General features: G+C 38.9%; 57 protein-coding genes and 2 other annotated features (2 of these 59 cut by a window edge). Of the genes, 46 read left to right on the top strand and 11 right to left on the bottom strand.

Annotated features, from left to right (window positions below; translation table 11 throughout):
* The 6 genes from A6J77_RS01725 to A6J77_RS01700 form a co-directional block, all read left to right on the top strand.
* On the top strand, nucleotides 1-864 hold the 3' portion of the coding sequence (locus A6J77_RS01725; protein ID WP_083067788.1) for a LysR family transcriptional regulator. It extends 39 nt beyond the left edge of the window; the window shows 864 of its 903 coding nt (coding positions 40-903); its start codon lies off the left edge, out of view; the stop codon is at nucleotides 862-864.
* Nucleotides 865-1,135: 271 nt separating this feature from the next.
* The gene (locus A6J77_RS01720; protein ID WP_111856758.1) at nucleotides 1,136-2,323 is read left to right on the top strand and encodes an acetyl-CoA C-acetyltransferase; all 1,188 of its coding nucleotides are present in this window, start codon (nucleotides 1,136-1,138) and stop codon (nucleotides 2,321-2,323) included.
* Nucleotides 2,324-2,359: 36 nt separating this feature from the next.
* Entirely contained in the window at nucleotides 2,360-3,205 is an 846-nt protein-coding gene (locus tag A6J77_RS01715; protein WP_083067786.1) for a 3-hydroxybutyryl-CoA dehydrogenase, read from the top strand.
* A gap of 17 nt (nucleotides 3,206-3,222) precedes the next feature.
* A complete protein-coding gene (locus tag A6J77_RS01710; protein WP_083067785.1) occupies nucleotides 3,223-4,008 on the top strand; it encodes an enoyl-CoA hydratase-related protein in 786 nt (261 codons plus the stop codon).
* A gap of 27 nt (nucleotides 4,009-4,035) precedes the next feature.
* Entirely contained in the window at nucleotides 4,036-5,334 is a 1,299-nt protein-coding gene (locus A6J77_RS01705; protein WP_083067784.1) for an acetyl-CoA hydrolase/transferase family protein, read from the top strand.
* A gap of 74 nt (nucleotides 5,335-5,408) precedes the next feature.
* Complete coding sequence (locus A6J77_RS01700) at nucleotides 5,409-6,308, top strand: MBL fold metallo-hydrolase (RefSeq protein WP_083067783.1); 900 nt, start codon at nucleotides 5,409-5,411, stop codon at nucleotides 6,306-6,308.
* A gap of 633 nt (nucleotides 6,309-6,941) precedes the next feature.
* Here A6J77_RS01700 and A6J77_RS01695 read toward each other — a convergent pair.
* On the bottom strand, nucleotides 6,942-8,282 hold the full coding sequence (locus A6J77_RS01695) for an ISL3 family transposase (protein WP_083067782.1): 1,341 nt from the start codon (nucleotides 8,280-8,282) through the stop codon (nucleotides 6,942-6,944).
* Between the two features lie 229 nt (nucleotides 8,283-8,511).
* On the opposite strand from A6J77_RS01695, the gene A6J77_RS01690 reads away from it, so the two are divergent.
* Entirely contained in the window at nucleotides 8,512-8,898 is a 387-nt protein-coding gene (locus A6J77_RS01690) for an LOG family protein (protein ID WP_083067781.1), read from the top strand.
* Nucleotides 8,899-9,260: 362 nt separating this feature from the next.
* Here A6J77_RS01690 and A6J77_RS01685 read toward each other — a convergent pair whose 3' ends face one another.
* Nucleotides 9,261-10,451, bottom strand: coding sequence for a haloacid dehalogenase-like hydrolase (locus A6J77_RS01685; RefSeq protein ID WP_083067780.1), 1,191 nt, complete (start codon nucleotides 10,449-10,451; stop codon nucleotides 9,261-9,263).
* 117 nt (nucleotides 10,452-10,568) lie between these two features.
* The gene (locus tag A6J77_RS01680; RefSeq protein ID WP_083067779.1) at nucleotides 10,569-11,102 is read right to left on the bottom strand and encodes a DNA-3-methyladenine glycosylase I; all 534 of its coding nucleotides are present in this window, start codon (nucleotides 11,100-11,102) and stop codon (nucleotides 10,569-10,571) included.
* A gap of 198 nt (nucleotides 11,103-11,300) precedes the next feature.
* Here A6J77_RS01680 and A6J77_RS01675 point away from each other — a divergent pair, with 198 nt between their 5' ends.
* The 10 genes from A6J77_RS01675 to A6J77_RS01630 all read left to right on the top strand — a co-directional run bounded on the left by A6J77_RS01675 (nucleotide 11,301) and on the right by A6J77_RS01630 (nucleotide 18,951).
* The gene (locus A6J77_RS01675; protein ID WP_083067778.1) at nucleotides 11,301-12,116 is read left to right on the top strand and encodes a MetQ/NlpA family ABC transporter substrate-binding protein; all 816 of its coding nucleotides are present in this window, start codon (nucleotides 11,301-11,303) and stop codon (nucleotides 12,114-12,116) included.
* A 97-nt stretch (nucleotides 12,117-12,213) separates the two neighbouring features.
* Nucleotides 12,214-12,654 (top strand): hypothetical protein, encoded by a 441-nt coding sequence (locus A6J77_RS01670; protein WP_083067777.1) that lies wholly within the window; start codon nucleotides 12,214-12,216, stop codon nucleotides 12,652-12,654.
* A gap of 56 nt (nucleotides 12,655-12,710) precedes the next feature.
* Nucleotides 12,711-12,851, top strand: a sequence feature (ribosomal protein L20 leader region).
* Nucleotides 12,852-12,924: 73 nt separating this feature from the next.
* Nucleotides 12,925-13,446 carry a translation initiation factor IF-3 gene (gene infC, locus A6J77_RS01665; protein WP_083070224.1) on the top strand — a complete coding sequence of 174 codons (522 nt, stop codon included), beginning with the start codon at nucleotides 12,925-12,927 and terminating at the stop codon, nucleotides 13,444-13,446.
* Between the two features lie 25 nt (nucleotides 13,447-13,471).
* Nucleotides 13,472-13,672 carry a 50S ribosomal protein L35 gene (gene rpmI / locus A6J77_RS01660; protein ID WP_003142016.1) on the top strand — a complete coding sequence of 67 codons (201 nt, stop codon included), beginning with the start codon at nucleotides 13,472-13,474 and terminating at the stop codon, nucleotides 13,670-13,672.
* A gap of 53 nt (nucleotides 13,673-13,725) precedes the next feature.
* Nucleotides 13,726-14,085 carry a 50S ribosomal protein L20 gene (gene rplT, locus A6J77_RS01655; protein WP_003142018.1) on the top strand — a complete coding sequence of 120 codons (360 nt, stop codon included), beginning with the start codon at nucleotides 13,726-13,728 and terminating at the stop codon, nucleotides 14,083-14,085.
* 335 nt (nucleotides 14,086-14,420) lie between these two features.
* A complete protein-coding gene (locus A6J77_RS01650) occupies nucleotides 14,421-15,494 on the top strand; it encodes a methionine ABC transporter ATP-binding protein (RefSeq protein ID WP_003142019.1) in 1,074 nt (357 codons plus the stop codon).
* A complete protein-coding gene (locus A6J77_RS01645) occupies nucleotides 15,491-16,171 on the top strand; it encodes a methionine ABC transporter permease (protein ID WP_026465429.1) in 681 nt (226 codons plus the stop codon). The genes A6J77_RS01650 and A6J77_RS01645 overlap by 4 nt, the downstream gene beginning before the upstream one ends.
* A gap of 34 nt (nucleotides 16,172-16,205) precedes the next feature.
* Nucleotides 16,206-17,123 carry a MetQ/NlpA family ABC transporter substrate-binding protein gene (locus A6J77_RS01640; protein ID WP_227645093.1) on the top strand — a complete coding sequence of 306 codons (918 nt, stop codon included), beginning with the start codon at nucleotides 16,206-16,208 and terminating at the stop codon, nucleotides 17,121-17,123.
* 210 nt (nucleotides 17,124-17,333) lie between these two features.
* Nucleotides 17,334-17,870 (top strand): GNAT family N-acetyltransferase, encoded by a 537-nt coding sequence (locus A6J77_RS01635; protein ID WP_083067776.1) that lies wholly within the window; start codon nucleotides 17,334-17,336, stop codon nucleotides 17,868-17,870.
* Between the two features lie 58 nt (nucleotides 17,871-17,928).
* Nucleotides 17,929-18,951, top strand: a complete 1,023-nt coding sequence (locus A6J77_RS01630) for a lipoate--protein ligase (RefSeq protein ID WP_083067775.1) — start codon at nucleotides 17,929-17,931, stop codon at nucleotides 18,949-18,951.
* 136 nt (nucleotides 18,952-19,087) lie between these two features.
* Here the strand turns inward: A6J77_RS01630 and A6J77_RS01625 are convergent, their stop codons facing one another.
* Nucleotides 19,088-19,789 carry an adaptor protein MecA gene (locus tag A6J77_RS01625; RefSeq protein WP_083067774.1) on the bottom strand — a complete coding sequence of 234 codons (702 nt, stop codon included), beginning with the start codon at nucleotides 19,787-19,789 and terminating at the stop codon, nucleotides 19,088-19,090.
* Between the two features lie 129 nt (nucleotides 19,790-19,918).
* Complete coding sequence (gene spxA / locus A6J77_RS01620; RefSeq protein ID WP_016897704.1) at nucleotides 19,919-20,335, bottom strand: transcriptional regulator SpxA; 417 nt, start codon at nucleotides 20,333-20,335, stop codon at nucleotides 19,919-19,921.
* 215 nt (nucleotides 20,336-20,550) lie between these two features.
* On the opposite strand from spxA, the gene trpS reads away from it, so the two are divergent.
* From trpS to pepF, 3 genes are all read left to right on the top strand, one after another.
* Nucleotides 20,551-21,546, top strand: a complete 996-nt coding sequence (trpS, locus tag A6J77_RS01615; protein ID WP_083067773.1) for a tryptophan--tRNA ligase — start codon at nucleotides 20,551-20,553, stop codon at nucleotides 21,544-21,546.
* A gap of 228 nt (nucleotides 21,547-21,774) precedes the next feature.
* Nucleotides 21,775-22,872 carry a competence protein CoiA gene (locus A6J77_RS01610; RefSeq protein ID WP_083067772.1) on the top strand — a complete coding sequence of 366 codons (1,098 nt, stop codon included), beginning with the start codon at nucleotides 21,775-21,777 and terminating at the stop codon, nucleotides 22,870-22,872.
* 67 nt (nucleotides 22,873-22,939) lie between these two features.
* Nucleotides 22,940-24,736 (top strand): oligoendopeptidase F, encoded by a 1,797-nt coding sequence (pepF, locus tag A6J77_RS01605; RefSeq protein ID WP_083067771.1) that lies wholly within the window; start codon nucleotides 22,940-22,942, stop codon nucleotides 24,734-24,736.
* 121 nt (nucleotides 24,737-24,857) lie between these two features.
* Here pepF and A6J77_RS01600 read toward each other — a convergent pair whose 3' ends face one another.
* Together A6J77_RS01600 and A6J77_RS01595 are read right to left on the bottom strand one after the other, a co-directional pair.
* Nucleotides 24,858-25,541: a DsbA family protein gene (locus A6J77_RS01600; protein WP_083067770.1), complete on the bottom strand. Its 684-nt coding sequence runs from the start codon at nucleotides 25,539-25,541 to the stop codon at nucleotides 24,858-24,860.
* Between the two features lie 218 nt (nucleotides 25,542-25,759).
* Nucleotides 25,760-26,350, bottom strand: coding sequence for a CYTH domain-containing protein (locus A6J77_RS01595; protein WP_083067769.1), 591 nt, complete (start codon nucleotides 26,348-26,350; stop codon nucleotides 25,760-25,762).
* Between the two features lie 208 nt (nucleotides 26,351-26,558).
* On the opposite strand from A6J77_RS01595, the gene A6J77_RS01590 reads away from it, so the two are divergent.
* The 6 genes from A6J77_RS01590 to A6J77_RS01565 all read left to right on the top strand — a co-directional run bounded on the left by A6J77_RS01590 (nucleotide 26,559) and on the right by A6J77_RS01565 (nucleotide 32,930).
* Complete coding sequence (locus A6J77_RS01590) at nucleotides 26,559-27,260, top strand: GTP pyrophosphokinase family protein (RefSeq protein ID WP_039934810.1); 702 nt, start codon at nucleotides 26,559-26,561, stop codon at nucleotides 27,258-27,260.
* A gap of 92 nt (nucleotides 27,261-27,352) precedes the next feature.
* Entirely contained in the window at nucleotides 27,353-28,192 is an 840-nt protein-coding gene (locus A6J77_RS01585) for an NAD kinase (RefSeq protein ID WP_083067768.1), read from the top strand.
* Nucleotides 28,193-28,275: 83 nt separating this feature from the next.
* Entirely contained in the window at nucleotides 28,276-29,157 is an 882-nt protein-coding gene (locus A6J77_RS01580) for an RluA family pseudouridine synthase (RefSeq protein ID WP_193756663.1), read from the top strand.
* A 484-nt stretch (nucleotides 29,158-29,641) separates the two neighbouring features.
* Nucleotides 29,642-31,003 (top strand): magnesium transporter, encoded by a 1,362-nt coding sequence (gene mgtE, locus A6J77_RS01575; RefSeq protein WP_083070222.1) that lies wholly within the window; start codon nucleotides 29,642-29,644, stop codon nucleotides 31,001-31,003.
* Between the two features lie 116 nt (nucleotides 31,004-31,119).
* Nucleotides 31,120-31,352 (top strand) — a binding site (T-box leader).
* A 111-nt stretch (nucleotides 31,353-31,463) separates the two neighbouring features.
* Nucleotides 31,464-32,408: a homoserine O-acetyltransferase MetA gene (gene metA / locus A6J77_RS01570; protein ID WP_083067766.1), complete on the top strand. Its 945-nt coding sequence runs from the start codon at nucleotides 31,464-31,466 to the stop codon at nucleotides 32,406-32,408.
* 33 nt (nucleotides 32,409-32,441) lie between these two features.
* A complete protein-coding gene (locus A6J77_RS01565; RefSeq protein WP_083067765.1) occupies nucleotides 32,442-32,930 on the top strand; it encodes a redoxin family protein in 489 nt (162 codons plus the stop codon).
* A 93-nt stretch (nucleotides 32,931-33,023) separates the two neighbouring features.
* On the opposite strand, the gene ndk is transcribed toward A6J77_RS01565, so the two are convergent.
* Nucleotides 33,024-33,437: a nucleoside-diphosphate kinase gene (ndk, locus tag A6J77_RS01560; protein WP_083067764.1), complete on the bottom strand. Its 414-nt coding sequence runs from the start codon at nucleotides 33,435-33,437 to the stop codon at nucleotides 33,024-33,026.
* Between the two features lie 160 nt (nucleotides 33,438-33,597).
* On the opposite strand from ndk, the gene yghU reads away from it, so the two are divergent.
* Complete coding sequence (yghU, locus tag A6J77_RS01555) at nucleotides 33,598-34,398, top strand: glutathione-dependent disulfide-bond oxidoreductase (RefSeq protein WP_083067763.1); 801 nt, start codon at nucleotides 33,598-33,600, stop codon at nucleotides 34,396-34,398.
* A 205-nt stretch (nucleotides 34,399-34,603) separates the two neighbouring features.
* On the opposite strand, the gene A6J77_RS01550 is transcribed toward yghU, so the two are convergent.
* Nucleotides 34,604-35,056, bottom strand: coding sequence for a GNAT family N-acetyltransferase (locus tag A6J77_RS01550; protein ID WP_083067762.1), 453 nt, complete (start codon nucleotides 35,054-35,056; stop codon nucleotides 34,604-34,606).
* Between the two features lie 230 nt (nucleotides 35,057-35,286).
* On the opposite strand from A6J77_RS01550, the gene A6J77_RS01545 reads away from it, so the two are divergent.
* Entirely contained in the window at nucleotides 35,287-36,861 is a 1,575-nt protein-coding gene (locus tag A6J77_RS01545) for a peptide chain release factor 3 (protein WP_083067761.1), read from the top strand.
* A 170-nt stretch (nucleotides 36,862-37,031) separates the two neighbouring features.
* On the opposite strand, the gene A6J77_RS01540 is transcribed toward A6J77_RS01545, so the two are convergent.
* The gene (locus tag A6J77_RS01540; RefSeq protein WP_193756623.1) at nucleotides 37,032-37,916 is read right to left on the bottom strand and encodes a LysR family transcriptional regulator; all 885 of its coding nucleotides are present in this window, start codon (nucleotides 37,914-37,916) and stop codon (nucleotides 37,032-37,034) included.
* 109 nt (nucleotides 37,917-38,025) lie between these two features.
* On the opposite strand from A6J77_RS01540, the gene A6J77_RS01535 reads away from it, so the two are divergent.
* Nucleotides 38,026-39,042: a YeiH family protein gene (locus A6J77_RS01535; protein ID WP_227645092.1), complete on the top strand. Its 1,017-nt coding sequence runs from the start codon at nucleotides 38,026-38,028 to the stop codon at nucleotides 39,040-39,042.
* Nucleotides 39,043-39,111: 69 nt separating this feature from the next.
* Here the strand turns inward: A6J77_RS01535 and A6J77_RS01530 are convergent, their stop codons facing one another.
* Nucleotides 39,112-41,340: an ATP-dependent Clp protease ATP-binding subunit gene (locus tag A6J77_RS01530; protein ID WP_083067758.1), complete on the bottom strand. Its 2,229-nt coding sequence runs from the start codon at nucleotides 41,338-41,340 to the stop codon at nucleotides 39,112-39,114.
* A 320-nt stretch (nucleotides 41,341-41,660) separates the two neighbouring features.
* Here A6J77_RS01530 and A6J77_RS01525 point away from each other — a divergent pair, with 320 nt between their 5' ends.
* The 17 genes from A6J77_RS01525 to A6J77_RS01445 all read left to right on the top strand — a co-directional run.
* A complete protein-coding gene (locus tag A6J77_RS01525; protein WP_070467980.1) occupies nucleotides 41,661-41,927 on the top strand; it encodes a phosphocarrier protein HPr in 267 nt (88 codons plus the stop codon).
* 1 nt (nucleotide 41,928) lies between these two features.
* Nucleotides 41,929-43,662, top strand: coding sequence for a phosphoenolpyruvate--protein phosphotransferase (gene ptsP, locus A6J77_RS01520; RefSeq protein ID WP_083067757.1), 1,734 nt, complete (start codon nucleotides 41,929-41,931; stop codon nucleotides 43,660-43,662).
* 225 nt (nucleotides 43,663-43,887) lie between these two features.
* Nucleotides 43,888-45,228, top strand: a complete 1,341-nt coding sequence (locus tag A6J77_RS01515; RefSeq protein ID WP_083067756.1) for an ISL3 family transposase — start codon at nucleotides 43,888-43,890, stop codon at nucleotides 45,226-45,228.
* Between the two features lie 318 nt (nucleotides 45,229-45,546).
* The gene (locus A6J77_RS01510) at nucleotides 45,547-46,803 is read left to right on the top strand and encodes a glycosyltransferase (RefSeq protein ID WP_083067755.1); all 1,257 of its coding nucleotides are present in this window, start codon (nucleotides 45,547-45,549) and stop codon (nucleotides 46,801-46,803) included.
* Nucleotides 46,804-46,939: 136 nt separating this feature from the next.
* Nucleotides 46,940-47,167 (top strand): YkuJ family protein, encoded by a 228-nt coding sequence (locus A6J77_RS01505; protein WP_016897683.1) that lies wholly within the window; start codon nucleotides 46,940-46,942, stop codon nucleotides 47,165-47,167.
* Between the two features lie 128 nt (nucleotides 47,168-47,295).
* Nucleotides 47,296-48,840 carry a Mur ligase family protein gene (locus A6J77_RS01500; protein ID WP_083067754.1) on the top strand — a complete coding sequence of 515 codons (1,545 nt, stop codon included), beginning with the start codon at nucleotides 47,296-47,298 and terminating at the stop codon, nucleotides 48,838-48,840.
* Between the two features lie 62 nt (nucleotides 48,841-48,902).
* Entirely contained in the window at nucleotides 48,903-50,216 is a 1,314-nt protein-coding gene (locus tag A6J77_RS01495; RefSeq protein ID WP_083067753.1) for a homoserine dehydrogenase, read from the top strand.
* 9 nt (nucleotides 50,217-50,225) lie between these two features.
* The gene (gene thrB, locus A6J77_RS01490) at nucleotides 50,226-51,113 is read left to right on the top strand and encodes a homoserine kinase (protein WP_083067752.1); all 888 of its coding nucleotides are present in this window, start codon (nucleotides 50,226-50,228) and stop codon (nucleotides 51,111-51,113) included.
* Between the two features lie 217 nt (nucleotides 51,114-51,330).
* On the top strand, nucleotides 51,331-51,861 hold the full coding sequence (locus A6J77_RS01485) for a YqeG family HAD IIIA-type phosphatase (protein WP_083067751.1): 531 nt from the start codon (nucleotides 51,331-51,333) through the stop codon (nucleotides 51,859-51,861).
* Entirely contained in the window at nucleotides 51,854-52,981 is a 1,128-nt protein-coding gene (gene yqeH / locus A6J77_RS01480) for a ribosome biogenesis GTPase YqeH (protein WP_083067750.1), read from the top strand. The genes A6J77_RS01485 and yqeH overlap by 8 nt, the downstream gene beginning before the upstream one ends.
* Nucleotides 52,982-53,094: 113 nt before the next feature.
* Nucleotides 53,095-53,403 (top strand): ribosome assembly RNA-binding protein YhbY, encoded by a 309-nt coding sequence (yhbY, locus tag A6J77_RS01475; RefSeq protein WP_083067749.1) that lies wholly within the window; start codon nucleotides 53,095-53,097, stop codon nucleotides 53,401-53,403.
* 16 nt (nucleotides 53,404-53,419) lie between these two features.
* Complete coding sequence (locus tag A6J77_RS01470; RefSeq protein WP_083067748.1) at nucleotides 53,420-54,082, top strand: nicotinate-nucleotide adenylyltransferase; 663 nt, start codon at nucleotides 53,420-53,422, stop codon at nucleotides 54,080-54,082.
* Nucleotides 54,072-54,686, top strand: coding sequence for a bis(5'-nucleosyl)-tetraphosphatase (symmetrical) YqeK (gene yqeK / locus A6J77_RS01465; RefSeq protein ID WP_083067747.1), 615 nt, complete (start codon nucleotides 54,072-54,074; stop codon nucleotides 54,684-54,686). Before A6J77_RS01470 ends, yqeK begins: the two co-directional genes overlap by 11 nt.
* A 46-nt stretch (nucleotides 54,687-54,732) precedes the next feature.
* Nucleotides 54,733-55,092: a ribosome silencing factor gene (rsfS, locus tag A6J77_RS01460; protein ID WP_083067746.1), complete on the top strand. Its 360-nt coding sequence runs from the start codon at nucleotides 54,733-54,735 to the stop codon at nucleotides 55,090-55,092.
* Between the two features lie 9 nt (nucleotides 55,093-55,101).
* On the top strand, nucleotides 55,102-55,869 hold the full coding sequence (locus A6J77_RS01455) for a class I SAM-dependent DNA methyltransferase (RefSeq protein ID WP_083067745.1): 768 nt from the start codon (nucleotides 55,102-55,104) through the stop codon (nucleotides 55,867-55,869).
* Between the two features lie 33 nt (nucleotides 55,870-55,902).
* Complete coding sequence (locus A6J77_RS01450) at nucleotides 55,903-57,174, top strand: nucleotidyltransferase family protein (protein ID WP_083067744.1); 1,272 nt, start codon at nucleotides 55,903-55,905, stop codon at nucleotides 57,172-57,174.
* A 198-nt stretch (nucleotides 57,175-57,372) separates the two neighbouring features.
* On the top strand, nucleotides 57,373-57,671 hold the 5' portion of the coding sequence (locus tag A6J77_RS01445; protein ID WP_083067743.1) for a YceD family protein. The gene runs 259 nt beyond the window's last position; the window shows 299 of its 558 coding nt (coding positions 1-299); it begins with the start codon at nucleotides 57,373-57,375; the stop codon falls past the right edge of the window.

The following is a 57,671-nucleotide window of genomic DNA, read 5'->3' as shown; positions in this document are numbered from 1 at the left end:
GATTGTAACTTTAACTTGTCACTAGCTGCCAAGAAAATCCACATTAGTCAACCGGCCCTAAGTCAGTTTATCTCTACCGTTGAAAGAGATCATGAAATTGAGTTATTTAACCGTAAGAATAGCCGACTACAAGGACTAACTACAGCAGGTAAGGAAGTATATGAATATGCGATTAAAATTTTGGCTTTGTCAGATGAATTAGATCATATTATTCATTATGAATCTTTACGCCAAAAAGGAACCATTCGTATTGGTTTACCATCACTCATCTTAGAAACCTACTTTGCTGCCTATTTCCCTAAACTATCAGTAGAAAATATGGAGATACAGATATCCATCAGTGAAGATGGTAGTCATGCTTTACGTCAAAAGTTGATTAAGGATGATTTGGATATAGCCATCCTTATTGAGCCAACCTTACTAGACGAGAAGGTATACGAGCAGCATACAATTTGTTTTGATGAAATGGTGGCATTTTTGTCGCAGAATAATCCTTTGGCTAAGAAAAACTGCTTGAATTGGCGTAATTTAGACAAATATCCTTTGGCAACCTTCAATAGTTCTTTTATGACGCATCAACTCGTCAGCGAAAAGCTGGAAGAAAATCATCTGGATAGTCAAATTCTTTTCACGTCATCATCATGGTCTTACCTAATGGATGCAACTCAAGATACAGATATTGTGACTATTTTGCCTAGACCAGTAGAGAAGCATTTGAATCGAGATTTGTCTACGATACGAAAATTTAAGGATCCAATTCCTTTTAATTTCACCATTTGTCGCGCACGTCATGAAAAACATGAACCGTTAAAAGATTATATTTTCAATCAGATTGTAAGCAATTTTGCGCCAGCAAATACTTAGAAAAACATAACTTATCCTAATATCTGTAGGTCCTAGAGCCATTTTCTGGCTTTAGGACCTTTTATTTTATCGAAATTCGCAAAGTTTTATAAGGATGACTTATATTTCGATAAGTTTCTGCTAGCGTTTTCATGGTATAACCCCCTTTTATATTGTAAACGCTACCAGTATAATATAAGTATCGATTCCACAAAATCGCCAAATTAAATACAAAGTTGCATTAGTATATAATAGAGTTTAAAAAGCATATATATAAATGGAGGAAAAAACAGTGAGTACAAAAGAAGTAGTAATTGTATCAGCATTACGTTCAGCACTCGGATCATTTGGTGGCGCATTTAAAAATTATTCAGCAGTTCAATTAGGAACAGATGTCGTGAAAGAATCTTTAAATCGTTTGAACTTGGATCCTAGCTTAGTAGATGAAGTCATCTTAGGTAATGTCCTAAGTGCTGGCTTAGGACAAAACGTGGCACGTCAAGTGTCTATGAATGCTGGTATCCCTAAAGAAGTACCTTCTTTCTCAGTAAATCAAGTTTGTGGTTCAGGTGTGAAAACAGTTATGTTAGGTGCGCAATCAATCATGGTTGGCGACAATGATATCGTGGTTGTTGGTGGTACAGAAAACATGAGCCAATCACCTTACGTATTAAATGACTACCGTTGGGGTGGACGTATGGGTGACGGTCGCGCTGTTGATACTATGTTAAAAGATGGTTTAATAGATGCGTTCGAAGGTTACCATATGGGAATCACTGCAGAAAACGTTGCTGAAAAATATAACTTATCTCGTGAAGAACAAGATGAATTTGCAGCGAAGAGTCAACAAAAAGCTGAAGCAGCAATCAAAGCTGGTCGTTTCGAAGATGAAATCGTGCCAATCTCAGTACCACAACGTAAAGGTGACCCAATCGTTGTGACACAAGATGAAGGTGTTCGTTTCGGTTCTACAGCAGAAGGTTTAGCTAAATTACGTCCTGCATTTAAGAAAGATGGCGGTACTGTAACTGCTGGTAACTCTTCAACAATCAATGATGCTGCTGCAATCTTAGTCTTAATGTCTAAAGAAAAAGCAGAAGAATTAGGTTATGAACCATTAGCTACAATCGTTTCATCTGCTTCATGTGGTGTGGATCCATCAATTATGGGTACTGGCCCTATCTCTGCAACGAAAAAAGCTTTATCAAAAGCTGGTTTAACAGTAGAAGATTTAGACTTAATCGAATCAAATGAAGCCTTTGCTGCACAAGCGTTGAGCGTTAATAAATCATTAGGTTTTGACCCTGAAATCACTAACGTAAATGGTGGGGCAATCTCATTAGGTCACCCAATCGGTGCTTCTGGTGCACGTATCATCGTTACTTTAATCCATGAAATGATTAAACGTGATGCGAAGACAGGTTTAGCAACATTATGTATTGGTGGGGGCCAAGGTAACGCCTTAATCATCAAACGCTAATCTGAAACGAGACATTATAAAAGGAGCCATTACATTATGGAAAAAGTATTTGTAATTGGTGCAGGACAAATGGGCGGCGGTATCGCCCAAGTCTTTGCACAAGCTGGTTATACAGTTGTATTAAACGATATTAAACAAGAATTTGTAGATCGCGGTTTAGCAAAAATCGAAAAAGGTCTTGCACGCCGTGTTGAAAAAGGAAAAATGAGCCAAGAAGAAGTAGATGCAATTCTAGCTAAGATTACTACTTCTACTTCATATGACGATGCTAAAGATGTGGATTTAATCATTGAAGCAGCAACTGAAAATGAAAAAATCAAATTAGATATCTTCCGTCAATTAGATGAAATTGCTAAGGAAGATACAATCTTAGCGACAAATACATCTTCATTATCTGTCACTAAAATCGGAGCTGTTACAAAACGTCCTGATAAAGTGATTGGTTTACATTTCTTCAACCCAGTACCAGCAATGAAATTGATTGAATTAAATATTGGTATCAAGACTTCATTGACAACTGTAGAAGCGATGAAACAAGTAAGCGAAGCATTAGGTAAAGAAGCAGTAGAAGTAAAAGATTCTCCAGGTTTCGTTGTAAACCGTGTGTTAATTCCAATGATTAACGAAGCAATCTTTATCTTAGATTCTGGCGTTGCATCTGCTGAAGAAATTGATACAGCAATGAAATTAGGTGCTAGTCATCCAATGGGACCATTGGCTTTAGGTGACTTAATCGGTTTAGATACTGTACTAGCAATCATGAATACTTTATATGATGGCTACAAAGATCCTAAATATCGTCCAGCACCATTATTAGTGAAATACGTTGAAGCAGGCCAATTAGGCCGCAAAACTGGACAAGGCTTCTTCTCTTACGAGTAGGCCGTCAGGAGGAAATCATGACAGAATACAACACTTTGCAACTTGAAGTGGCGAACAAGATTGGGACGTTGACGATCAACCGTCCCAAATCTTTAAACGCCTTAAACGCTGAAGTTTTATCTGAATTGGAAGCGATTACAAAAGAAATCGGAGCTAACCAAGATATTCAAGTATTAGTCATTACTGGTGCGGGTGAGAAAGCTTTTGTAGCCGGTGCTGATATCAAAGAAATGGCAGAAAAGAATGCTTTAAAAGGGCACACCTTCTCTGAATTAGGTAACCGTGCATTTGCGAAAATCGCTACATTACGTCAACCAGTTATTGCTGCAGTTAATGGTTATGCCTTGGGTGGGGGACTTGAGTTAGCTTTGTCTGCTGATATCCGTATTGCCTCTACTAATGCAAAAGTTGGTCAACCAGAAGTTGGTCTAGGGATTATTCCTGGATTTGGTGGGACACAACGTCTAAGCCGTTTAGTAGGACTTGGCAAAGCGAAGGAGCTTATTTTCACAGCGAACAATATTGACGCTGCGGAAGGGTTACGCATTGGTTTATTCAATCAAGTCGTTGAAGCAGATGCATTACTAGATACTGCCTATGCGATGGCTGAAAAGATCAACAAGAATGCACCGCTTGCAGTAGAAAGTGCTAAGGTAGCAATCGACAAAGGCTTCGATATGACTTTGGATCAAGGATTAGCGTTTGAAGCACAAAGTTTCGGTCTGTTATTTGCAACGAAAGACCAAAAAGCTGGTATGCAAGCCTTCATTAATAAAGAAAAAGCGCAATTTACCAAAGAATAGATTGAATTTGAAGAAAGAGGACGAGATATGGCACAAACTGAATTTCAAAAATTATATCAAGAAAAATTAACAACGCCTGAAGAAGCAATTAAAGTTATTGCGCCAGGTGAAGCAATCGTTTATCCATTGGGTGCAGGTGAACCTTCAGCATTACACGAAGCTTTAGAAAAACATGAAAACTTAGACGGTAACCGTTTATACACTATGTTAACAATGCACCGTGTGTTAGATTTACCAAAAGAAAAATTAACACAACTGTCATTCTTCTTATCAGGTAATGACCGTAAAGCTTTCAATAATGGTAAAACTGAATTAATTCCTAACCACTTTTCAGAAATTCCAAACATCTTACATGCACGTGAACCAGAACCAGTTTTAGTGGCAACTGTTTCACCAATGGATGAAGAAGGAAACTTCTCATTAGGTGTTGGGAACTCATATTTTGGACCACAAATTAAATATACGAAAAAAATCATCTTAGAAGTAAATGAAACAATGCCTTATACTTATGGTATCGAAAATACAATCCATATCAGCCAAGTAGATGCATTAGTAGAAAATAATGAACAAATTCCTGTATTACCAGAATCTGAAATCAATGAAAAAGACCAAAAAATTGGGGATTACATCTCTGAATTGATTGAAGATGGCGATACTATCCAAGTTGGTATTGGTGCAATGCCTAACGCTGTAATGAACAACCTAGTCAACAAGAAAAACTTAGGTTTACACAGTGAAATGTTTACTTCTAAAGCGCAATTGCTACATGAAAAAGGTGTATTAACAAACGAACATAAACAAAACTTTGTTGGTACGTCAATTTCAACCTTTGCGTTAGGAACAAAAGAAATGTATGACTTCATGGACCACAATAAAGATATTTTGATGGTACCTTCAAGCATTTCAAATGGTCAAAAATACATTGCTGAAAATGAAAACTTCGTATCGATTAACTCTGGTATTGAAGTGGATCTTCTTGGTCAAGTTTCTTCAGAACGTGTCATGAATACTTACTACTCTTCAACAGGTGGTCAAGCTGACTTTACAAAAGGTATTAACTTAACGAAGAATGGTCGCGGCTTTATTGCGCTATATTCAACTGCTGCTAAAGGTAAAGTATCAACAATCGTACCTAAATTATTCAGTGGTGCCCCTGCAACAACAAGTAAAAATGACATCAACATGGTGGTTACTGAATATGGTATTGCGAACTTGAAAAATAAAACCATTCGTGAACGTGTAGAAGCACTAATTGCGATTGCTCATCCTGATTTCCGTGATGAATTACGTCAACAAGCAATCGAAATGAACTACATTTCTGAATAAGATATAACAAGTACCGTCCTAGCGCTCCATGCTTCCACAAAAGGCCGGTATTTTGTTTAAGGAGGACATCGTTGATGTTAGATCAATACAAATTTCACGAAATGACCTTTACTTGGTTAAACGGAACCTTCTTAGCGACCGATGGTGGTACGCTTTTTGGTCCGGTACCTCGTGCTGTTTGGGGTCGTTTCTATCCTTATAATGACAATAATCAAATACCCTCTGTTTCTGATCCCATTTTGATTCAATATCGGGGCAAGAATTATTTGATTGACGCAAGTATGGATGTGGATAAGTTAACGTATAAGGCCATTCGTAATATTGGCGTGCTTGAAGCAGCGACAATTGGTAACGACTTAGCGGAACTTGGTTTGACTTACGATGATATTGATGTCGTAATGATGACACACATGCACAACGACCATGCCAATGGGTTAACCTATTATGGGGAAAATGGCTTGGTTTCACGTTACCCAAATGCAACAATTTACATGAGTGAAGTCGAGTGGGATGAAGTGCGTCACCCCAACCGTCGAACACGAAATACCTATTTGAAGGAAAACTGGGACCCTATCCAAGACCAGGTTGAGACCTTCAAAGAAGTGCTAGAAGTAGCACCCGGCATTACCATGGAACACACAGGTGGTCACTCTAACGGCCATGCAATTGTGCGTTTTGAACAAGCTGGGGAAACAGCCTTACATATGGGGGATATTTTGATTTCATCTGTGCATACCAATCCTTTATGGGTTGGTGCTGTCGATGACTATCCAATGGACTCCATTGCTGCCAAAGAACGTTTGATGGCAGAGGCTTTACCAAATGGTTATAAATTCTTGTTTTATCATGACCCTTTCTACCGCATGATACAATATTCTGAAGATGCCAAAGAAATCGTTGATGGATTAAAACGAAGCAAGCCTTCTTTAATTTCATTGACTGAAGAACAAGACAAATATCCTAAAGAGCAATAGGGTAGTCTTTATGCTAATGGCGTTGGCGATTAGCTTATATAAATTAGTAATATAAAAAACCGTTAGTTGCGTGGGCAATCCTTCGACCGGTTGCCTATCAAAATAAATGTTAATTTTTGTTTTTTCTACAATCACAATCCTTTAAACATGATATTCTTCTCTTTGCTGTGTGCGTTCAGGTATGCAGGGTGAGGGGTATCATGTTTTTTTGTGTGTGGGCTAGTGGTTGACGTGTTAGGAGGCTGGATTCGTTTAGGTTGATGCACTGCGTTTATAAGACTATATGTTATCTTGGTTCTTTTACAAATAGTGTTGGTAAATAATTTTAAAGCACACGAATACGTTTTTTAGTTTTTAATAATAATTAAGAAATCAATAAAGTTAAATGCCATGCACGCTGTGATGTGTTTGGCTTTTTTCTTGCCTTTAGGCAAGGGAAGTGACCAATGGGATAACATTTCTAACAAATGGTGTTTTGTCCTTCAGTGTACGTTCCTTAAAAGCCGTGGCACCAGCGAGAGCCAAGGTCTCTCTGCTTTGAAATCGAGCCTTAGTCTCGATTTCATGCTTGTTCACGGCTAAGGACGTACACTTTCAGTCCTCTTTATTCAAAAATATACCACTATCCCTGGGTTAGCTTGCCATCCCATCAAATGTATAAGGTTTAGGATTGGATGGTTTGTAATTTAATTTGAATTGGACTAAAATTCTTGCACGTAAATGATGGAAGTTCGAATATCCAAAACCTGTTCGTTTAATTAATTTAATTTTATTATTAATACCTTCGGTAGGACCATTTGATACAGTATATTTTAAAGCGTTATGTATATAAGGCAAGAATTTGGCTAATGTTCTGATAGTTCTTCTCGTACGACTTGGCAAAGTTTGGTTCTTAGTCCCACGTAGGATTTCATTGAAAATATTGATATCATGAGTTGAAATGGCATATTTTAGTTCATTCATCAGGGTATAAGTAACTAAAAGTTCGTGTGAGATACTCAAAAGATAATCAACAATACGTTGTTCTGATATCGCTTCACCAAATTGACGAACATAATGTGTATCCGTGAAATTTAAATCTTCAGCGTTCTTTAACAACAATTTCCATTGTTTTTTGAGTTTATTGTAGTCCGATGGACGGCTTGTTTTGATAGCATTCATCACTTTAATACGAATAGAATTGATTGTTTCATTCAACAGCTTTACTATATGGAATCGATCAACGACAATCTTCGCATTAGGGAAACATGTGCGGATGACCTCTAGATAAGGTGTATATAAATCAATCGAAACTGTCTTCACGCTGCTTCGAGCAGTCCAGGTAAAAGAAGAAAAGTAATCGATGAGCGACGCTTGTTTTCTATCAACGACAATATCAATTAGCCTTCTATTATGCGTGTCCACAAGGACAGCACTCATCGCATTGGCTACACGATTAGTCGATTTAAACTCATCTACACCGAGGTGATTCGGGAGATAATTTCCCTTAGGTGATAGTCCCATACTTGCTTTCATTAAAGTTCTGGCCACTGTTGGAGAAGAGACATGATAACGTTTAGCGATTAACCGCATAGATTGCGTTTCAACCAATTCGGAGCTAATTTGACTTTTAATGGTTTTAGAAATACAGCAAAATTTTTCAACTAATGGTGTTTCAGCGATAAAAGTTTGTGCACAATGTTTACAATAAAAGCGTTGCTTCTGTAATTTAAGTAAAACAGGATTAGTAGCTGTGTTCGGTAATCGAATGATAGCTGGTTTAAAGCCATGTTTGATGATATCTCGATTACCAGTATTCTTTACACCACAGTGCATACAAGCCTTAGGCTTGTACGTAAGAACCCCATGTAAAACGAAATGATTTATTTCATGATACTTTTCAAGTGGCAACAGATGCATAGATTTTGGTATTGTAATATCAATATTATTGTCGTAAATACCGCAAAGTTGTTTTATAATAGATGTATGGGACATGATTTTCCCTTCTTTCTGTATTCGTAGTGGTTTACACGCATTAAGGATATCATGTCCTTTTTGCGTACACAAAAATAGTGTCAATGAGATTCAATATGAATTCTCACCAACACTATTTATTATAGAACCGTTATCTTCACGAGGGTTGTGCCTTTCATAGGATGAAACTTGTAATTGTATATTTTATAATAGATAATTAATATAAGAATTGAGATGAGGAGTGGGTTTTATGGCAGAGGGAACGGCTAAGCAGTCAGCATTTATCGATGGCTACAATGAGTTGCATAAAGCGTTACAGGATTTGGCGGCGCCTTATTTTGAGGAGATTGCGCATAATAAGCGGCAGGATGATTTTATTGCTTTGCCAGGTGGACCTGGTACCATGGAAGAATGGTTTGAGGTATATACATGGGCACAGGTGGGTTATTTAGATCATCCGATTGCCTTATTGAATGTAAATAATTATTATCAACCGCTATTGACCTACTTGGATCATGCCGTGGCTGAAGGGTTCTTGCACCAACAGTACCGGGATATGGTTATTATTGATGCAGATCCACAGACCTTATTAGACAAAATTATTGCCTATCAACCAGATTACAAGAAGAAATGGTAGGCAGTTACTGTATTCAGACATTCAGCAAATAGTGATTGAAATTAAAAGAGGCTGATACAAAATGACTCTAAAAAGGCGTATACAATTCTTAATAAGAGTTGTATACGCCTTTTACTCAGAAAAAATTCTTACAAATTTTGATTGAAATATATCATGGGAACAGGGTAAAGGACTGAAAGAGTAGTTCCTTGCCGTGAAAGAGGATGAAATCGAGACCTTGGCTTTCAATGGTCCCACGGCTCACAAGGAACGTACACTGTAAGGACGAAAAATCTATGATTGTCATCTTTTGTCCCAGCCTCTTTTTTACTATGCACAAATAAAAAGCGAGATTGAATTTTCACCCAATCTCACTGCTATTTCTATAAATATAATTCCCCGGCTTGTAATACGGGCTCTAAGTGACCTAATGGAATGGTTGCCATACTTGGGCGTAAGGTTCCTTTATTTTCATCGCGTCCTTGGATTACCAATTTGGCGTCGTCTTGACGGTAAATGTTGATCCCTTTAACGATTAATTGTTGGGTTTGGTCACTAGAATAACGGTTGAATAATACCGCTAACTTCACGAAAGGTAATTGTGTCATCATTGGGTAGTCACCCATAGAGTCGCCAAATACCATAGCTGGTTGCTTGCCGTGATCAGCTACCATGAAGTTTTTAATCACTTCTACTTTTCCCAAGCCCTTAGTGATAAAGGTGCCTTCTTCTAGACGTGAATCCATAATGCCATTTTCATCCACGTCGTAGCACTGGCCGAAAACTTGGCTTGCGTCTAAGTTGAAAGGTGCTTTAGTTACCACTGAACGAACCAAGTCAATTGGACTAGCGGTAATGACATAGATGGTGATGTTGTTGTCTTTAAGCGCTTGCCATAAATGTAGGATTTCATCTGGGATACGAATCCCTTGTTCAAAAGAAGCTTCTACTTTTCCGACCTTGCTCTTAATATGTGGGCTAGAAAATAGTCGGCGTAGGGCGATTGGTTTAGCCAAGGCGTCCTGGAATACAGCTACAGATAAGGTTTTGAATTCTTCAACAGTATAGCCTTTGAACCAGTAAATCGGTGAATTTTCGCCAGGTGTTCTTTGGAATTCACTACCTGCTAATTGGTAGAATAAACGTAATTTTGCCGAAAATTCGTTGAATTGGGTCAATTCCTTCACCTGTTCTAGTGGCAAGCGTTCGCTCTCATCTAAGGCAATATAGTCGGTATATAAGACTTGGTATTGGGCGATGATGTCGTCCGCTAAATCAATATAAGTTGCCATATTTTGTGAATTCGGGAAAATAGGTTGGTTGAAATTCATCGGGCCAGTAGTTAAGACATCATAGAATTCATCTGGGGTCATCTTGTAGGCCAAGTGATCAATCATGTACATCATCAGATGGTCTTCAATATCATGCATGATTGTAGTGTTGTCAAAATCAAACACAGCGTATTCAGTATCTTGCTTACTTACACTTGCTTCTGAAGCTGATTCACGAATCACTGTATTCAGACGTTGGACAACAAAGGGGTCCCATTTTTGTTGGTTGATATTTAATGGCATAAAAATCTCCTCGCATGTTTATAAATAAATTGATTTTATCACTAACTTATAACATATTATAAAGTAAGCGTAATAATTTCATGTAAAATCTAAGTCATAATTAAGTAAATGCAATTTTTATATGAAGGCGCACTGTGGTTCGTGATGGTTATAGACACCAATCGTCTCCAAAAATGATTCGATTGTAGTTGGACCGACAAATTTAAACCCGCGTTTCTTTAGTAATTTCATCAGCGCTTTATTGATTTCGTCTTCATTTCCGCTAAATTCGGCCACCAATTGATATGCTGTTTGGTAGATGAAATCTCTAAAACTTGGAAAATGAGTATCCTCCTCGATTGCTAGCGCACACTGGGCGTTGTTTATCATAGCTTGGATTTTTTGGTGGTGACGAATGATCCCTTCATCAAGCATAAGCCGGTGAACATCAGTTTCATCAAACTTGGCCAAGGCCTCCATGTCAAAATCAGCAAAAGCTGATCTCAGTGCTGGCCGCTTTTTCAGGATTATAGCCCAGGATAAACCGGCTTGCATGGATTCTAAGCACAGGGCCTCAAAGACTTCCTGACTAGAGGGTTTATCTTGACCCCATTCCTCGTCATGATAAGCAATCATGTTTGGGGTATTGGCAAATTGACAGCGTATGACCATGAAAAAACTCCTTCACTTTGCAAGTTTCACTAGGATTTCTTAGTGTGTCCAAATTATAGCAAATTTAATCCAATTATAATAGTTGGGTTCGTTATAAACGATTACTCATGATTAAAGTAAGGTATTATCAATATCTTGAATCCTTGACTATAATGAAGTTGTGAAAAGAAAAATAATTTGATATGGGGGAAGGTTATTATGAAGCATTTTGTGAAGTTGGGGTTATTGGGTTTATCGGCAACGGTGCTTGCAGCGTGTTCCAGTGATAGTAGTGAGGAAACTACTATTCGAGTCGCGACGTCACCTGGTCCTTATAGTGAGTTATTTCTAGACCAAGTGGCCCCTAAGTTAGAAGAAGAAGGCTATACAGTAGAAGAAATTGAGTTTACAGACTTGCGGTCAGCGGATGTTGCCCTACAAGAAGGGTCAGCAGACTTAAATGTTGACCAACATTCCTTGTATTTAGCCAACTTCAATGAAGAAGCGGGTGCAGAACTAACGGCTGTGACGCCGGTACCGACTGTGCCAACAGGTTTGTTCCCAGGTACAAAGGATGATTTGGTTGCTGTCTCAAACGGGGACCGTGTGGGTATCCCGGATGACCCATCAAATTATACGAGAGCTTTACTCGTTTTGCAGAAAGCGGGCTGGATCAAATTAAATGAGGATGCCAACTTCGAGAGTTTAACGGTTGATGACATCTCAGAAAATACGGCGGGCATTGAAATTGTACCAATGCAATCAGCGTCAATCCCAAGAACCTTGGAAGATTTAGCCTACGCCATTATTCCAGGCTCAATCGCGTATGACGCGGGCGTTGACTTCTCAACTATGTTATTAGCGGAGGATGTGCGGGAAGACTTGTTACTGCAAGCTGTAGTTTCCAATCCTGAAACAGCGGAAGAAGAGTGGGTGCAAGCAGTCGTGGATATCTATCATTCGGACGATTTTCAATCGCAAATAGAAGAAATCAATAATAATTCAGATGAAACTTACTGGATCATTCCAGATTAAGAAATCCGAAAGAAAGTGTGTATATTTATAGAGAACGTTTACATTACTAGATCATTTCCTATATGATAGGGGTATCAAGAGAATAGGAGTGATGTACATGGTGGAAGTTTACACAAACTACTGGGAAAATCGGCGCGATGGTGTTCGAAAGGAACATGGATCATACGCTAGCGAAGAAGCGGCCTTTGAGGGGATTCAAAGTTGGTGGACACTTCATCAAGAAAAGTATACCGATGTGAATAAACGACGGACCAATTCAGGTGCCCTAGAAATTACATATGGTGATGACAATTACTACTATCGTATTGAGAAACGGCATTTGGACAAGTTACCATCGACTAAATGTAAGTTGAGAAGTCCTGGTGAGATTGACAGTAAACGTAAACTGGCACAATTGGATGAGGAAAGCTTCCTATTTGAAGAATTAGCAGAACCTTATCGTGACCTACTACTTGTTGCAATGGGGGACGGCCAGCGGGTCAAGGACTTTATCTACGATGAAAAAGGTCGACCGATTCGCGAGCTGACTAAAGTATAAAATTTAAAATAATTGATTGACAAAGAGATTACAGGGTGTTATGATATTGAGGTTGAGAAAAGAAGCAGAAACACCCGTTTCTCACCTGAGTTGACAAGTTACGTCCTCGGGTTGATAGATATTCAGTTCACACAGACTCGATCTGTGTGCTTAATACGACGGGTAGTGATTGTGCTATCCGTCGTTTTTTTCTATGTGAAATTTCTCTTTCATACAGATATATGCAATCTTGCAGAAAAATTTCTTTTTATACAGCATCAATGGAGGTGTATTACTATCGCAAAAGATATGTTCGTAAATGAAAATATCCGTGCACGTGAACTTCGTGTAATTGATTCTGAAGGTGAACAATTAGGTGTGTTAAGTAAAGACGAGGCTTTAAGTAAAGCTGAACAAGTTGAACTTGACTTAGTACTAGTATCACCAAACGCAAAACCGCCAGTTGCCCGCATCATGGATTACGGTAAATACCGTTATGAGCAACAACGGAAAGAGCGGGAACAACGTCAAAATCAAAAACAAGTCAGTCTGAAGGAGGTACGTTTATCTCCTACGATCGAAAAAAATGATTTCGAGACAAAATTGCGTCAAGCTCGTAAGTTCCTTGAAAAAGGTGACAAAGTGAAAGCTTCAATTCGTTTCCGTGGACGTGCTATTACGCATAAAGAAATCGGTCGCGAAGTGCTAGAACGCTTTGCAGAAGAGCTTAAAGATGTTGCAGAAGTTGAACAAAGACCAAAAATGGAAGGACGTTCAATGTCCCTTCAAATGGCACCAACTGCTGACAAATAATTGAACACTTTTAGGAGGAAAAAACATGCCAAAACAAAAAACTCACCGCGCTTCAGTTAAACGTTTCAAAAAGACTGCTTCAGGTAAACTAAAACGTAGTCATTCAGAACGTTCTCACCGTTTCCACGGTAAAACTAAAAAACAACGTCGTCAACATAAACAAGCGACTACAGTTCATTCAACAGATATTAAACGTATCTCACAAATGATGGACACTTACAAATAAGATTATCTAAGCGTTCAGTCATGGACTGAACAGTACCAAAAGGAGGAAATTAAATGGCTCGAGTTAAAGGTGGAACAGTAACACGTCGTCGTCGTAAAAAATATCTTAAGTTATCAAAAGGTTACTTTGGTGCGAAGTCTAAATTATACAAAACAGCTAAACAAGCTGTAATGAAATCTTACACTTACGCATACCGTGACCGTCGTCAAAAGAAACGTGACTTCCGTCGTTTATGGATTACACGTATTAATGCAGCTGCTCGTATGAATGGAATGAGCTACAGCACATTAATCAATGGCTTAAAAGTTGCTAACATCGACATGAACCGTAAAATGTTAGCTGAATTAGCAGTTAACGATGCAGACGCATTCGCAGCTATCTGTGAACAAGCGAAAGCAGCTTTAAACAAATAATTCAATTAAAGTCCACGTAGCACCAGCTTTTAGCGAGTGTCTACTGGGCTTTTTTTTGTTTATGAGCTCAAAACGTTTTAGTGTTCTATTTAGGCTATCAAGGGTTATGAAATACTCGTATTATCCAAAACATCTAACGCTTGGTAAAATATGTGTTAAGAATAGCCGTGGTCCATTTTTCCAAAAAATGAATCATGAATATTAGAGGATGATAGAAAATGCTATTGCCTAATGGTGGATTCAATCAAGATTAAGCTAAAGTAAGTCATCTTATGATAGAATGAAGCGATAGCGTCAAAAGGAAAAATATATAAGTTAATATAGAGGTGAAGCAGATGTCAATTATCGACTTAAAAGACGTCGCGGTAAAATTTGATACACCAAATGGTACCGTTGATGCAGTAAAAGATGTCAATATTTCAATCGATGAGGGCGAAATATTTGGCGTGATTGGTTACTCTGGTGCGGGTAAATCCACACTGGTTCGTACCATCAACCGCTTGCAACCAGTAACTTCTGGGCAAGTAATTGTAAATGATAAAGAAATCAATGCCTTATCAGAAGCAGAACTACGTGCTTCTCGTAAGAAAATTGGGATGATCTTCCAACACTTTAATTTAATGAATGCGAGAACGGTTGAGGGCAATGTCCTTTTCCCATTGAAGGATTCTAAATTATCTAAGGAAGAGAAAAAACAGAAAGTACATGAGTTGTTAGAATTAGTTGGATTAGCTGACCGTAAAGATGCTTACCCAAGCCAACTATCTGGCGGACAGAAACAACGTGTAGCGATTGCGAGAGCCTTGGCTAACGACCCAGATGTTTTATTATGTGACGAGGCGACTTCTGCCTTAGACCCTAAAACAACATCTTCAATCCTTGAACTGTTGAAAGAGTTGAATGAACGCTTAAACTTAACAATCGTCATCATTACCCATGAAATGCACGTTATCAAAGAAATTTGTAACCGTGTGGCGGTAATGGAACATGGTGTGGTTGTTGAACAAGATACTATTTTCAATATCTTCAGAAACCCACAACAAAAATTGACCAAAGACTTTATCGAGTCTGCGTCACCAATAGAAAAGGGTATTCAAGAAGTTTTAAGCAAACCAGAATTATTGAATATTCACCCAGCTGACCGCGTAATCCGCGTGACTTTCTCAGGTGCTTCAACTGGGGACCCATTAATTTCTAAATTAACAGAGCAATTCCAAGTGAAAGCCAATATCTTATTCGGTAATATTGAAATTTTACAAAATATTCCAGTGGGCACCTTGCTACTAAGCCTAAGTGGTGAAGATGCAAAAGTACAAGAAGCCATTGACTTTATTATTTACGAAGGTATCACTTTAGAAGAATACAAAATCGAAGGCGACCACTATATTCAAGAGGAGGTTGATGCATAATGAATTTTATCGAAAGTATCTTACCAAATGCAGCAAGCATTCCTGATGAATTTCTAGAAGCAACAATTGAAACACTTTATATGACACTTTGGACTGCAGGACTTGGATTTGTTCTTGGTCTTGGACTAGGTGTTTGGTTAGTCTTAACCCAACCTAAAGGATTAAAAGCCAACGCAGCCGTTTACGGTGTCTTAGACAAGTTTGTGAATATTTTCCGGTCTATCCCATTCGTTATTATGATTGCCTTACTAGTGAATATCACAAGATTAATTGCTGGTACTTCAATTGGTACAACTGCAGCAATCGTGCCATTAGTCGTAGCAACTGTGCCATTCTATGCCCGTCAGATTCAAAATGCCTTGGTTGAGGTAAACCCCGGTGTTATCGAAGCGGCACAAGCAATGGGTTTGTCTACTGGAGATATTGTCTTCAGAGTTTACTTAAAAGAAGCCTTACCAGGTATTATCCGTGTATCTGCATTGTCAATCATCAATGTAATCGGATTAACAGCTATGGCCGGAACTATCGGTGGTGGTGGTCTTGGTAACTTGGCTATCACACGTGGATATAACAGATTCCAAACAGATGTAACGATTATTTCTACAATCATTATCTTAATTATTGTCTTTATCTCTCAAGCTATCGCTGATCGCTTGGTGAAAAAAGTAGAGCACTAAAAATCTGTCACTAATCAAATTTTGGAGGAGAATTATGATGAATAACAAATTTAAATTATCAGCAACAATCTTTGCTTCAATTATTGCTTTAGCTGCTTGTGGTACAACTGGTAACGAAGGTGCATCAGATGCATCTGAATCTGCAACTGAAGAACAAGCTGAATACACTGTTGGTGTCGTTGGTGATACTGAACGTTTAGTATGGGAAGACGTTGCTGAACGTGTAGCAGATGAAGGCATCACCTTAAATGTTGAAACCTTTACTGACTACGTAACACCAAACACTGCTTTAGTAGATGGTTCATTAGATTTAAATGCCTTCCAACATTTAGCTTACTTAGCTGAATTTGTGGCATCAAACAATGCTGACTTACAACCAGTTGGTTATACTTATATCTCTCCAATGGGTGCTTACTCAGAATCATTAGAAAGGATCGATGATTTAGCTGACGGTAGTACAGTTGTTATTCCCAACGACGTGACTAACGCGGGACGTGCCTTATTATTATTAGAATTAGCAGGCGTAATTGAAGTTGACGATGCTGCTGGTATTACACCAAGTGTTGAAGACATCACTGATAATCCTAAAAACATTGAAATTACTGAAGTTGACGCAGCTCAGGTACCCCGTTCACTTGCTGATGCTGACTTAGTAGTTGCTAACACAAACTACGCAGTCGATGCAGGTTTAGTACCTGAAGAAGATTCAATTTTCTTAGATACTGATGACTTAGGTTCATTAGGTGCACAATACAAAAATGCTGTTGTTGTAAAATCAGAAGATGCGGAAAATGAAGACATCCAAACAATTGTGGAAGCTTACCAGTCTGACGAAACTACAGCTAAAATTGACGAAGTAACATCAGGAGCTGACCAACCAGCTTGGACAGACAACGATGACATCGCAGCTGACTTTGAAGATGTTGTAAACCAAAGCGAACCAGCTGAATAATCTGCAAATATAGTTTTATAACGATAAAGTAAGCACAGGAAGAAGCCAATTATTGGTGGCGCCTGTGCTTTTTTTTATAGCAATTATAGCAAAATTAAATTTATTTCATTATCTATTTTTGGTGATATTCTATCTATGATTTAAAGATTCAATCTGATAAAATAAGTTGAATTTATTCAAAGTAAAAAGTGAACTTAGGAGAAGACATGAATGAGTCATATTAATATGGGACTAGCGCTTCGCGAATCAGTTGAGAGCGATATGGCGCAATTAACTGGGATGCTTGAAGATGCGATTGCTTTACTTGCAATGAATAATATAGATCAATGGCAAAACGGTACAATATCCAACGAAGATCTATTAGATGCGATTATGCATGACCAAGGCTTTGTCTGGGAGCAACGCGATACCACAGGAATTGCAGGCTTCTGTGTCTTGGATACTTACGATGAACCATACGAGAACCTTGCTGAAGGCGAATGGACTGTAAAGGGCCCTTATTTGTCGATTCACCGGGTCATGGTTTCCAAACATTTACGTGGTCGTAAAGTCACTTCACAAATGTTTTTAGATATCAAAAAAATGGGGATAGTCAATAACATTACCTCATTACGAATTGATACCCATCCAGACAATGTCATGATGCAGAAAACCTTGAAACGCAACGGTTTTGTTAGAACAGGTTTACTTTATATGCCATCAGGTAGTCCGCGCTACACTTATGAATTTGATTTATCCCAATTTTAGACTAAAATAGTGGCTATAACATATCAAAATATAGTCTAGGATAGAGAGGTAGTAAGTTATGTATTATGTAAAAAATGAACGTAACGGTGAAGAGATTTTTGACCCAACTGTTAACTTGGCGATTGAATATTTTCTATTGAACGAGAAGAAGTTAGATGAACCCATCTTGCTTTTCTATATCAATGAACCTTCGATTATTATTGGTAAGAATCAAAATACCCATGTTGAGATTAATGAGTCTTATGTGAAAGAACACAATGTCCACGTTGTCCGTCGTTTTTCTGGTGGAGGGGCGGTGTACCACGATTTAGGGAACATTTGCTTCTGTTTCATCACTAATGATGACGGCAACTCTTTTAGGGACTTTAAGAAATTCACCGAGCCTATCATTGAATCTCTTGGCAAGATGGGTGTTGAAGGCGCTGAACTTAGAGGTCGTAATGACCTTGTGATCGGTGACCAAAAATTCTCTGGTAATGCCATGTATTCTAAAAATGGCCGTATGACAGCACATGGCACTTTGATGTTTGATGTTGATATTGACGAAACAACGAAAGTATTGAAACCTAAAGCGGCTAAATTAAAGGCAAAAGGGGTTAAATCAATCCGTTCTCGCGTAACCAATATCAAACCACATATGGATGCTACCTCTCAAAATATGACCCTATTCGACTTTAGATCAGCTTTATTACGTAATATATTCGATGTTGAAAATCTTGAAGACATTCAAGAATATGTCTTAACTGACGATGACTGGACATGGATTGAAAACTTCCGTCAACAATATACCAATAATGATGACTGGAACTATGGAGCAAACCCGGACTTTGAAATCATCAGAGATGAAAGAACGTCTGCTGGCCAAATCGAATTCCAATTTAATATTTCAAAAGGTAAAATTAATGCATGTAAAATCTACGGTGACTTCTTTGGTTTAGGGGAAATTACTGACGTTGAAAATGCTTTGATTGGTCAAGAATATAGCCGTGAAAATTTAATCGATGTTTTTAAAAGCATTAACCTTAAAAACTACTTTGGTAACGTCACAGCTGAAGAATTAGCTGACCTAGCTTCATTATAAAGATAGAATATTACATAAGTAAGAAGGGGCGAGGATTCAAATAGATCCTTGTCTTTTTTTGATTGAAGGTAAATTATGCCACAAAAAAACCAGCCAACCGATTTGGTTAACTGGTTTATGAATACTATGGTTTGTCTTAGCCAAATGCGCGGCGAATTTGGACACTCGCGTTGCCTCTGGCAATTTCAGTTCCGCGTTCACGGATTAATCCAGCATTCAATGCGGATAATTCAGCGTATTCTTGGGCGAATGAAATTAAATCTTCAATTTCATCATCCGTTAATTCGTTTGCTTCAAATTTAATCAAAGCAAAGTAAGATTCGTTATAAACGTATAAGTCTACTTGCGCAAATTCATCCTTAAAGTCACGCGCAAAAGCTAGGAAATCTTCAAAAATCCGGAAGACTAAAGTGATTTCTCTAGGAACACGAGGGTCCTCTGTTTCAGCACTCGCTGCTTTTTTCTTCTTATCTGCCTCTTGTGTAGCGTGGTCATCTAAGACGTTTTGGCGTTCGTTTGCTTTTTCTTTATCTTCATCTTCAAGCTCGCCGATTGTTTCCATTAATTGTTGGAAAGCACTATCTTCTTCATTATCATCGCCAAAACCTTTACTGATATACAAATCGATACCGTTTCTTTTTGGCATTACTTGGAAAGTGATCGCTTCAGTGTGTTGGAATTTCTGTGACACATCGACCTCTTCAAGGATACTCATGAAAAAATGCTCAACTTCGTTTTGATTGCTCATGATATCCATAAACGAGATGCCTCGCTCAATTAAATCATCAGTATCTATAAACACGCGGATAGTATTTTCGTTAATATACTCCATTTCCATCGTAATCACCCCAATCTATTAATAAGTAGTGTAAACTAATTGATGCGAAAGTTAAAGTAATTTAGTTTGAGAAAATAAAAAGAGTACAGAAATGTGCACTCTTTCCATCATATTATCTTGTTTTTAAATTTAATTTGCGTGTGCTTCTTGTTCTTCGTAAGAGGCTAACGCTTGTTGTAATTCAAGTTTACGAACGCTTCTTGGTAAGAAACGACGAATTTCATCTTCGTTATAACCAACTTGTAAACGTTTATCATCTAAAATAATAGGGCGTCGTAACAAACCAGGATTATTTTGGATTAATTCAAATAAATCGTTCAACGGAATTTCATCAAGATCAACATTTAATTCTTGGAATGCTTTTGACCGAGTTGAAATGATTTCTTCAGTACCTTCCTCTGTCATGCGTAGGATGGCTTTGATTTCATCTTCTGTTAATGGTTCTGAAAAGATGTTTCTTTCGGTGTAAGGAATTTCATGTTCTTCTAACCATGCTCGAGCTTTGCGACATGAAGTACAACTTGGTGATATGTATAATTTTACCATGTGTATCTCTCCTTTGTATGAAAAACCATTCTTAACTAACATATATATAGTATACCACATAGTTTGTGAATTTTCTATGGGTTTTTTAACCAATTTTGACGTATCAAAAATAAGTTATTATAGCAGTATCATCTAGTCATTAGAACAAGGCGGGTACTAACAAGACAGTAAAAATATGCTATACTAGAGTAGAATTTAAGTGAGGGGATATTTAGATGACAAAACGTATTTTTTCTGGTGTACAACCAAGTGGAACGCCAACAATCGGTAATTATGTTGGTGCTATGAAGCAATTTATCGAATTACAAAATGACTTTGAAGCGTATTACTGTGTCGTAAACCAACATGCCATTACAGTAGCGCAAGATCCTGAGGCGTTACGTAAAAACACTCGTTCACTAGCTGCCTTATATATTGCTTTAGGGATTGACCCAGAAAAAGCAACGATCTTTATTCAAAGCCAAGTACCGGCCCATGCACAAGCTGCTTGGATTGTTCAATGTAATACGGCCTTAGGTGAACTAGAGCGTATGACACAATTCAAAGATAAATCAGCTAAACAAACATCTGTTTCTGCAGGTCTATTAACTTATCCACCATTAATGGTAGCAGACATTATTTTATACCAAACAGATTTAGTACCTGTCGGGGATGATCAAAAACAACATCTTGAGTTAACAAGAAACTTCGTAGAACGCTTCAACAACCGTTATACCGGTAAGAAAGAAAGCCCAATTCTAACAATGCCTGAATTCTACGCACCTAAAGAGGGTGGCCGTATTATGAGCTTGCAAGAACCGACGAAGAAAATGAGTAAATCAGACGAAAACAAAAAGTCATTCGTTTCGTTATTAGATGATCCAAAAACAATTACGAAGAAAATTAAATCTGCAATGACAGATTCTTCTGGTGAAATTTCTTACGATAAAGAAAACAAAGCCGGCGTATCTAACTTGCTAACGATTTATTCTTCATTCGCCAACCGTCCAATTGATGACATCGTCGCTGAGTACCAAGGTGCTGGTTACGGTAAATTCAAACAAGACTTAGCGGATGTCGTGATTTCTGTCCTTGAACCAATGCAAGAACGTCACGCAAAATTGATGGCTTCATCTGAATTAGATGACATCTTAGCAGATGGTGCTAAGAAAGCCAATCAAGTAGCCAATGAAACTCTGGCCGCTATGGAAAAAGCAATCGGATTTAGATAAGCCGATTAAGCTAATCAAATTTACCGATTCAAATAAACAACCTTCATAGTGTGGTGTTAGCCAACCAACCAAGCTAGCCACCGAACAAGCGAGTTAAATAACTGCCCATTTTTTGCCAAGTAAGGACCTCACCTTGCTTGGTTTTTTAATTGATTCATTTTTTTGAAAATTAGCCCGGCGCTTTTGAATTTTTGTGGTGTATATAATTAAGTGATAGGGGGCTAAGGGATGAAATTTGCACAAAGAGAAGATGGATCATTCATCTATGCAGTAGACCTGATTGACGAGAATGGCAACAAATTGCCGACAACAGAAGGGTATCTTTGTAGTCAATGCAAGGGACCTGTTTACTTGAAAAAGGGAAAAGATACCAAAGCACACTTTGCTCACTATGCTAAGATTATTAAGGACCATAATAAGGTGAATGAATCAGATATTCATTTTGAACAAAAGACCGTTATTCATGACCAGCTGAAAAAACAAGAGATTGAAGGGTTCATGGAATATCCGATTGAAAACCAGGTGAGAAGGGCTGATATCTATGTCCCCAACCAAAGCAAGGTCAGCCATAATACAGCGATAGAGCTACAGTATGCGCCAATCTTAGCAGAAAATGTTTATAAACGAAATGCTGACTACCAAGCAGTAGATTGCCGGGTTATGTGGTTACTTGGTTACCAATCTGCATATCAAAGTATTTTTGCCCTAAATCTAAAAAACACCTCATCTAAAACCTTGAATGCAGTCCGACCTTTTATGCGATATTCTTATGAATTTGGCTTCTATTTACCTTTTTGGCATGAGGGCTCGGGTAAAGTAGTTTTATTGACACTCAACCTATATGGACAAGGGCAAAAGCAAATTCGGATGTCCATTGAACGCTATATCCACTACTTCAATGACCATTTCACCTATGAGAAGGGGGATTTTTTGACCAGTTTATTATTTGGCAAAGACAGTCCCATAATTAGCCTAGCCCCAGAAGATTTAGACAAGTTTATTAAGAAAGTTCTTGTTAGTCCAACAGCTAATCAACAAAAAATTCTAGAAATCATTTACCAACGACAAGTTTACTTACAAGAAGCACCAGCGGATTTATATACCTACCAGGCAACTGCGATTTTTTCAAAAGTGGCTGACTGGGCCATTATACTAGCTTATCTAGCCATTTATCAAAAGAATGACCCGGAATTTGAGCGGGCGCATTTTGCCCAATTCGCCAATGTATTATTCGATAATCAGCTGGTCATTGAACATCCCTTATTTACCAAAGAAATCATTATTTCATGGCTGATGTGGCTGTTTGCTAACTACGAAAATAGCTAGCATATTAATTTAGAAACCAACCTTTGTGTGTTAAAATGAAAATACTATTAAAAAACGGAGGCATATTATGGCAAAAATTTTTGAAGCAAAACCTAGAAATGAAGTAGACAGTGCTTTTCAATGGGACTTGACCAGTATCTTCCCAGATGATCAAGCTTTTGAAAATGCCTTAAGTGGATTCCCAGCAAAAGCGGATGATTTTCAAGACTATAAAGGCACTTTAGACCAAGGTGCTGACCAAGTGGTAACCGTATTAGAGGCCTTATTAGCGGTGAGCCGTGAATTGGAATCCCTATATGTTTATGCACATTTAAAACATGACCAAGATACAGGAGACAACAAGTACCTAACTTACAACAGTCAAGCAGGTGCTTTACTTGCTCAAGTTAGTGAAAAGATCTCTTGGTTTGAGCCAGAAGTATTAGCAGTATCTGAAGATGTACAAAAAACATTGGAAGACCACTCTGAATATGGTCACTTCTTCCGTGAGTTATTTGCGAAGAAAGCGCATGTCTTATCACCAAGTGAAGAGGCTCTACTTGCTGGTGCTAGCGAAATCTTTGGTGTCTCTTCAACAACTTTCTCGCTTTTAAACAATGCCGACTTAAAATTCGGTAAAGTTAAAGATGAAGAGGGCAATGATGTTACCCTTTCTCACGGTTCATACGGTGTCCTACTAGAAAGTGCAGACCGTTCTGTTCGAGAAAATGCCTTTAAACAACTTTATGCAACTTATGAAGGGGTTAAAAATACCAACGCCTCATTGATGTCAGGTAATATTAAAGGACATAACTATACGGCTAAAATTCGTCACTACGATTCAGCACGCCAAAAAGCTTTAGACAATAACAATATTCCAGAAAGTGTTTATGACACATTAATAGATACAGTAAGAAAGAATACAAATCTATTACATGAATATGTTGCCTTAAGAAAAGATATGCTAGGTCTTGATGACTTACAAATGTGGGATATGTATACACCATTAACAGGTGATGCACCGGTGAAATTTACTTACGAAGAAGCTAAAGAGATTACATTTAAAGCTTTAGCGCCTTTAGGTGATCAATACTTGAAAGACTTGGCCAAAGCCTTTGACGAGAAATGGATCGATGTTTACGAAAATGACGGTAAGCGTTCAGGAGCATACTCATCAGGTGCATATGATACTAACCCATATATCTTACTAAACTGGCAAGATTCATTGAATGACTTGTATACATTAGTTCATGAGTTAGGTCACTCGATGCACTCTTATTACACTAGAAGTAACCAACCATACGTATATGGTGACTACTCAATTTTCGTAGCAGAAATTGCCTCTACGACAAATGAAAACTTATTAACTTCATATTTACTGGATACGATTGAAGATAAGGATGCACAAATCTATATCTTGAACCATTATCTTGATGGGGTAAAAGGGACAATCTTCCGTCAAACTCAGTTTGCTGAATTTGAAAAATTCATGCATGAATCGGATGCAAACGGGCAACCTTTAACAGCAGACTTCCTAAGTGAAAACTACTTCGAATTAAACAAGGCCTACTATGGTCCGTCAATCGGAGAGGATAAAACAATCGCTTTAGAATGGTCTCGTATCCCACACTTCTACATGAACTACTATGTCTACCAATATGCAACAGGATTCTCTGCTGCCAACACATTAGCTAAACGTTTAGTAGAGGGTGAAGATGGTGCCGTTGACAAGTACTTAACTTACTTGAAATCAGGTTCATCTGATTTCCCAATTAATGTTATGCAAAAAGCGGGTATCGATATGACCAATGCTACTTATATAGAAGAAACCTTTGCCCAATTCGAACAAAGATTAGCTGAATTAAAAGGCTTATTAAACAAATAAGAATAGGTTGAAGGGGCTGTAGTACTGACTGCAGTCCTTTTTACTTGCCGTTTGAAGATTTCAATTCCTAAATGACGATACAAAAAAAGAGGTCGGAATTGTCCGACCTCTTTTGAATATTTTATTTCTTAATACAAGTTAATATTGGTTTTTGATCCATAGCTTCTTCAGAGGGTACCATCATTTGATCAGTTAGGTATTCTAAGTTTTCAAAAGTGATATTTTCCTCAAGTTTAAAGCCATATTTGTAATTGATATTATCAAATACAACAACAGTAGGGTTGGCTGAAATTTGCATTTGGCGAGCCAACTTAGCATCAGCAATAATGCTTTCTTGTGTAAGATCTGAATGGAGATCTTGCAACCACATGTCCGTATCAAGACGGTTAGATTGCGCGATTTCTAGCATTTTTTCGTGTGAGTAAGGGTTGCCTTGGCGACCGAAGTAGTCCTGAATCTTCATCAAGTATTCACGGCCAACTTTCTTGCCCTGTAGTAGAGCAGCCTTATAGCCCTTACAGACCTCTTGATGTGCAAGATACAAGCTGTTACGGTCAGCTAAAGATAAAGGTTTATCTAGTGCTTTGATGTAGTTGTTAAAGGTCTGCATATCTGATGTTGTGATAAAACGGAAGTAAACTTTCTTATCCGTTTGTTGTACAAAATTTAACACTTCTTCTTCGCAATTTAAACAGGTATCACCTAACGGATTAACAAATAAAAAAACTTCAAACACATGGTTGTGCTTACATGCGCCTGGCGTGATTTTTTTACCGCTATTCGTTTGAATAATCTTTTGTGCCATACTCTCCTCCTTTACTCATATTCTTTAAAACGATTATGCTTATTTTAATTTGTTTATTTAACTTGTCTATTGATTAGATTTAACTAACTATCCAATCACATCGTGTTCTTAACTATTCACCAATTCTAACAGGCTAACTTTAAAACTGCAATCTATTTGTTTCGACTAAGAGGATTTTTATCTTTTCTTATAGTTAAAAATTGACAGCATAACTGAATTTAGCCTAAATAATCGGCTTTTGATTGATTCATACGCACAATTTTTTGTTTAATTGGCCGTTGTGGAATTTGAAATTTTTGCAATAAATTTTGATAAAAAATGATACCAGTTTCTGGATTATTTGTTTCAACTTCAAGTTCGTAATCCTCATATTCTTGGAAGAAACAGTGGTCCAGCACCATATCTTGTCCTTCAACCACTTGTTGGTGTCTTACAGTTTTAAATCGCCCGATGATGATTAAGTCATCAAGTGCAATATCAATTGTTGCTAAGAAATCAGCAACCTCACCGCCTTGGCTTAATTTTCCAGATTCTTTAATAGATTCCCCATCGATAAGGGTCAATTTTTCAGTTGTTTCCAATTTCTGATGGTCTTTAACAGGTTGTTTCATTGTTAAATGGACATAAGTGTCCGTTATACGCACACGTAAACCTATATGTCGTTTGCGCAATTCACCATCGGCAGTATCAAAATAGATATTCTCTTGGGTTAAGGGGGCAGTTTTCGCGAAATTATAGTGGTTAAACAATTCCTCGTACTCTGCTTGACTTAAAATATTTTTATATTCTATTTCTAAGTTTTTGGCCATTGGATCGCCTCTTTTCTTTATTCGACTTAAGTATATCAAGATTCACATCTTTTTTACAATAAAAGGGGTTGGCGGTACCATGCATTTTAGACGAATAAAACGCCAAAGATTACTTGCTATCTTTGCGTTTCTTGTTATAAATCAATGTATTTTGTGATAGAATATATAGGATGTGTATGCAAGTAGATTAAATAAAGTGGGTGACCAGATGGTGGAAGATTGGCATAGTTTTCTTGCGCCGTATCGACAGGCTGTCGAGGAGTTAAAAGTTAAATTTAAAGGTATTCGTACGGAGTTTGAAGAAGCAAATCTTCATTCGCCAATCGAATTTGTTACTGGCCGGGTAAAGAGACCTGACAGTATTTTAAGGAAAGCTGAATTTAGAGAAGTATCAGACCTAAACGCACATAATATTGAAACCGTGATTGAAGATATCGGTGGTATTCGCATCATGTGTCAGTTTGTGGAAGATATTTATCAAATCGTTGAAATCCTTCATCAGCGTGAAGATTTTGACATTATTGTTGAACGTGATTATATTAGTCATAAGAAGGCAAGTGGGTATCGTTCATACCATATTGTCATTGCTTATCCGATTGAAAGAATTACGGGGACCGATTCAATTCTTGTTGAAATACAAGTGCGGACTTTAGCGATGAACTTTTGGGCGACGATTGAGCACTCATTGAATTACAAGTATGCGGGCGATTATCCATTAGAATTGCATCAACGGCTTGAAAGAGCAGCTGAAGCAGCCTTTCGTTTAGACGAGGAAATGTCTGAAATTCGTGAAGAAATTAAGGAAGCCCAGAAGTATTTTCAAACGACTGGGTCAAATAGTAGAAAGAAGACAAAATCACCTAATCCAGTAGAAAATCAAATAGAAGACAAACATAAACGCCCGCTATAATTTGACGATTAATTAAAATATTCGAATCAAGTTGCAATGGGAATGAAGATGTAAATGTAACGGTGACTAAATCAATTGTGGAGGGTATGTAGATGAGAGTGGCAGTACGATACAGTGACACTGATAGTTCTAAAAAAATTCGCGATATGATTTATGCATCTTGTGCAAGCTCAGGCTTTGAATTGGATGATGTAAATCCTGAATTAGCTATTTCCGTTGGTGGAGATGGTACCTTGCTAAAAACCTTCCATACTTATGCGGACCAGTTAGACTCTGTTCGTTTTGTTGGTTTACATACGGGGCACTTAGGTTTTTATACAGATTGGTTAGAGAGTGAATTGCCTGAGTTCCTTGCAGCCTTAAGTAATGATTCAGGTGAAAGTGTGTCTTATCCCTTACTAGAAGTCGAAATTGAATACAGTGATGGCCAAGTGGTCCAGCACATTGCTTTGAATGAGTCTGCCATTAGACGATATGAGGGGACAATGACTTGCGAGATATTCATTAAAGAAGAAAAATTTGAATTCTTTAAAGGAGACGGCTTGTGTATTTCAACGCCAACTGGTTCAACAGGGTTAAATAAATCCTTAGGTGGGGCCGTTGTCCACCCGCGTTTAGATACCATTCAAATGACGGAGATTGCCTCAATTAATAACCGAGTATACCGGTCTTTAGCCAGTCCCTTATTAATCGCTAAAGATGAGTGGATCGTCTTAAAACCGGTCAAAGAGCATGCCATGACTGGCGTATTCTTGTCTTTAGACCACTTGAATATTCCATTGAATGATGTTGAAAAAATTACTTACCGTGTAGCCAAGGAACGCGTGCATTTTGCCCGTTACCGACACATGCACTTCTGGGATAGAGTAGAAAACTCATTTATCGGAATCAACGACTATCCAAAGCGCAAGCTCACAAAGGAAGAAAAGTAGTTTTTCAGCATTTAGTATGAAAAAAAGTAATAGATTAAAGTAAAAAATAAAGTAGCGTAAATGAAAGGTCGACAATTTTTATGATGGTATTCGAATGGCAAGCAGATGAAGCTTTGTTAACGCGTACCTTTTTGAAACACAGGGGGATTTCTAGGCGACTATTGTCCCGAATCAAGTTTCATGGAGGGCAAATTTTAGTAAACGGACAAGAAGAGAATGTCCGTCACCAATTGACCGTCGGCGATAAAGTGACGGTCATTTTGCCGAATGAGGGGAAGCAAGAAATTATTGAGGCCATTCATCTACCAATTGATATTTTGTTTGAAGATGATCATTATATCGCCGTCAACAAGCCGGCTGGCTACACCTCTATTCCGTCCCAATACAATCCGCAAGGGTCCATGGCTAATATTTTAAAGGCCTATTACCAGCGTCAGGATTATGACAACCAGGTCATCCATGTGGTAACGCGGTTGGACCGGGATACAAGTGGGGTGATGTTATTTGCGAAGCACGCTTTTGCCCATGGCTTAATTGACCAGCAAATGCAGCAAAAAGGTATCGAAAAGACCTATCTCGCTGTTTCGGATAAAAAAGTATCTGACCTTGACCATGGCTTTATTGATGATCCGATTGCTAGAAGTCCGCGGTCAATCATTGAACGACGGGTTCACGAATCAGGTCAATCAGCTTTAACAGAGTATTGGCTAGCTGAACAAGTGGGCGCCTTAAAAGTCTATAAAGTACAGTTGCATACTGGACGCACCCATCAAATCCGGGTGCATTTTGCTTTTAATGGTGCACCACTTATTGGAGACGATTTGTATGGTGGTCAAATGGACCATGGCATTCAAAGACAAGCCTTGCATTGTCGGTCCCTAAAATTTAAACACCAATTTACCGGTGAAATGGTTGAAATCCAGGCACCCTTGCCGGAAGATATTTCTGCTTGCTTTGACCTATAGGTTATATTACAATGGTTGGCATGTGTTAAAATAGAAGGTGTGGCAAAAGTCGTTAAGATACGACGCTTCTAACGCATTTAGGAGAGTAAACACTAAAGCCTAAACACTCCCATAAGCTAGAGTAAAATCGGGTTCGAGCCTCCGAAAAGGACTGTTTTTCAGATTAGATTGCAACTGACTTCGTCAGTCGCTGCGCTAATTTTCCAAAGTTTCCTTTCTTAGTGTCGGCTCTTACACCTTAAAAAGCCGAACAATTACTGCAAGTAATTGGCGTATTTTGGAAAGTATCGGAAGGGTTTGACTTTTGGAGCCTGATATTATGATGTTTATTAGCACAAATAGAAGGTGTGACAGGTTAGTTACAGCCTCAATCAAAATTACAACATATCAAAAATGACATAGGGGTGAGAATATGAGTCGCGATGAAAATAAACAAGTCTTAGATAATCGAGAAACAGAAAACGAAGAAGTAGAAATCTTTGAGATGAGTCAGCCTACTGATGAGGAAATATATGAAAGTATTATAGAGGCACTGCATCATAATGACCAAGACCGGTTTAGAGAAGAATTCTTCAAAAACCATACATATGATCAAGCACAGATTTACCTGACTTTGGATCCAGCTGAGCGGGTGAAATTGCATGATTATTTAGCGCCACAAGAACTAGCTGAAGTTTACGATATTATTGATGAAGACGATCACGACCGGATTTTGACCTTCCTCTATGATATGGACGATAAATACGCTGCGGACGTACTTTCATACATGTATACCGATAATGCCGTGGATATTTTAAACGAGTTAGACGTTGAAAAAGTGCGGACTTATATGCATATGATGCCAAAAGCGGCAGCAGATGATATTAAGGTATTGATGCATTATGCGGACGAAACAGTTGGTTCGATTATGACCACTGAATTCGTATCTATTACAACCAATCAAACTGTTAAATCAGCCATGACCATGTTACGTGCCAAGGCCTCAAATGCTGAAACCATCTACTACTTATACGTGGTAGATGATGATAACCGTTTGGTCGGGGTACTATCCTTGCGTGATTTGATTATTAATGATGGGAATGTCATGGTCAATGAATTGATGTCTGACCGTGTCGTTTCGGTAGACGTTAACGAAGACCAAATCAATGTTGCCCGTACCATTCAAGACTACGATTTCCTAGCAGTGCCCGTTGTTGAAGAAACAGGGGAACTGATTGGTATCGTAACCGTTGATGACGTTATCGACGTCTTGAATGATGAAGCCATGCAAGACTACTCTGGTTTAGCCGGGGTAGACGTGGACGAGCAATATTCATCGCCCTGGAATTCAGCGAAATCACGTTTGCCGTGGTTGATTACCTTGCTATTTCTTGGAATGGGAACTTCTACTTTGATCAGCCAATATGAGGACATGATTTCTGAAGTAGCGACTTTATCCTTATTTATTACATTAATTACAGGTACTTCAGGGAATGCGGGGACACAGTCCTTAGCGGTTGCGGTTCGTAAATTGGCGACACCAGAAGATGAGGCCTCTACTATGGGGTCAATGATTTTACGTGAAATTATGACAGGATTAATTTCGGGTGCCGTGACAGGATTAGTCATCATGACGGTCGTCGGTATCTGGCAAAGTAATTTTGTATTAGGTGGGGTAATTGGTGTCTCTATGTTAGCAGCTATTACAGTGGCTAACTTAGCTGGATCATTGATTCCTATTTTGATGGACAAGCTTGGGTTTGACCCTGCGGTTGCATCAGGACCCTTTATTACAACCCTATCCGATTTAACGTCAGTATTGATTTATTTTTCAATCGCCTCACAATTCCTACAATTTTTAGCGTAAATACCATTGGATATCACAAATAAGTAATAGGGATAACCGGTAACGGTTGACAGTTTGAGTAGATTGTTTTAATATTTGCTTATAGAAATATAAGAACTTGATGATAAACATAAAAATGAATCACATTGAAAAGATAAGTAAATGGAAATCTTTGTTCAGAGAATCTACGGTTGGTGGGAGTAGGTGTAAGTATTTCCTTTGAAAATGGTCTGGGAGTGACGAGTGTAGAATGTACTTACCTTTAGCACTTGCGATTGATAGTCGATAACCTATCTTCGTATGATTGTACGAATGAGGCGAGCCGAGTGTTCGCAAAGTAAGGTGGTACCACGTTCTAGACGTCCTTATAATACTGTGTTGTATTATAAGGACTTTTTTTATGTAAAGTGAAGATAATGATGAGGGAAGAATCGCTTAGCTAGCATGATGAAGCTAGGGTGATAAAATGGAGGGAATATCAATGCCAATTAAAGTTGTTCAAGATTTACCAGCATTACAAAAATTAACCCAAGAGAATATTTTTGTTATGGATGAGCGTCGTGCAACCATGCAAGACTTTCGTACTTTAGAAGTGGTTATTGTGAACTTGATGCCAACGAAAGAAGCGACGGAAGAGCAGTTGCTGCGGTTATTAAGTAATTCACCCCTGCAAGTGAACGTGACCTTTATCCACATGCAGTCACACCAAGCGGCTCATATTTCAGAAAACCACCTAAAAGAATTCTACCGAACCTTTGACCAAATTAAAGACCGCTACTTTGATGGGATGATCATCACTGGTGCACCGGTTGAGCACCTAGATTTCGAGGAGGTGAATTACTGGGACGAATTAGTGTCTATTATGGAATGGTCAAATAATCATGTATTCTCAACCTTGCATATTTGTTGGGGCGCCCAAGCAGCCCTTTACCACCATTACGGCATCGGTAAACAACCTTTAGACAAAAAACTATTCGGTATTTACGAGCAAGAATTGAGAGATAAAAAGGTATCTTTAGTACGAGGTATGGATGAACTTTTCTATATGCCACATTCTCGCCACACGACTGTTCCAACTGAATCTTTTGAACAGGCACTGGACTTAGAAATTCTAGCTGGTTCAGAAGAAACAGGGGTTTCAATCGCTCAGTCCACTGATTCGCGTTTTGTATTTATCTTCGGCCATGCGGAATACGATGCCGAAACCTTAGGCAAGGAATACAAGCGTGACGTTGAAGCTGGAAAGCCAATTGAACTGCCAGTCAACTACTATCCTGGCAATAACCCAGAGAAGACGCCGAAATTGAAGTGGCGGACAGCAGCCAATACTATTTATGCCAACTGGTTAAACTATTATGTTTACCAAGTAACGCCATTTGTCATTGAACAAATTAGTGACTCTTGGCAAGGCAAAAAGAACGCTTAATCGTTTTTCTAATTAAAATTAAGGAGAAAAATTATGCAAATCAAAAGAGGCGACCAAATCATTCATTTAGCAGGTGAACCCTTACAAAAAGGCGACCGATTACCCTTAGTTGACCTATACAACCGCGATAAAGAAGTGGTTCAATTGGACAACTATATCAAAGGGTTAACCGTTATTTCCATTGTCCCAGACATCAATACCAAGACTTGTGACATTCAAACCAACCGTTTCGCAGCGTTAGCTAAAGAAAAGAATTATCCGATTTTGACCATTTCTTTCAACGACCCTGCAGATATTACTAACTGGTGCCAGGTCAACAATGTCGACATGACGTACCTTTCTGACCAGGCGGGCCATTTTGCCAAAGCCTCAGGACTTGAAATGGTGGAGAATGGTAAACTGGCGCGGACTGTCCTATTGGTAGATGACGCCAATCAAATCCAATATATCGAAATCGTTGCGGACATGCGGGACGAACCCAATTATGATGCCGTACTTGCTGCCGCTGACCAGTTGATTTAAATGATGATTTGAAAAAAGAGCACTCACCGACTTGCTAACGCCCAATATAATAATGGGGATTGCAGGCTGGTGAAGGCTCTTTTTGTGTGTTTACTATTCGTAAGAATTGAAGAAACGAGTAATTTCAATGGCCGCATTTTCTTCAGTGTCTGAACCGTGAATGGCATTTTCAGTCACATTTCTGGCGAAATCAGCGCGAATGGTATCAGGTGCTGCTTCGCGTGGGTCGGTTGCACCTATGATTTTCCGCATCCCATCAATGACGTTATCGCCGGTAACCACCATAGCAAAGACTGGGCCAGAAAGCATATAAGATTCAAGCTCAGGGTAAAAATCCTCATTCAATAAGTGAGCATAGTGGTGGGCCACCATTTGTTTATCTAATTCCATGACCTGGGCGCGCTCAATAAAATAATTCTGATCTTCGATACGCGAGATAATGGCACCCATCAAGCCACGTTTTAAGATATCTGGTTTCAACATAATAAAAGTTTTTTGTTCAGGCATAATGAAAAGCCTCCTTTAATTTACTATTATAAGTAACTCCCTGAAATTTACCAGCAATTTACGAATTTTTAACCCTTTCAATGAGCGAATGATTTAACTTTACTCTAGGGGGAGTGGTATATTTAGGTAAGCAAGTAAGGATTAAAAAAGGAGCGATTAAATGAGCGAGTATATTGTACCAAGTGTATGGACATGGGAAAATGAAGCTGAAGAAATCAAGAATCTTGGTGGTAACCGTCCAACTGCAGGTAGCCGTTTTGAACAAACACTGCCTGTTGGAGAGGCTGATTTACAATTGTATTCTTTGGGTACACCAAACGGGATTAAAATTACTATTTTACTAGAAGAATTGAAAGCCCTAGGCGTATCAAGTACTGAATATGACTTATTCTTAATTCATATTGGAAACGGGGACCAATTTGGCTCTGATTTTGTTAAAATCAATCCAAACTCTAAGATTCCGGCTTTAGTAGACCAAAGTCAAGAACCCGCTTTAAACATTTTTGAATCAGGTTCAATTCTACTTTATTTAGCTGAAAAATTTGGTCATTTAATTCCTACAGATATCCACGGGCGTACAGAAACCTTGAACTGGTTATTCTGGCAAATTGGTGCCGGTCCCTATGTAGGAGGTGGTTTCGGTCACTTCTTTAGTTACGCACCTGAAAAATTAAAATACCCAATTGACCGTTTTACAATGGAAACCAAACGTCAATTAGACTTACTAGATCAAACATTGGCTAACCGTGACTTTATCGCGGGTGATGAATATACCATTGCGGATATCGCAATCTGGTCATGGTACGGCCGTTTAGTCCTTGGTGAATTATATGAAGGGTCTAAAGAATTCTTGGATGCTGAATCATACAAAAACGTGGTTGAATGGGCCAACAAAATCAACGAACGCCCAGCAGTTAAACGTGGTTTAGCAGCAGAATACAAACCATTAGACCAAGCGTAAATATACACGAAAAAACCCTGTAGCGTTAGATTGAAATCTGACTTTACAGGGTTTTGTTATTATACAACTTTTATTTGAGTGCCCGCAATCAAGTCCCTATTACGGCCGTTTGGACGAAAGGTTCGCATAGCCATAATCATTAAAAGCTGCACCTATTTATTAACAAAGGGGTACAGATTTTTGATGGGTTATTTTAGTCTAGCAGTCAGTCGTTGATGTGACCGATACTTTTTTCCATATCGACATGCATAATGCCTGCGTCCATATATTTCGGTGTATCCATGTTTTCATAGCCAAGCGCTTCGTAGAAACCTGTTACATGCTCTTGGGCACCTAAAATGATTTGTGAGAAATGCTCCTCTAATGCCTTCGTTTCAACAACGGCCATCAACTCACGGCCTAGTCCTTGGCCACGGTATTTTGGAGCAATTGCTACACGTTGTAATTTGGCTGCATTCGGTGTTAAGGCGAGTAACCGCGCTGTATAAACGGGTTCATTATCGCTATTGTAGCCAACCATATGTAAGCAATCTGCTTCGTATTTATCAATTTCTTCGTCAATATCGATGCCTTGTTCGTCTACGAAGACTTCTTTTCTAACTTTTAAAGCGTCCCTGTAGGGCTCTGAATTGATATCATTGGTCCAAACGGTCTTCATGCCATTTCTCCTTCAATAAAAAATGAATCTAGTGCTAAAAATGATAGATTCATTATAACATAAGCGGGGATAATTATTATGTAATTTGCAATTTTAAATTACTTGACGTCTGTGGTATTATAGAAAGGCATATTTTAGGAGGTGTGATTAGCTTAGTGCGCTATATAAATCACACGCCCAACAAATCAGAAAGAAATAATCAATAATAAAAATGAAAAAGGATGAAGAGGATGAACTTAACGCAAGAAGTAGCAAAACGCCGTACCTTCGCCATCATTTCCCACCCGGATGCTGGTAAAACGACGATTACAGAACAATTATTATTATACTCAGGTGCTATCCGTCAAGCGGGTACTGTTAAAGGGAAAAAATCAGGTAAATTCGCCAAGTCTGACTGGATGAAAATCGAGCAACAACGTGGGATTTCTGTTACCTCATCGGTGATGCAGGTAGACTACGATGGTTACCAAATCAACCTAGTGGATACCCCAGGACATGAGGACTTCTCTGAAGATACTTACCGTACTTTGATGGCTGTAGATGCTGCCGTGATGGTAATTGACTCAGGTAAAGGGATCGAGCCTCAAACTAAGAAATTATTCCAAGTTTGTCGTATGCGTGGAATTCCAATTTTCACCTTTATGAACAAATTAGACCGTGATGGTCGTGAACCGATGGACTTAGTTGCTGAACTTGAAGAAGTATTAGACATCGATGCCTATGCAATGAACTGGCCAATGGGTATGGGGAAACAATTCCTTGGTTTATATGATTTCTACAACAACCGTGTTGAATTAACCCATCCTGAAGAAAATGGTGATAACGACTTCCTACCATTGAACGAAGACGGTGAAGTTGAAGGCGACTTTAAATTTAAAGAATCATCTATTTATACCGAAGCCTTGGAAAACGCAGAATTAATGCGTGAAGCTGGTAACGGTTTTGATGTAGAAGCTATTGCTGCCGGTGAATTAACGCCTGTATTCTTTGGATCTGCCTTAACAGGATTTGGTGTACAAACCTTCCTAGATGCCTTCGTTGATTTCGCGCCAGCACCTTCTGCAGTAGCTACTGTTGAAGAAGGGGAAGAAATTGAACCAACAGATGCTGAGTTAACTGGTTTTATCTTTAAAATCCAAGCCAACATGGACCCTCGTCACCGTGACCGGATTGCCTTTGTTCGTATCGTGTCAGGTGCCTTTGAAGAGGGAATGGATGTTAAAGTAACGCGTACTGGCAAGAAAATCAAATTGAACAATACAACCCAATTTATGGCCGATTCAAGAGAGAACGTTGAAAAAGCTGTAGCCGGCGATATCATTGGTTTGTATGATACAGGGAACTTCCAAATCGGTGATACCATTTATACAGGCAAAAAGGCCGTATCATTCCCACCACTACCACAATTTACACCGGAATTATTCATGAAAGTATCACCTAAAAATGTCATGAAACAAAAATCATTCCATAAAGGGATGCAACAATTAGTCCAAGAGGGTGCCATCCAACTTTATAGAACATGGCATTCAGAAGAGTATATTATTGGTGCTGTTGGGCAACTACAATTCGAAGTTTTCCAATACCGCTTATTAAATGAATACAACTCAGAAGTTGACATGTCACCAATGGGCAATAAAATCGCCCGTTGGATTTCTGAAGAAGAGTTGGATCCGAAGATGTCCTCAAGCCGTAACTTACTATGTAAGGATATCCATGGTAATCCTGTTTTCCTATTTGAAAACAACTTTGCCGTGAACTGGTTCCAAGGTAAGTATCCGGATGTGCATTTAGAAACTTTACTGTAGTAAATAGTTTTTAATAGCAAGAAAAGAGCAATATAAAACTACTAAACGATGACAATTTATGTTGTGATCATTTAGTGGCTTTTTTGTTTAGTTTATAACGTGTGTAGCTCATGACATATATTTATTTATAGATATCGCCTGTTATTGTTGTTGAGTATAGAAAACTAAGACTATCTTAGACGCATAATTGTTTCAAACCAAGATTCGATTTGCTGTTTGTCAGGTGCATCCTTTAAGTAAACGAAATTAAAGGGATGTTGAATATTAAAGTTTACTAATGGAATTTCAACAAGATAACCAGTTGCTAATTCTTCTTTCACAGCTTCACGGTACATAAAGGTGATACCCATATTTTGATGGCATAAAGATTTAATGACATTCATATTTGTGATTTGAGTTCTGCCAGTAAAGTCGTCAATATGAAGATTCTGGTTATATAAAGCTTGTTCTAAAATATCACGTGTACCACTCCCTGGCTCCCGTAAAATAAGTTGCTGATCAAGTAAATCTTCTAAAAGAATGGCTTTTTTTGCTAGGATATTTTCAGGCGAACAGATAGCGATAAACTCTTCATTTGAAATCAACTTATGTGCAAATTCCTGCTGGTTGAAATGGCCTTCTAATAGAGCGAAGTCGATCTTACCCTCCCAAAGCATCTCTTGTAGAACATGGGTGTTTTCAACAAACATCGAAATATTTGTAGCAGGTTTTTCTTCAAATATCTGATGTAGAATGGGCGGCATAGTATATTCACCAATGGTTAGGGTTGCACCAAAGTGTAGAGGATAAACCTTATCTTTTACACGGTGGAGCAATGGTAATATGCGTTCAGCATTTGCTTTTAATAACTTGATATATTGTTGAAGAGCTTTACCTTCTTCAGTAAGCGAGAAGTTTTTGCCTTTTTCAGCTATTAAAATGATTTGATAGTAGTGTTCTAAATATTGTATATGCTGAGAAACAGCAGGTTGAGTCATGTTTAAGATTTCAGCCGTTTTAGTAAAACTCCCTTGCTCACAAAGGGTTAAAAAAGTTTGTAAACGATTATCTAGCATATCCACCATCCTTATAATAATTATTTATGTAAATATAAAATATGATAATTATATTTTATGGAAACCGTATGCTATATTCAAGATATGAATAATGATTTGGAGGAGAATTATGATAGAAAAAGGAAAAAATTTAATACCAGGCTTATCACTTAGTGCCTTAGTTGCAGTGATAGCCATAGCGCTGAGTAGCTTATTACCAGGTGATATCATTGGTGCGACTGTGATGGCTCTGCTAGTTGGGATGGCATTAAATCCTTTCTTCATGAAACATCAACAGCTATATTCAGGGGTTACTTTTTCATCAAAAAAAATCTTACGATTAGGAATTATTTTGATGGGCGTGAATCTGAATTTTGCTGAAGTGTGGGATGTTGGAAAATATGCACTGTTTTTAATGATATTTACAATGTTGACAGCCTTTGGTGTAGGTAACTTGATTGGTAAGTTTTTTGGGGTAAATTGGAAGCTAACAAACTTATTAGCAGTGAGTACAGCGATTTGCGGAGGATCAGCGGTTGCAGCGGTTGGACCTGTTATAAAAGCGAAACATGAAGATATTACTTATGCAATTTCTGCTACCTTTATCTTTGATATTATTACAGTCATTATTTTTCCATGGATAGGTATTGCGCTGGGGATGTCTGATACAGGGTATGGTCATTGGATTGGTACTGCGGTGAATGATACCTCTTCTGTAGTAGCTGCTGGTTATGCTTTCTCACAACTTGGTGGGAACGTAGCGGTTATTGTAAAATTAACACGTACGCTATTCATCATCCCATATGTGCTAATTTTCTCTGTTATTAATGAACGCCTAGAAAATAAGGCACAGGGAACAGAATCCCATACACCTGTCGATTTACGAAAGATATTCCCGTACTTCATCATTTTATTTCTAGTCGTTGTAGCTTTGCGAAGCATTGGCATTATACCGAATGCGATTGCGCCATCTATTTCTAGTGCATCAAAATTCAGCATGATCATGGCCTTATCTGCAATTGGATTAACGACTAGCTTTAAAGATATTAAAAAAATTGGTCCTAAGCCGATGATTCTAGGTTTTATAGTTGATTCACTTGTTGTCGTTGTTGCCATTGTTGTTCTATTCCTAACAAAGCATTTCTAACGATAAAAGAATAAGTATTATTTATAAAAAAAGGAATTGTAGCAATGAAGCCACAATTCCTTTTTTTGTTTATTTAGTTGTACTATCGTCTGATTCTAAGTTTGATGAATTTTCATTTTCATTTTCACTGACACTTACTACAATTTCGTCGTCAGTATTTGTTGTGAAATTAATTTCGTGAATATCACTGTTTTTTAGATAGGTATCAGCAACTTGGTCTTCGATTTGACTTTGGATGACACGTCTTAATGGGCGAGCACCAAGTTTTGGATCATAGCCAAGTTCAACTAACCGTTCTTTAACCTTGTCATCAACATTTACATGGATATCTTGGTTGGCTAATAAGTTGTTCATATTGTCTAATAGTAGGTCAACAATCACAATCAATTCTGTTTTAGTTAGCGGTTGGAATTCGATAATCGCATCGAAACGGTTCAAGAATTCAGGTTTAAAGTAGTCACCAATCTTGTTCATGATACTTTGTTGTTTACCTTGTTTGCTTGCCCCGAAGCCAACACTGGCTTCAACACCATCTGAACCGGCATTTGATGTCATGATGATTAGGGTATCTTTAAAGGATACAGTCCGTCCTTGGGCATCTGTTAAACGACCGTCTTCCATAATTTGTAGGAAGATATTTAAGACATCTGGATGGGCTTTTTCAATCTCATCTAATAAGATGATTGAATATGGCTGACGACGTACTTGTTCAGTTAATTGGCCCGCTTCATCGTAACCCACGTATCCTGGAGGAGAACCGATCAGTTTAGACACGGCATGCTTTTCCATGTATTCGGACATATCAAAACGGACTAAGGCTTCGCGGCGACCAAATAATTGGATGGCCAATTGACGAGCTAATTCAGTCTTACCAACACCAGTTGGCCCGACGAACATGAAAGATCCTATCGGACGGTCTTGACGGCTCAAACCAACGCGGTTACGGCGGATGGCTTTAGCAATGTGTTCTACAGCATCGTCTTGACCAATGACGTGTTGTTTCAAATTTTCGTCTAGGTTGATTAGTTGGTTTTGCTCAGATTCTTGCAAGTCTGAAACAGGAATACCGGTTTTTGTTTCGATAATCGCTTGGATGTCGCTAGCAGTAACCGTTGGGATCTTTTCAGTCACATTTTGGTTGCTATCATACATGCCTTGGTATTTATTTAATTGGTCACGGTAGTAGGCTGCTTTCTCGTAGTCTTCTGCTTCTGTGGCCATTTCTTTTAGTTTGGTTAATTCATCAATTTGATTTTTCAAGGATTCACGGTCTAAGAATGGAATAGTTAAGTTCATTTTAGAACCAGATTCATCTAATAAATCGATAGCTTTATCTGGCAATTGGCGGTCAGTTATATACCGGTCAGATAAACGGACAGTCGCTTCAATCGCTTCATCACTATATTTCACGTTATGGAAACCTTCGTATTTTTCTTGAATACCTTTGATAATTTCAAGGGTTTCCTCTACAGAAGGTTCAGCTACCATGACTTGTTGTAGACGTCGGGCTAGGGCGCCATCTTTTTCGATTTTTCTAAATTCATTTAAAGTAGTAGCACCCACTAATTGGAGTTCACCGCGGGCTAGGGCTGGTTTTAGAATATTACCAGCATCTAGTGAGCCGCCTTCGGTTGAACCAGCGCCTACAATTTCATGAATTTCATCTATAAATAGAATGATATTTTTATTTTCGCGGACTTCATTCATTAATTGTTGCATTTTTTCTTCGAATTGACCGCGGATACCAGTCCCTTGAACAAGCGAAGCAACATCTAATTGGATGACTTCTTTGTTGCGCAATTTTTCCGGTACAGCATGCTCAACAATTTTTTGAGCGAGTCCTTCGACAACCGCTGTTTTACCAACACCTGGTTCACCGATTAGAACAGGATTGTTTTTTGTCCGACGGTTCAGGATTTCAATCACTCGGATAATTTCATCGTCACGACCGATAATTGGGTCGATTAAACCAGCTTTAGCTTGGTCAGTCAAGTTGGTCCCGTAATTGCCTAAGATAGAATCGTCATTGTTGCCACCTTGGCCAGCTTGAGCTTGCGCTTTATTTTGCGAATTAGTAGAAAAGCCTTGTTGTTGCATTTGACGTAATAAGTCATCAAAGCTATAGCCACCAAAGGGGTTATTACCGTTACTGTTGCTGTTATTTAAATTGTTGGTTTGTTTACCTTGAGATAGCTGTGAGTAGCATGTTTGGCATAGGTTTACCGCTTCACGTCGGCCATTCACATTTGCGTATACATGAATGACGGCGTCGCGTTCACCACAGTTTTGACATAACATATAAACACTTCCTTTATTTAAAGCTAGGGTGATTGCTTGCAATTTTATATTCGCAGCATTTTGTATAACTGCTAATGACTATATTATACCTTGACCAATTTTGACTTTCAACAAATAGGCTTAAACAAAAATTATTCCTATCCTATTCAAGGGAAAAACCTTGTGGAAACGCTATTTTTTTGGTAAATTATTAATGAAAGAGTTTTCTAATTATGGTATAGTCTAGTTTGTGACATTTTACTTTGCAAATAGATAAGCTATAATAACTCTTGCCTATTTATAAAGGTATGAATAAAACATTTTAAAGGAGATTTTTGATTATGCAAAAACAAGAATTTAACATTACAGCTGAAACTGGTATCCACGCACGTCCTGCAACTTTATTGGTGCAATCTGCAAGCAAGTTCAACTCAGATATTAACCTAGAATACAAAGGTAAATCTGTAAACTTGAAATCTATCATGGGCGTAATGTCTTTAGGTGTAGGTCAAGGTTCTGACGTTGTAATCACTGCTGAAGGTGATGACGAAGAAGAAGCAATCCAAACAATTGCTGACACTATGAAAAACGAAGGGTTATCAGAATAATATGACTAAACTAACAGGAATCGCAGCTAGCGATGGCGTTGCCATCGCTAAAGCGTTCTTAGTTGAAGAACCTGATCTAAGTTTTGAAATTTCAAAATCTAACGATTCACAACAAGAAAAAGAACGCTTAGCAAAAGCTATAGCTGACTCAAAAGTAGAAATCGAAAAAATTAAAGCGGTTGCATCTAAAGCCTTGTCAGAAGAGGAAGCGCAAGTCTTTGACGCGCATTTAATGGTTCTTGAAGATCCGGAATTGCAACAAGCTTACACGCAAAAAATTGATGATGAAACATTGAATGCAGAATCTGCTGTTCGTCAAACAGCTGACTTCTACATCGAAATCTTCAAAGGTATGGAAGACAATCCTTATATGCAAGAACGTGCAGCTGACATCAAAGATGTTACTGACCGTTTAGTAGCACATTTATTAGGTGTTAAAATTCCTGACCTTTCAACAATTGATGAAGAAGTGGTTGTTGTGGCTTATGACTTAACACCAAGTGATACTGCACAATTGAACCGTCAGTTTGTTAAAGGTTTTGCAACTGATATCGGTGGACGTACGTCGCATTCAGCGATCATGTCTCGTTCATTAGAAATTGCAGCGGTTGTAGGGACTGGTAATGTTTCTAAAGAAATTAACGACGGTGACACTGTCATTGTGGATGGTTTAAACGGTGATGTTATTGTAAATCCTGACGACGCAACAATCGCAGAATACGGAAAAATTGCTGCTGACTTCTTAGCACGTAAAGCTGAGTGGGAAAAACTTAAAGACGCTGAGACTTTAACTAAAGACGGCAAGAAATTCGAAATCGCCGCTAACATCGGTACGCCAAAAGATTTAGAAGGTGTACACGCAAACGGTGCTGAAGCAATTGGTTTATACCGTACTGAATTCTTATACATGGATTCAGACGAAATGCCAACTGAAGATGAGCAATTCGAATCTTACAAAGTTGTTTTAGAAGGTATGAATGGTCATCCAGTCGTTGTTCGTACAATGGACATCGGTGGGGACAAACACTTACCTTACTTACAATTACCAGAAGAAATGAACCCATTCTTAGGTTACCGTGCAATCCGTATCGGATTAAACCAACCTGAATTATTACGTGTACAATTACGTGCTTTATTACGTGCGTCTGTATACGGTTCATTACGCATCATGTTCCCAATGATTTCTAATTTACCTGAATTCCGCGCTGCGAAAGCGATTTACGAGGAAGAAAAAGCTAAATTAGAAGCAGAAGGTGTTGAAGTTGCGGATGACATCCAAGTGGGAATCATGATTGAAATCCCAGCAGCTGCTGTGATTGCTGATCAATTCGCTAAAGAAGTGGACTTCTTCTCTATCGGTACTAACGACTTAATCCAATATACAATGGCGGCCGACCGTATGAACGAACACGTTTCATACCTATACCAACCATTTAATCCATCTGTATTACGATTAATTAAAAACGTTATCGATGCGAGTCATAAAGAAGGTAAATGGACTGGTATGTGTGGTGAAGTAGCCGGTGAACCAATGGCTGCCCCATTATTAGTAGGTATGGGCTTAGATGAATTCTCTATGTCTGCATCGTCTGTACTGAAAATCAGATCATTAATTTCTAAATTAGATTCAAACGAAATGGCTGAATTAGCCAACAAAGTGGTTACAGAAGCAACTTCTTCAGACGAAGCTGAAGCTTTAATTAAAGCAGCAGTTCCTGAATTAGCTGACCTATAATCATTTCAAATAAACACACTGAAAACCTCACTGAGATCATGGATCTTGGTGGGGTTTTCTCTTTGTCTAAATGAAAATGTCACACAAAGATATTCGGTTCTATAATAAATAGTGTTGGTGAGATTCAATTGAGTCTCATCGGCACTATTTTTGTGTACGCAAAAAAAAGGACATGATATCTTTATTTCAAGTAAACCTCGACGAATACTGAAAGAAGGAAAATTCATGTCCCATATAACTATTATAAAACAACTTTGCGGAATTCTCGACAATAATATTCAAATTGGTGTACCAGAGGGAATGACTCTGCTTCCAACTGAAAAGTATCAAGATGTGAATTATATAGTCGTTGAAGGCGTCTTAACCTACAAGCCTAAGGCTTGTATCCAATGTGGTGTAAAGAATACAGGAAGCCATGATCTGATTAAACATGGGTTTAAGCCTACAATTATAAGATTACCTAATTCAGTTTCAAATCCGATATTGCTAAAACTGAAGAAGCAACGATTTTATTGTAAACATTGCGCGCAAACCTCTATTGCTGAAACACCGTTAGTACAGAAATACTGCTGTATCTCAAACTCAATAAAAAGTCAGATAAGTTCAGAATTAGTTGAAACACAATCCATGCGATTAATCGCTAAACGATATCACGTGTCGTCTCCAACAGTCTCTAGGATTCTACTGAAAGCTGGTAAAGGACTATCACCAAAAGGAAACTATCTGCCTAGTAACCTTGGTATAGATGAGTTTAAATCTACTAATCGAGTAGCCAATGCGATGAGTGCTGTCCTTGTGGACACCCATAATAGAAGGTTGATTGATATTATTGTTGATCGGAAACAAGCTTCTCTAATCGATTACTTTGCTTCCTTTACTTGGGCTGCTAGAAGTAGTGTGAAAACTGTTTCTATCGATTTGTATACACCCTATCTTGAAGTAATACGTACTAGTTTTCCTAATGCTAAGATTGTAATTGATCGATTCCATATCGTGAAGTTACTAAATGAGACAATTAATTCTGTTCGTATTAAAGCTATGAATATCGTGAAAAATAGCCGACCATCTGACTACAGAAAACTTAAAAAACAATGGAAGTTGTTGCTAAAAAATGCTGAAGACTTAAATTTCACTGATACATATTATGTTCGCCAATTTGGTGAAGAAATTTCGGAACAGCGTATTGTTGATTTCCTATTGAATATTTCGCCGGATTTATTAGTAACATATACTCTAATGAATGAGCTTAAGTACGCAATTTCTACGCATAACATTGAGCTATTTGATGAAATATTGAAGAGCACAAGGAAAATAACCTTGCCTCGACGTGCGAGAAGAACTATCAGAACTTTACAGAAGTTTTTACCATATATCCATAATTCATTAACTTATACCGTCTCAAACGGACCTACCGAAGGTATTAATAATAAGATTAAATTAATTAAGCGTACTGGTTTCGGATATGCTAATTTCTTTAATTTACGCGCTAGAATACTAGTCCAATTCAAACTAAAATACAAGCCTTCAAACCCAGCACCATCCACTTATGAAGCAATGGCAAGCTAAGGCCTGCCAAACTATTAATATTTTCCTAGTCCTTGTTGCTACAACATAATAATATTCTTGCCTAAGGCAAAAAAAAGCCATACACATAATCGTGTATAGCTTTTCTCTTTGAAGCTCATTTACATATTAATAAATACTAAATAACGTATTCGCGATATTTGAAATTATTTACCAACACTATTTGTAAAAGAACCAGATATTCCTTATCGTATTCTTTACAATTAAGTTGCCGTCAGGTGATTTTTTAATCACAATTTTTCTGTTATGATAGGATATATGACAGAATTAAAACAAAAAGGGCATCTAAGGAGTGTTTAGATGAATATCGCGGTCTTTACCGATACCTACTTTCCACAAGTAAGTGGGGTCGCTACATCAATTCAAACATTAAAAGAAACGTTTGAGGATAATGGACATCAAGTCTATATCTTTACGACATCTGATCCAAAGGCAGAAATTGAAGACCATGTCTTTCGCTATGAATCAGTTCCTTTTCTATTCTTCAAGGATAGACGAGTGGCAATTCCTTCTTTTGCGTCGATTTACCGTAAATGTAAAGAATTAGAAATTGATATTGTCCATACCCAGACGGAGTTTTCTATGGGATTGATGGGGTTAAGCGTAGCACGCTATATGAGGATCCCACTAGTGCACACTTACCACACTTGGTATGAGAAATACCTCCATTATATTTTAAACGGCAAATTAATTTCTCGAAAAACGGTCGTTCATTTGTCTAAGCTATTCTGTGACCAAGCTGATTTAGTCATTTCACCTAGCGGTCAGATGAAAGAGGTTTTACGAGATTATCAAATTCAAAAACCCATTCATGTCTTGGCAACCGGGGTAAAATTACCTAAGAAAATTGACCATGATGTCTTAAGAAACTTTAGACAAAGCTGGGGTATCGCACAAGATGAGTATTTACTATTATCGATTAATCGTATCGCTGAAGAAAAAAACTTAATAGCGATTATCGAGCAGTTCCCTCAGGTGTTGGCTGATATCCCGAATGCGAAGTTGTTACTTGCTGGAGATGGACCTCAATTAGAAGAGTTAAAAGCTTTAACAGCCGAACTGAACTTGACGGATAAAATCATTTTCCCAGGCTTTGTGTCTCATGACCAAGTCAACGTTTTGTACCAAGCGGCGGATGTTTATGTGAATTTATCAACTTCTGAGACGCAGGGCTTAACCTTTATTGAAGCCATCACCAACCATTTACCGGTGATTGCCATGAAGACGCCTTATCTAGCGTCCCTTGAAGATATTGCAACGTTCGGTCATTTATTAACCGAAGTGACAGACTTTCCGCAATCTGTGAAGGCTATTGCAACGACGCAATCTTCATTAACAGAAGGGTTAGCGCCATTGATTTACCATGTGTCGGCAGACGCTTTCTATGAGGACTTGTACCATATTTACCAGTACATGATTGAATTGCAGTCAGAGAAACCGAGAAATCTAATTGGCCGAAGTGTTTACCTATCTTCTTCTTTTGCAGAATTGCATAAGCCCTTGAAGTGGACTAGCAAGTACTTTCCGTCGTTCTACATTCGCAGAAAGGATCAGTAGTCAGCCTTAATACGGGCCGTCATTTTTCAATGAAAAGGCTTTGCTGAAATTAATTCATTTCTTATGCACTTAAAGGTTTTTTATTCACCCAAAGAGTGTTAAAATGACAAAGATAAGAAGGCGAAAGGAGATTATTATGCAATCATCTCGATTAGAAGCAATTATTACCCGATTAAAAGCGATGCTTTCTGATGACTCAGAAATCGAAGTACGTCGTTTTGAAAAAGAGGGCGTTGAGAAGTGTATTGTACGCTTTAACAAAGAGTCTGAAAGTTTTGAATTAGAGGACTTAACAATCAACGAAACTTTCCAATTTGATGACATTGATTTAGTCGCAATGGAAATCTACGAGTTAATTCAATAATTAACCAATGCAGTTGAAATTGTAGGGTGACCTACTAGAACTACCAATATGGCAGACATTCTGTGTCGTATAGAGGGTCGTGGCATCACGATCTTTTTTTTATTTATATGGAGTAGAGGGAGTTTAACATGTCAGATTCAATGAAATTATCGCGTGCTATAGCCTTTTTTAAGGACAATGGCAGCGCAACAACCATTACACGAGAAAATACTGCAGACGAGGTCGTAATTGATCGCATCACCTTCGACTCGCGTGCGGTGACAGCCAACACCTTATTCGTTTGTAAGGGGCTAAACTTTAAGGCATCATACCTAAAAGATGCCGTTGGCCGTGGGGCAGTGGCCTACCTATCAGAACAAGATTACGCAGCAGACATCCCTGGCATTATCGTTGAAGATATCCGCCTAGCGATGGCTCAGCTTGCCAACTTCTTCTACCAATCACCTTGGCAAGACGTGGCGATTTCAGGGATTACAGGTACAAAGGGCAAAACAACCACTGCAGGTTTTGTTAACCAAATTTTGACTCTAGACAGTCAGGAAAAAGGGCAAGCACTACCTGGTTTCGTATCGTCTACCTTTAACTATGATGGCCTAGAAAAAACACCATCAACCCTTACTACGCCTGAAGCCATGGATTTATATGAAATGCTGGCAACAATGCGAGATAATGGGGTAAAACGGGCAACTATGGAAGTATCCAGTCAAGCTTTAAAATACCACCGCGTTGATGACGTGAAGATGCAAGTGGTGGCCTTTTTAAATATTTCACCAGACCATATTTCACCAGTTGAACATCCCACTTTTGCTGACTACTTCCAGTCAAAATTACGGATCTTTAACCACGGTAAAGTGGCCGTCATCAATGAAGATACGGACCATTATGAAGATATTTTAAAAGCAGCACAAGATGCTGAAAATATTGAACGGATTGTGACTGTTTCACGCAAGAACCCGGCGGCTGATTATTTTGCCGATGATATAGCCTTTAGTGAAACCAAACAGACTTTTGTGGTGAAAAACCAAGGTGAAACGATTCCGATGACTTTGAATGTCTTAGGGCATTTTAATATCAACAATGCCTTAGTTGCTGCGGCGATTGCACGCGAAAACGCTGTTGAGTGGGCAACGATTCAAAAGGCTTTAGGCCATGCCAAAACCGATGGCCGGATGGAAATCTACCGTAGTACGGACAATCAATTGACCTTTGTCGTTGATTTCGCCCACAACAAGATTTCTTTTGAAGAGTTATTCTCATCTGTTAAAGAAATGGCTCCTGATAATGATATCCGCATTGTTTTTGGATCAGCCGGTGGTAAAGCTGAAAATAGACGGGCGGATATGGGCCATGTGGCTGGGTTGAATACCAATGAGATTTATTTAACCAGTGACGATCCAAACTTTGAAGACGCTTATAAAATCATGGCTGAAATTGAAGAGGCCATTAATGGGGTCAATCCAGATGCTAAAGTAAGAAGCAATTTAGACCGAACCGGGTCAATCTATATGGCCTATAAGGATGCGATTGCGTCCGGAAAACCAACGACTATTGTGGTAGCTGGTAAGGGGTCAGAAGATACGATTAAAATCAATGGCCGTAACGAATTTTACGTACCCGATTTTGAATATGTGCAACAATTGATTGCTTTTTATGAATTTAAGGGTAGAATTTAAGAGTGGAAACAATTATGAGAATACCATGAAATATACATGATAAAATACAATGAACTAAAGAGGTGGCAAATTTGAAGCAAATTAATATTGGATTACTTGGTCTAGGTACAGTCGGTGGCGGTGTAGCCAAAATTATGCATGATCACGCACAAAAAATGTCAGATACGGAAGGTATTCAATACCAAGTAACGAAGATTTTTGTCCGCGATATTGAAAAATCAAAAGCGAAACATCCCGGATTACCAGAAAGCATTCAATTGACAACTGATTTCAATGATGTCATCAATGATCCTTCAATTGATATTGTCGTTGAAGCCATGGGTGGGACAACATTCGCAGCTGACTGTATTGAAGCTGCTCTACGCGCTGGTAAGCACATCGTAACTGCTAATAAGGACTTGGTGGCGATTAAACGCGGTTTAGATTTAATCCAATATGCCCAAGACCATCAATTAGACTTCTTATATGAAGCAGCAGTTGCTGGTGGTATTCCAATTTTAAACAGTTTACGTACGCCACTAGCGTCGGATAAATTGTTCTCTGTTTCAGGGATTGTTAACGGGACAACGAATTACATTTTGACAAAAATGGTGGAACAAGGTCGTGGCTTTGATGAAGTTTTAGCGGAAGCGCAAGCTTTAGGTTTAGCAGAAGCAGACCCATCAGGTGACGTAGACGGTCTAGACGCAGCCCGTAAGATTGTTATCTTAACGAAAATGGCCTTTGGGGTGACTGTCGACTTGAACGACATTCCAATCAAAGGGATCCGTCATGTCACAGCTCGTGATATCCAAGTTGCTAGCTCATTAGGTTACGTGATCAAGCTAATTGGTCGTGCAAACTTTGTAGACGGTACTGTATACGCTGAAGTGGCGCCAACCTTAGTACCAAAAACCCATCCATTATCAACTGTTCGTAACGAAATGAATGCGGTCTTTACTGAGGGTGCAGCGACTGGTGAGATGATGTTCTATGGTCCTGGTGCCGGCGAGTTACCTACAGGGGCTATGGTGGTTTCAGATATTATGGCTATTGGTCAACATATCCATACAGAAACGACGGGTCAACCATTTGCGAATTACAGTCAAAATGCCTCTTGGAAAAAAGCTGAAGACATCAAATCTGTTGGCTTCTTCCACTTTGAAACTGAAGACAAACAAGGGCAGTTCATCAAACTTGTCCAAATCTTTGACGATGCGAAAGTCAGCTTAGACAAGGTATTCCAAGAACCGTCATCTGACGACAAGACAGCGAAAATTGTGGTTGTCACCCATGAAATGTCACAAGCCCAATTACAACAAATCAACCAAGCCACACAAGATAGTCCTGAATTAAACTTGATTTCTTACTATTCTGTGTTGCCTGAAGCGAAGTAGGTGACCATTATGGTAGAAAAGGTACGTGTGAAAGTCCCGGCGACTTCAGCCAATATGGGGCCCGGCTTTGATTCAATCGGTGTTGCAGTTAGCCTATATTTAACGGTGGATATTCTTAGCCCTAGTGAACAATGGCAAATTGACCATGACCTAGGCGAAGGGATTCCAACTGACGCATCCAACATGGTGATTGAAACGATTTTACGGTTCGCACCGGATGCCAAACCTCATCATTTAAATATGACCAGTGACATTCCGACGGCCCGTGGTTTAGGGTCGTCATCTTCAGCCATTGTGGCAGGTATTGCCATTGCTGAAATTTTAGCGGGTGCTACTTGGACAATGGATGAGAAGATTAACATGGCTAACGAAATCGAAGGCCACCCAGATAACATTGCGCCAGCTTTAGCGGGCGGATTAGTGGTATCTGTAGCCATGGATTTAACCCATGTCTTGTGGACGAAGTCTTTACTAGACGATGTTCATTTTATTGCGACCGTCCCTAATCGGGAGCTATTAACTAAAGAAGCGAGAGCTGTTTTACCTAAAGGATTGGTCTTTGCAGATGCGGTTCGAGCGAACGGTATCGGCAATGTCTTCGTCAGTAAGTTGTTAGAAGGGGACATTGAATCAGTAGGTACCTTGATGGAAATGGACCAGCTGCATGAACCATTCCGGGCGCAATTGGTGCCAGAATTAGGTCAAATCCGCCAAGCTTTGTCAACAGTTGACGGGGTTTACGGGACTTACTTATCAGGTGCCGGTCCTACTATTATGACCCTTGTCCAAGCTTCTGCCTCAGATCAGATTGTTGAGGCCATCAACCAATTAAATCTTGACGCTCAGATAAAGACACTTGACTTTGCCTCAGATGGGGTTATAGTAGAGGATATGTGATTTTAGACGATTGATAATGTTACGAGCATGTCAGACTGATATGCCCGTAGCATTTTTTGTTGCTTTGCTTTTGGTAAAATGGCTACTATCCGCCATCTCGGCTTGTAGCATTTTACCAAAAGCTTATACTTATGAAACATGCGGTGAACAGGCCTTTACATAAGTGAACCAAGGGGCCGCTTATGGTATACTATTCATGAAAATAAGGGAGGCCGGCATGAAAAAAGACTATTTTAAACCAACCTGGATGATAGAACGTATCTATCAATTGACACCTGATCAATTAGCCAAACATAATATCAAAGGCGTGATCACCGACCTAGATAACACCTTGATTGCATGGGATAACCCGGATGGGACACCGGAGCTACGCGCTTGGTTACGAACCATGGAAGAAGCGGGGATACCTGTTGTCATCTTATCCAATAACCAGCATGGCCGTGTGAAGCGTGTTGCTGACCAGCTAGGGGTACTCTTTACCTCAGATGCTAAAAAACCTTCTCGTAGAGGATTTAGAAGGGCCATTGACATGCTTGGTGTCAGCCAGGATGAAGTAGTCATTGTTGGTGACCAACTTTTAACCGATGTTTTTGGTGGTAACCGCCTAGGCATTCGCAGCATCTTGGTCATGCCATTAGTTGAAACAGACTTGGTATGGACCCTATTAAACCGTAAAATTGAAAAATTCTTATTCAAGAGAATTGAAAAGAAACATCCCGACTTGAAGTGGAGGAATAATATTGTCTAACGAAGAAACACTATATTGCGTTGGTTGTGGTGCTGAAATTCAGACTGACCAACCAGACAAACGCGGGTACACACCGCAATCTGCCTACCAGAAAGGTATCGAATCAGGATTATTATACTGCCAACGTTGTTTTAAATTGCGTCATTATAATACCCTTGAGAAAGTATCGACATCTGCAAATGAATTTTTAGCCATCTTAAACACCCTTAGTGAAAAAGATGCCCTTATCGTTAACGTGATTGACATCTTTGACGTAGCAGGCTCTTTAATTAACGGCTTAAACCGTTTTGCAGGGGCTAACCCCATCCTAATGGTTGCCAACAAGATGGACGCCATTCCAAAGGCAGTGAAACACAACCGGATTGAAAATTGGTTGCGTAAGTACTTGAAAGATAATGGGATTAAAATTGATGATTTAATCCTTACCTCAGCTAAAAAGCGGGCTAATATTGACGATTTATTAGCGAAAATCGATGAAATGCGTGATGGCCGTGATGTTTATGTGATTGGTATGGCCAATGTTGGTAAATCTTCATTGATCAACCGTATTCTTCAAGCTACAGGTGTTGAAGCGGATGTCATTACAACTAGCCAGTTCCCAGGAACGACCTTAGATTTAATAGATATTCCTTTTGACGATGCAGAGGGTAACGAAGCTAGCTTAATTGATACACCAGGAATCATTAACCCAGGCCAGATGACCTCTATTTTAGAAGGAAAAGAATTGGTGGACGCCTTACCGAATAAAGAAATTAAACCTGTGACTTTCCAACTGAATCCAGAACAAACATTGTTCTTTGGTGGCTTAGCCCGTCTTGATTTTATTGCTGGTGAACGGACGTCCTTCACGGTTTATATGTCTGGTCAGATTAAACCTCACCGTCGTAAATTAGAGGGTTCAGACGAATTTTACCAAGAACATCTTGGTGGGATTTTACAACCGCCTTACCCAGAAAATGTGGCCAATTTTCCAGGACTAGTACGCAAAGAATTTTCAATCAAAACACCAACGGATATCGTATTTCCAGGTTTAGGCTGGGTGTCAGTAAGTGACCCAGTCCAAATCGCGGCTTACGTACCAAAGGGTATTGATATTATTACCAGAGAAAAATTAATCTAGATTTTAATCGCGGTATAAGTTGCATAGCATATCAACTAAAGCAAAATCGGGTTTGAGCCTGCTGAAATGGAAGATCGGCTATCACACCTTATTATGAAAGGAGACCATTCATTTTGAATAACAAACAAAAGAAATTTTTACGTAAAGAAGCCCATCATTTGAACCCCGTAGCCAACATTGGTAAAAACGGTTTATCAGAAGAGTTTATGGTGCAAATTGATGAGGTCCTAGAAAAACGTGAGTTGATCAAGGTACATTTATTACAAAATACAGATGAAGAAACTAGCAAAGCGGCAGTAGAAATTGCTGAAGCAGTAGATGCATTTGTTGTCCAAACAATCGGCCGTGTGATTACTTTATACCGTCCTTCTTCTGAAGCTAAGTATCAAGAAATCTCAGCGCAAGTAAAAGCTTTAGGCTAATTACAGGAGGCGAATTGTGGCAAAGGTATCATTTTTAGGTCAAGAACATGTTCGTTTGATAAATGAACCAGAGACAGAATTAGCATTTGAAGACAATCCCCATAAACGGATTGGTATTCTTGGGGGGACCTTTAACCCCATCCACAACGGACATTTATTGATGGCTGAACAAGTCTATGACAAGCTGAAACTAGATGAAGTGTGGTTTATGCCAAACAAGAAGCCACCCCATGCGGAAACCAAAGAAACCTTAGATGACGCCTACCGGGTAGATATGATTGAATTGGCAATCCAAGACAATCCACATTTCAGTCTAGAAGCAATTGAACTCGACCGGGTAGGAAAATCCTATACGGTGGATACTATGGAGATATTAACGACCCTATATCCAACTTATGAGTTCTATTTCATCATTGGGGCCGATATGATCGAAAACTTACCTAAATGGCACCGGATCGATGATTTGATTAAGATCGTGCATTTTGTAGGTGTCGGCCGGGAGGGGTATCAAAATGATACGGACTATCCATTGATTTTTGTAGACGCTGAAGGGATGACCGTGTCATCAACGGGGATCAGAAAATCGGTGGCAGAAAAAGCTTCTATCCGTTACCTGACACCAGAACCTGTTGTTGCCTACATTCAAGAAAAGGGGTTATATCAAGCACATGAAAGCTAGAGAATTAAATCCGGATTTAATTAATATTAAACGGGATGAACTTGAAAAATTACTGCAGGCTCGTTTAACCGACAAGCGATATAAGCACATTTTGCGGGTGGAAGAAACAGCGATTCAACTAGCTGAACTTTACCCTGAAGCGGACGTAGATAAGGCCAGTATTGCAGCCTTACTGCATGATTATGCCAAAGATGACAGCGAAACCCACTTGGCTGAGTTTAAAGACTATCCAGGTTACAACCCTGAGTGGTTAAATTACGGATCTGCCATCTGGCACGGTCCACTAGCCGCTATGATCGCAGATACCCAGTTTGGGGTCAAAGATGAAGATATCTTAAAGGCTGTTTGGTCCCATACTATAGGGAACTATGACATGACCCTAAATCAAAAAATCTTGTTTATTGCTGACTATATTGAACCAGATCGTGATTTTAAAGGCGTTGAAAAAGCACGTGAATTAGCTAAAACTGACTTAGATGCCGCAGTAGACTTTAAAATCAAGCAATCCATTGTGCATTTGGTTGAATCAGGCCGTCAAGTATACCCAGAAACCATTGCAATCTATAATGATTGGGTCAAGAAATATAGCAGTAAAAAAAAGTAATAAAAATAAGTAATCAGAATAAAACAGCAATAATAAAGGAGTATTTATGACTAAAAAGAGTGAAGTATTATTAGAAGCAATCGTTAGAGGCGCAGATGATCGCTTAGCGACAGATATCGTTGCCTTAGACGTTGCCAACACAACACCAATGGCTGACTATTTTGTCATCATGTCTGGTCGTAACGATCGTCAAGTTAAAGCCATTGTGGACGCTGTTGAAGACGCAATTGAAGAAGCAGGATTTTCAGTGAAGGGTATCGAGGGAAAAGACGGTAACCGTTGGATCTTAATCGATGCTTTCGACGTGATTGTACACGTATTTACAAGTGAAGAACGTGGTTTCTACAACTTAGAAAAAATGTGGGCTGAAGCACCATTAGTCAACGTTGAAGAATGGATTAGCTAAGGCGCAACCATGACAGAAAATCAACAACAATATGACGTATTCGCCGATGTCTACGAAATCTTGTTTGATGACAGTTTATACCTATCTTGGTTTACCTACGCCACAGAAACCATGCAGGCCTTCGACAAATTCATAGAGGGCCAAGACTATTGGTTGGACCTTGGCGCAGGTGGCGGTCAATTCGCTATCTTGATGGCCCAAGCAGGTTATCCTATCAAGGGGCTAGACCTATCCGAAAAGATGGTCACAGCAGCTAAAACGAACGCTAAGGATGCTAAGTTAGATCTTGAATTCTGGCAAGATGACATGACCACATTTGAATTAAAGAACCAAGCAGCAGTCATTTCTTGCTTCTGCGATACCTTTAATTATCTAGCGGACGCGAATGCGGTAAAAACTACTTTTACCCATATCTACCAGCAATTACAAAATGGTGGGATTTTCATGTTCGACGTTCATTCTATTCATCAAATGAATGACATCTATCCAGAAACATCCTTTGTCGTTGAGTGGGATGACGCCGTATTTACCTGGACATCAGACCAGTTCCGTGGCGAAAATACTATCGACCATACCATTAACGTATTCGTTCAAAACACAGACGATAACAACTATCAACGGTTTGAAGAAATGCACTACGAACAGACCTTGCCTATTGAAGCATACCAGGAAATTTTGACCCAAGTAGGCTTCAAAAAGATCCGTGTCACAGCAGACTTTAGTCAAGACACACCGGATGAAAGTTCTAAACGTATCTTCTTTTCAGCCCAAAAATAAGTAATGTAAACACTTTGAAAAAGGGGTGACCCTATGCAAGCTGTCGGAATTATTGCCGAATGGCATCCGTTCCATAACGGACACGCCTATCAGATCAAAAAAGCCAAAGACCAGGCCAAGGCGGACCTTGTGATTGGCGTCATGTCAGGTAACTACGTGCAACGTGGGGAACCAAGCTTGGTATCTAAGTGGGCGCGAGCAGCCGTTGCTTTGGAAAACGGCTGTGATTTAGTGGTTGAGTTACCATTCTGGTTTGCTACCCAACCAGCTGACTACTTCGCTGAAGGCGGGGTAAAAGCTTTGGCGGCCCTTGGTGCATCAGCTTTTTCTTTTGGGGTTGAAGACGACCACTTTTCTGATTATGAACAATTGGCCAAGTGGATGGTCGCCCACCCTGATCAAGTAACGGAAGCTGACCAATATGTAGAGAATTTAGACAACCGTTCTTTCGCTGAAAAACGAATTGCAGCTATTCAAAATTTACAGGCGACCCATCTAGAAATTGCTGATTTAAAGATCAACTTTAAAGAAAACGCCAATACCTTACTAGCTTTTGCCTATGCTAAGGTCAATGCCCAGTTACAGACGCCTTTAAAGATGGTGCCAGTCAAACGGGTTGGGGACAACCATCGTTTAAATGCCTTAAATGAAGGCCAATTAGACCAAGGTACTAGCCTTTATACGTCTGGGTCAGCCATACGTCACTACCTCTTTTCTAAAGATTTAAAGGGTCTTAAAGATTCAAATGAATTGGAGAAGATGGTGCCTAGTGATATGGTTGAGGCTTTATGTGAGGCGATTGAGGCGGACCAGCTGGTATCGTGGACGGATTTGTTTCCCTATCTGCGCTATCGTTTGTTGACGGCTTCTAATGCGGAGTTAGGGGCTATCTATCAAATGGTGGGTGGTATGGAAAATCGGATGGTTGAGGCGATTAAGCAGGCGGATAATTTCTCTGATTTTGTGGACCGGGTGAAGAACCGGAATTGGTCTGCAAATCGGGTGCAAAGGACGGCTTTGATGGTGGCTTTGAATATTAAAAAAGATGAGATGCAGGCAGTGCTTTCACCTAGTCATCGACAGCCTTTGATGTTGCTTGGGGCGACTGAGAAGGGACGGGCTTACTTGAAGACGGTTAAAGCGGATTTAAGTGGGGCGGATAGTCTGTGGCAATTGGTGAGTCGTGTGGACCAGACGAGTGAAGAAAACTGGCCAATGTGGTTGAAGGTTGACCGGATGTATGAAATACTAAAACCACAAATTGATAAACAAAATTTCAATCATCCGCCAATATTTACGAAATAAAAAAAAGAAAGGGAGCAGAGGGAAAATAGTTTACTTTTTGATGGAGACCTAGTAGTATGGGAAAGTGCGTTTCATCCTGTAAATATGACAGTCAAAAAGTGATAATGAGTTTAATTAATGACCTTGTCAAGGAAAAAACATTGACAAATAAGTTTAAACTTAGTATAATTTTTCTTGTTGCTTATTAGGTGGTCAATAATGAAATGGTCTATTCAAGAGTTGCGTCAAATCGCATCCCAACCAATGATAATCCAAGAATCAGTCGATATGAAAGAGCAAATGAAGGCAGTAATACCTGAGTTGATCGACATATCCCCTGTTTCAGTTGATGGTATGGTTCTCTATGAAGAACATACAGTATTGACACAATTACGATTAGCACTAAAAATGACGATGCCATCTACACGGTCTTTAGAGCCGGTAGTGCTGGATCTACAATTACCAGTTTCCGAACGTTTTATTGAAGACGGTTGGGAGACAGATATTGTCGATGAAGA

It is taken from the genome of Aerococcus viridans, assembly GCF_002083135.2.
GTDB lineage: Bacteria > Bacillota > Bacilli > Lactobacillales > Aerococcaceae > Aerococcus > Aerococcus viridans_C.
Note: the sequence above shows the minus strand (reverse complement) of the source record. Positions and strands in the feature narration are given on the sequence as shown.

What these genes read in the sequence shown, in the direction of transcription:
- A6J77_RS01525 (WP_070467980.1), top strand. Translation starts at nt 41,661, where the DNA reads ATGCAAAAACAAGAATTTAACATTACAGCTGAAACTGGTATCCACGCA.
- A6J77_RS01675 (WP_083067778.1), top strand. Translation starts at nt 11,301, where the DNA reads ATGAAGCATTTTGTGAAGTTGGGGTTATTGGGTTTATCGGCAACGGTG.
- A6J77_RS01710 (WP_083067785.1), top strand. Translation starts at nt 3,223, where the DNA reads ATGACAGAATACAACACTTTGCAACTTGAAGTGGCGAACAAGATTGGG.
- metA (WP_083067766.1), top strand. Translation starts at nt 31,464, where the DNA reads ATGCCAATTAAAGTTGTTCAAGATTTACCAGCATTACAAAAATTAACC.
- A6J77_RS01650 (WP_003142019.1), top strand. Translation starts at nt 14,421, where the DNA reads ATGTCAATTATCGACTTAAAAGACGTCGCGGTAAAATTTGATACACCA.
- rplT (WP_003142018.1), top strand. Translation starts at nt 13,726, where the DNA reads ATGGCTCGAGTTAAAGGTGGAACAGTAACACGTCGTCGTCGTAAAAAA.
- pepF (WP_083067771.1), top strand. Translation starts at nt 22,940, where the DNA reads ATGGCAAAAATTTTTGAAGCAAAACCTAGAAATGAAGTAGACAGTGCT.
- A6J77_RS01535 (WP_227645092.1), top strand. Translation starts at nt 38,026, where the DNA reads ATGATAGAAAAAGGAAAAAATTTAATACCAGGCTTATCACTTAGTGCC.
- A6J77_RS01700 (WP_083067783.1), top strand. Translation starts at nt 5,409, where the DNA reads ATGTTAGATCAATACAAATTTCACGAAATGACCTTTACTTGGTTAAAC.
- A6J77_RS01685 (WP_083067780.1), bottom strand. Translation starts at nt 10,451, where the DNA reads ATGCCATTAAATATCAACCAACAAAAATGGGACCCCTTTGTTGTCCAA.
- A6J77_RS01455 (WP_083067745.1), top strand. Translation starts at nt 55,102, where the DNA reads ATGACAGAAAATCAACAACAATATGACGTATTCGCCGATGTCTACGAA.
- ndk (WP_083067764.1), bottom strand. Translation starts at nt 33,437, where the DNA reads ATGCCTGAACAAAAAACTTTTATTATGTTGAAACCAGATATCTTAAAA.
- A6J77_RS01590 (WP_039934810.1), top strand. Translation starts at nt 26,559, where the DNA reads ATGGTGGAAGATTGGCATAGTTTTCTTGCGCCGTATCGACAGGCTGTC.
- thrB (WP_083067752.1), top strand. Translation starts at nt 50,226, where the DNA reads ATGGTAGAAAAGGTACGTGTGAAAGTCCCGGCGACTTCAGCCAATATG.
- mgtE (WP_083070222.1), top strand. Translation starts at nt 29,642, where the DNA reads ATGAGTCAGCCTACTGATGAGGAAATATATGAAAGTATTATAGAGGCA.
- yqeK (WP_083067747.1), top strand. Translation starts at nt 54,072, where the DNA reads ATGAAAGCTAGAGAATTAAATCCGGATTTAATTAATATTAAACGGGAT.
- A6J77_RS01715 (WP_083067786.1), top strand. Translation starts at nt 2,360, where the DNA reads ATGGAAAAAGTATTTGTAATTGGTGCAGGACAAATGGGCGGCGGTATC.
- A6J77_RS01640 (WP_227645093.1), top strand. Translation starts at nt 16,206, where the DNA reads ATGATGAATAACAAATTTAAATTATCAGCAACAATCTTTGCTTCAATT.
- A6J77_RS01500 (WP_083067754.1), top strand. Translation starts at nt 47,296, where the DNA reads ATGTCAGATTCAATGAAATTATCGCGTGCTATAGCCTTTTTTAAGGAC.
- A6J77_RS01550 (WP_083067762.1), bottom strand. Translation starts at nt 35,056, where the DNA reads ATGAAGACCGTTTGGACCAATGATATCAATTCAGAGCCCTACAGGGAC.
- A6J77_RS01625 (WP_083067774.1), bottom strand. Translation starts at nt 19,789, where the DNA reads ATGGAAATGGAGTATATTAACGAAAATACTATCCGCGTGTTTATAGAT.
- A6J77_RS01485 (WP_083067751.1), top strand. Translation starts at nt 51,331, where the DNA reads ATGAAAAAAGACTATTTTAAACCAACCTGGATGATAGAACGTATCTAT.
- A6J77_RS01530 (WP_083067758.1), bottom strand. Translation starts at nt 41,340, where the DNA reads ATGTTATGTCAAAACTGTGGTGAACGCGACGCCGTCATTCATGTATAC.
- A6J77_RS01600 (WP_083067770.1), bottom strand. Translation starts at nt 25,541, where the DNA reads ATGGCACAAAAGATTATTCAAACGAATAGCGGTAAAAAAATCACGCCA.
- A6J77_RS01635 (WP_083067776.1), top strand. Translation starts at nt 17,334, where the DNA reads ATGAGTCATATTAATATGGGACTAGCGCTTCGCGAATCAGTTGAGAGC.
- rpmI (WP_003142016.1), top strand. Translation starts at nt 13,472, where the DNA reads ATGCCAAAACAAAAAACTCACCGCGCTTCAGTTAAACGTTTCAAAAAG.
- A6J77_RS01690 (WP_083067781.1), top strand. Translation starts at nt 8,512, where the DNA reads ATGGCAGAGGGAACGGCTAAGCAGTCAGCATTTATCGATGGCTACAAT.
- A6J77_RS01695 (WP_083067782.1), bottom strand. Translation starts at nt 8,282, where the DNA reads ATGTCCCATACATCTATTATAAAACAACTTTGCGGTATTTACGACAAT.
- A6J77_RS01450 (WP_083067744.1), top strand. Translation starts at nt 55,903, where the DNA reads ATGCAAGCTGTCGGAATTATTGCCGAATGGCATCCGTTCCATAACGGA.
- A6J77_RS01585 (WP_083067768.1), top strand. Translation starts at nt 27,353, where the DNA reads ATGAGAGTGGCAGTACGATACAGTGACACTGATAGTTCTAAAAAAATT.
- trpS (WP_083067773.1), top strand. Translation starts at nt 20,551, where the DNA reads ATGACAAAACGTATTTTTTCTGGTGTACAACCAAGTGGAACGCCAACA.
- A6J77_RS01540 (WP_193756623.1), bottom strand. Translation starts at nt 37,916, where the DNA reads ATGCTAGATAATCGTTTACAAACTTTTTTAACCCTTTGTGAGCAAGGG.
- A6J77_RS01515 (WP_083067756.1), top strand. Translation starts at nt 43,888, where the DNA reads ATGTCCCATATAACTATTATAAAACAACTTTGCGGAATTCTCGACAAT.
- A6J77_RS01505 (WP_016897683.1), top strand. Translation starts at nt 46,940, where the DNA reads ATGCAATCATCTCGATTAGAAGCAATTATTACCCGATTAAAAGCGATG.
- A6J77_RS01565 (WP_083067765.1), top strand. Translation starts at nt 32,442, where the DNA reads ATGCAAATCAAAAGAGGCGACCAAATCATTCATTTAGCAGGTGAACCC.
- ptsP (WP_083067757.1), top strand. Translation starts at nt 41,929, where the DNA reads ATGACTAAACTAACAGGAATCGCAGCTAGCGATGGCGTTGCCATCGCT.
- rsfS (WP_083067746.1), top strand. Translation starts at nt 54,733, where the DNA reads ATGACTAAAAAGAGTGAAGTATTATTAGAAGCAATCGTTAGAGGCGCA.
- A6J77_RS01680 (WP_083067779.1), bottom strand. Translation starts at nt 11,102, where the DNA reads ATGGTCATACGCTGTCAATTTGCCAATACCCCAAACATGATTGCTTAT.
- A6J77_RS01610 (WP_083067772.1), top strand. Translation starts at nt 21,775, where the DNA reads ATGAAATTTGCACAAAGAGAAGATGGATCATTCATCTATGCAGTAGAC.
- A6J77_RS01630 (WP_083067775.1), top strand. Translation starts at nt 17,929, where the DNA reads ATGTATTATGTAAAAAATGAACGTAACGGTGAAGAGATTTTTGACCCA.
- yghU (WP_083067763.1), top strand. Translation starts at nt 33,598, where the DNA reads ATGAGCGAGTATATTGTACCAAGTGTATGGACATGGGAAAATGAAGCT.
- A6J77_RS01595 (WP_083067769.1), bottom strand. Translation starts at nt 26,350, where the DNA reads ATGGCCAAAAACTTAGAAATAGAATATAAAAATATTTTAAGTCAAGCA.
- A6J77_RS01670 (WP_083067777.1), top strand. Translation starts at nt 12,214, where the DNA reads ATGGTGGAAGTTTACACAAACTACTGGGAAAATCGGCGCGATGGTGTT.
- A6J77_RS01580 (WP_193756663.1), top strand. Translation starts at nt 28,276, where the DNA reads ATGGTATTCGAATGGCAAGCAGATGAAGCTTTGTTAACGCGTACCTTT.
- spxA (WP_016897704.1), bottom strand. Translation starts at nt 20,335, where the DNA reads ATGGTAAAATTATACATATCACCAAGTTGTACTTCATGTCGCAAAGCT.
- A6J77_RS01510 (WP_083067755.1), top strand. Translation starts at nt 45,547, where the DNA reads ATGAATATCGCGGTCTTTACCGATACCTACTTTCCACAAGTAAGTGGG.
- A6J77_RS01545 (WP_083067761.1), top strand. Translation starts at nt 35,287, where the DNA reads ATGAACTTAACGCAAGAAGTAGCAAAACGCCGTACCTTCGCCATCATT.
- A6J77_RS01705 (WP_083067784.1), top strand. Translation starts at nt 4,036, where the DNA reads ATGGCACAAACTGAATTTCAAAAATTATATCAAGAAAAATTAACAACG.